The organism is Micromonospora sp. NPDC050686, from assembly GCF_040654475.1.
Classification (GTDB): Bacteria; Actinomycetota; Actinomycetes; order Mycobacteriales; family Micromonosporaceae; genus Micromonospora.
In genome coordinates this window covers 1-57671 of the sequence record NZ_JBFAID010000026.1, presented here as the reverse complement: position 1 = coordinate 57671, position 57671 = coordinate 1, and the positions used below count along the sequence as shown (strand labels likewise).

Sequence of the window (57671 nt, the reverse complement as noted above, 5' to 3'; positions counted from 1 at the left end):
TCTCCGAGTCCAGGTGCGCGGTGGCCTCGTCGAGGATCACGATCGACGGGGCCTTGAGCAGCAGCCGGGCGATGGCGATGCGCTGCTTCTCGCCGCCGGAGAAGCGGTAGCCCCGCTCGCCGACCGTGGTGTCCAGCCCGTCGGGCAGGGCGCGGACCAGGTCGGCGACCTGCGCGCCGGCCAGCGCCGCCCAGATCTCGTCGTCGGTGGCGTCGGGCTTGGCGTAGCGCAGGTTCTCCCGGATGGTCTCGTGGAACAGGTGGGAGTCCTGGGTGACCACACCGATCTCGTCGCGCAGCGAGGCGAGCGTGGCGTCCCGGACGTCGACCCCGCCGACCAGCACCTGCCCGTCGGAGACGTCGTAGACCCGGGAGATCAGCATCGACAGCGTGGACTTGCCGGCGCCGGACGGGCCGACCAGGGCCACCATCTGCCCCGGCTCGACCGCGAACGAGACGCCCTTGAGCACCGGCTCGTTCACCGTGCGGTCCAACGTGGCGACCTCCTCCAGGGAGGCCAGCGACACCTCGGCGGCGCTCGGGTAGCGGAACCGCACGTCGCGGAACTCGACCCGGCCGTTGCCCCTCGGCACGGCCGTCGCGCCCGGCTTCTCCTCGATGCCGGGGCGCAGGTCGAGCACCTCGAACACCCGGTCGAAGGAGACCAGCGCGCTCATCACGTCCACCCGGACGTTGGACAGCGCGGTGAGCGGGCCGTACAGGCGGGTGAGCAGCAGGGCCAGCTTGACCACCGTGCCGGCGCTGACCGCGCCGGTGACCGCCAGCCAGCCGCCCAGGCCGTAGGTGAGTGCCTGGGCCAGCGAGGCGACCAGCAGCATCGCCACAAAGAAGGTCCGCGAGTACATGGCGGACTGGATGCCGATGTCCCGGACCCGCTCGGCCCGGCGGCCGAACCGGTCCGCCTCCACCTCGGGCGAGCCGAAGAGCTTGACCAGCAGCGCGCCGGAGACGTTGAACCGCTCGGTCATGGTGGCGTTCATCTTGGCGTCGAGGTTGTACGACTCGCGGGTGATCTCGGCGAGCCGGCGGCCGACCCGGCGGGCCGGGATGATGAAGATCGGCAGCAGCACCAGCGCCAGCAGGGTGATCTGCCAGGAGAGGATCAGCATGGCGGCGGCGGTGAGCACCAGCTGGATGACGTTGCTGACCACTCCGGACAGGGTGGAGGTGAACGCCCGCTGGGCGCCCAGCACGTCGTTGTTGAGCCGGCTGACCAGCGCGCCGGTCTGGGTCCGGGTGAAGAACTGCAGCGGCATCCGCTGGACGTGGTCGTAGACCCGGGTGCGCAGGTCGAGGATGATCCCCTCGCCGATGCGCGCCGAATACCACCGTTGGGCCAGCGAGAAGAGCGCGTCGGCGACGGCCAGCGCGCCGATGAACAGCGCCAGCCGGACGACCGTCGAGCGGGCGTCCGGACCGCCCTGCGCGATCGCGTCGATCACGTCACCGGCGAGCAGCGGCGTGGCGACCCCGATCACGGCCGCGATCACCACCGTGACCAGGAAGATCACGATGTCCCGGCGGTACGGCTGGGCGAAGGCGACGATCCGCCTGGCGGTGCCGCGTTTGAGCTGGTGGGCGTTGACCTCGTCCTTGGCGCGCATGGACCGGAGCATGCTCCAGCCACCCATCCCGCCACCGTGCATCGGGCTGGACACTGTCACCTCCGGGGGTTCGCGGACGGCCGGCAACCGTCGGGTCAATTCTCCCGACCCCTACGACAACCTCGCGAGTAACCCGGATCTTCCCGAACGGTCCTTACGAGTTATTCTCCCCGCCCGGCGAGGTCACGGATCCGGCGGGTCTGCGCCTCGCGCTCGGCCCGCTGCTGCTCGGCGTGGGAACGGCCGGCGGCACCGGCGAGCAGGGCCTTGATCTCGACGACCGCGTCGCGGTTGCCGGCCAGCAGGCCGGCGGTCAGGTCCTGCACCGCCGCGTCCAGCTCGTCGTTCGGCACGACGAGACTGGCCAGGCCGATCCGGTCCGCCTCGGCGGCGTCCATCCGGCGGCCGGTGGCGCAGATCTCCAACGCGCGGGCGTAGCCGACCAGCTCCACCAGGCGCTTGGTGCCGGCCAGGTCGGGCACCAGCCCGAGGGTCACCTCGGCCATGGCGAGCCGCGCGTCCGCGGCCAGCACCCGAAGGTCACAGGCGAGCGCGAGCTGGAACCCGGCGCCGATGGCGTGCCCCTGCACGGCGGCGACCGAGATGACGTCCGGCCGGTGCAGCCAGGTGAAACCGCCCTGGTACGTCGCGATCCGGTCGGCGCACTCCTGCTCGGGCAGGGTGGCCAGCTCGGCGAAGGAGCCCGGCCCGGAGGCGCCGGCCACCGACAGGTCGAGGCCGGCGGAGAAGGCCCGCCCCTCGCCGCGCACGACGACCACGCGGACGTCGCCCGGCAGGTCCCGGGAGAAGTCGCTCATCGCCTGCCACGTGGCCGGCGTCTGAGCGTTGAGCACGTCGGGCCGGCACAACGTGACCGTCGCGACCGGCCCGTCGCAGTCGAGTCGCACCCCGGCCGTCTCGGCGGTCACCGGACCGCCCGAGGTGCGACGCTGATGGACGACGCTGGGCGGCGGGTCACGCCTTCTTGCGGCGCCGGGCACCGCCGCGCTGGCGCAGCTGCACCCCGGACTCGGTCAACACCCGGTGGATGAACCCGTAGGATCGGCCGGTCGAGGCCGCGAGCGCGCGGATGCTCTCTCCCCCGGTGTACCGCTTTACCAGGTCCTTGGCGAGCGTCTGGCGCTCGGCCCCGACGATCCGGCGACCCTTCTCAGTGCTGGTGGCTGTGCCGGTGGCTGCCATGCTGATTCCTCACGTCCCAGACTGTGCGGTTCGGATACGGTCCCACCTATTAGACCGCCTCGAACGATCATGCGCCAGATATCAACTCTTCGCCAACCGACACGCTATGGAGTGTCACCTTCCCGATAGAGTGACGCCGCCGACCGGTCGGGCGCTCCCCGGGCGGATCGTGTCGGGCGGACCGGGGGGCCGAGCCGTACGCTGCCCCGGTGACCGACCTGCTGACCAGCGCGGGCGGTGCCGCCCTGGTCTTCGCCGCCGCCAACCTCGACGACGTCGTGGTGCTCACCGTCCTGTTCGTGGCCGCTCGGAGCACCGGCTCGGCCGGGTGGGGCACTGGCTGGTCCGATGGCGGTGTTCATCGCCATCGGCGCCACCATGCTGCTCAACTCCGGCGTCGTGCCCCACCTCGCCGCCCGGCTCGGCCAGTCCTGGTGAAACCCGGCCTGAGCCGGGTCAGGCCAGCTCGACCAGTTCGAGGAGGTCGTCGGACCAGGCGTCCTCGTCGCCGTCGGGCAGCAGGATGGCGCGGTCGGGCTTGAGCGCGGTCACCGCGCCCGGGTCGTGGGTGACCAGCACGATCGCGCCCGGGTAGCGGGCGATCGCGTCGAGCACCTGCTCCCGGCTGACCGGGTCGAGGTTGTTCGTCGGCTCGTCGAGCAACAGCACGTTCGCCCCGGAGCAGACCAGGGTGGCCAGGGCCAGCCGGGTCTTCTCGCCGCCGGAGAGCACGCCGGCCGGCTTGTCCACGTCCTCGCCGGAGAAGAGGAACGCGCCGAGGATCTTGCGCAGGTCGGTGTCGGTCTGGTCCGCGGCAGCGCTGCGCATGTGCTCCAGGATGGTCCGCTCCACGTCCAGCGTCTCGTGCTCCTGGGCGTAGTAGCCGAGCCGCAGCCCGTGGCCGGGGCGTACCTCGCCGGTGTCGGGTTCGAGGAGGCCGCCGAGCATCCGCAGCAGGGTGGTCTTGCCGGCGCCGTTGAGGCCGAGGATGGCGACCCGGGAACCCCGGTCCACCGCCACGCTCACGTCGGTGAAGATCTCCAGCGACCCGTACGACTTGGACAGGCCGGTGGCGGTCAGCGGCGTCTTGCCGCACGGCGCCGGGTTGGGGAAGCGCACCTTTGCCACCTTGTCCGCGATGCGTACCTCGTCCAGGCCGGAGAGCAGCTTCTCGGCCCGGCGGGCCATGTTCTGCGCGGCCACGGTCTTGGTGGCCTTGGCGCGCATCTTGTCGGCCTGGGCCATCAGCGCGCCGGCCTTCTTCTCGGCGTTGGCCCGCTCCCGGCGGCGGCGCCGCTCGTCGGTCTCCCGCGCCTCCAGGTACGCCTTCCAGCCCAGGTTGTAGACGTCGACCACGGATCGGGTGGCGTCCAGGAACCAGACCTTGTTGACCACCGATTCCAGCAGCGAGGCGTCGTGGGAGATCACGATCAGCCCGCCCTTGTGGTTGGCCAGGAAGCTGCGCAGCCAGGTGATCGAGTCGGCGTCCAGGTGGTTCGTCGGCTCGTCGAGCAGCAGGATGCCGCCGCCGTTCTCGCCGGCGTCACGGAACAGGATCCGGGCCAGCTCGATGCGGCGCCGCTGGCCGCCGGAGAGGGTGCCGATGGTCTGCCCGAGAGCCCGGTCCGGCAGGCCGAGGTTCGAACAGATCCGGGCCGCCTCCGCCTCGGCGGCGTACCCGCCGAGCGCGGCGAACTGGTCCTCCAGCGCGCCGTAGCGGCGGACCAGCTTCTCGTCGGCGTCCTCGGCGAGCCGCGCCTCGAGTTCCTTCATCTGCGCCATCAGCACGTCCAGGCCGCGGGCGGAGAGCACCCGGTCCCGGCCGGTGACGTCCAGGTCACCGGTACGCGGGTCCTGCGGCAGGTAGCCGATCGCGCTGCGCCGGTCGAGCTGCCCGGCGTACGGCTGGCCCTCCCCGGCGAGCACCTTCAGCGTGGTGGTCTTGCCGGCGCCGTTGCGGCCGACCAGGCCGATCCGGTCCCCCGGCTGCACCCGCAGGGTGGTGTCGGCCAGCAGGATCCGGGAACCGGCGCGCAGTTCGAGGCCGGTGGCAGTGATCATTTCGAGGACTCGCTCTCGGGGTCTGGAAGGGCTGACTCAGGGCACGCGAAAGCGCCGGCGGGTCATCACTTCCCGTCGGCGCGGGGCCGTTCAGCCTTCGCAGCGCAGCACGGGACAAGTGTAGCGGGGCCGTCCCGGCGACCGTTCCGGATTACCTGACAAGATCATCGGGTACCGAAATGCCGTCCGGACCCGGTCCGGCACCGCAACCCCCAAAAAGTGATTTTTCGGTGATCGGGGTCAACATGGAGCTGAACGAGAACGCGCGGATCGACACCAGCCAGGTGGAGGACCGGCGAGGGTCCGGAGGCGGCGGCGGGATGGGCATCCCGATCCCCATCGGCGGCGGCCGGGGCGGGATCGTGGGCATCATCATCGCCGTGCTGGTGGCGCTCGTCGGCGGCGGCTTCGGGCTGAACGCGATGAACGACGGCGGCGAGGCGACCGGCGACAACACCGCGCTGGCGCAGAAGTGCGACGCCGCGGACAAGCTGGAGCAGCTGGACTGCCGCAACACGGCCTACGTCAACTCGATCCAGGCGTACTGGAACACCGCCCTGCCGGAGGTCTTCGGCGAGCGGTACCAGCCCTCCACCACCGTCTTCTTCAGCCAGGCCGTCAGCACCGGCTGCGGCAACGCCGACTCCGGGGTCGGCCCGTTCTACTGCCCGGCCGACGACAAGGTCTACATCGACCTGACCTTCTACCGGGTGCTCTCCGAGCAGCTCGGCGCGGAGGGCGAGTTCGCCCAGCCGTACGTGCTCGCCCACGAGTACGGCCACCACGTGCAGGACCTGCTCGGCACCGAGGCGCAGATGCGCCGCCAGCAGCAGCGCGACCCGGACAACGCCAACGCGCTCTCGGTCAAGCTGGAGCTGCAGGCCGACTGCTACGCCGGCGCGTGGGCCAAGAACGCCACCGGCACCGCCGACGAGGATGGCAAAAAGATCTTCAAGAGCATCACCGAGCAGGACATCCAGCAGGCGATCGACACGGCCGAGAAGATCGGCGACGACGCCATCTCGAAGCGGGCCGACCGGCCGGTCAACCCGGAGGAGTTCACCCACGGCTCCTCCGAGCAGCGCCGGCAGTGGTTCGCCAAGGGATACGACAGCGGCGACCCGAAGACCTGCGACACCTTCGGCGCCAACAGCTGACTTTCCCGCTCGGCCCGCTCCGTCCGGAGGGGCCCTGCCTCACACCCCCGGTTCGCGGACCAGGATCCGCACCGCGCGGGCGGCGGCGATCGCGTCGACCAGCACCGCGTGCCGGGGCTCCGGCACGTCCAGCAGCCGCTCCGCGCGCAGCGCGGCGAGCGGGGCCAGCCGCCGGTCGGCCAGCACCGTGTCCACCGCCCGCCGGTCACCGCCGCAGACCAGGGCGGCCAGCGTCGCCGCCGCCGGCAGCAGCAGGCGTACGGCCAGGTCGGCCGCGTCGCCCAGGGCCGCCTTCGCCTGGTTGTCCCGCCGCCGGGCGAAGCGCTGCTGCGACCAGCCGCCCGCGGCAGTGCGTCCCTGCACGTACCGGGTGTCCACCTTGGAGACGGTCAGCTCCTCCCCCGCCGCCACGCCGACCGCCACCGCGCCCTTGCGGGCCAGCAGCAGACCGATCCGGCGGGGCGCCGTCGCCGCCGCCACGAAGGCGGCCAGGTCCCCGCCGGCCGGCGCGCCCGGTGGGGCGTGCAGCTCGGCCGTCGCGCCGTCCGGGGCGGCGAGCAGCAGGCCGTACGGCTGGGGGGTGGTGCTGGGCGGGCCGTGCCGGTCGGTGAAGCCGGCCACCCAGCGGACCGTGCGCTCCGGGCCGATCTCGACCCACCGCCCGCCGCCGGCCGCGGGTCTGCTGCTCATGCCACGACCCTACGGCACCCGGAGCACCGGGAAGGGTGACGGGGAGAGCGCTCTCGCGCCCTCCCCGTGTCCCGCCCTACTTCCGAGATTTCAGCGTGGGGTGGGCAGCGATCCGGGAGGGCACCGTTCGGTGCCCTCCCGGATCAGCCGCGCCGTCAGTGGACGGTGAGGTTGCCGCTCGTCAGGGCGACCTCGGCGGTCCCGCCACCCGTCCAGTCGGACGAGAAGAGGAGTGCGCCGCCCTGCCACAGGGTGACCCCGACGGTGTCGGTCCGGCCGGGAGCGCCCTGGTCGGTGACCGTCACCGCCAGCGTCAGGCCGCCGGCGACCAGCCTGCCGGTGCTGTCGTACAGGCTGGCCCGGTAGCGCACCTGAGCGGCCTTACCGGCCGAGGTGATGCCGAGCCCGTCGACCGTGGTGGCCTTGACGGTGTACGCCCGGCCGCCGGAGCGGAAGGCGACGGTCCCGTCACCGGAGGCGGCCTTGCCGGCGGTGGCCGGCTTCGCGGTCAGGTCCACCGCCACCTTCGACCTCGCGTCGGCCGGGTACGCCCCGGCCGAACGGGTGGCGGTGAGCTCGCCGTCGCCGGTGAGGAAGCCGCCGTCGGAGACCCCGACCGTCACCTGCGCGCTGCTGGTGCCGACGTAGTGCCCGCCGACCGTGGCGGTGACGGTGTGCGCGCCCGCCGCCAGGGTGGCCGGGCACGCCGCGGAGCCGCTCGTGGTCGCCGCGCCGAGGAGTTCCACCGCCGCGGTGCAGAGCGTCACGCCGCCTTCGGTGAAGGTGACGGTGGCGTTGCGCAGGTCACCCGCGGTGGTGTCCGTCGTCGCGGGCAGCACCGAGCTGTCCCGGACGACGGCCCGCAGCAGGGCCGTGCCGGCGGCACCACCGGTCGCGGTGGTCACCAGCGTGTCGCCGGCCCAGGTCGCCGCCGCGTCCTCGGCGGTGACCGTGACGGTGAACGAGGTGCTGCCGGTCAGGCCGGCGTCGTCGGACACCGTCACGGTGACCGGGTAGTCACCCGGGGCCGCCGTGGTGGTGCCGGTGACCGTCCAGGTCCGGCTGCCGGGCCGGGCGTCCGCCGCGGAGCTGCCAGCCACGGCCAGGGACAGGCCGGCCGGCAGCCCCGCGGCGGACGCGGTCAGCGCCGCCCCGGCGGTGTCGCCGTCGGTCGCCGTGACGGTGACGGTCGGCGCGAGCGCGTCGCTGTACTGGACGCGGGCGCCGCCGGCCGGCGCGTTGTTGGCGACCACGGGGGCGGAGCGGATGGTGAGGTCGGCGTCGTTGACGTCGAAGAAGACGTTGCCGACCGCCTCGATCTTGATCCGGGCCCGGCTGGTCGCCACGTTGGGCACGGTCACCGTCGCGCTGCCGGTGTTCGCGGTCCGCTCGGCCAGCACGTACGGGAAGGTCAGCCCGCCGTCCGCGGAGAGCGAGATCTTCACCTGGCCGGCGTTGACCGGCGCCGCGTCGGTGCCGGCCACGTCCCAGGTCACCGTCTGGGTCGAGCCACCGTCCAGGACGGACGCGGAGCCCTGCGAGGTGACCAGGAACGGCCCGGCGCCCGGCGCCAGCACCACCGCGACGTCGGCGCTGCCGAGGCCGCCGCCACCGGGCCGCCCGTCGCGGGCGGTCAGCTTGAAGTGCAGGGTCCGGTCGTTGGCGAAGCCGACCCAGGCCGCCGTCGGCAGGAACTCCGAGTAGCAGTCGACCAGCTCCGCCGACAGGGTGGTGGGCGCCGGTGGTGCGGCCGGGCAGGCGCCCGTCTTGGCGTTCGTGTTGCCGGCCAGGATCTGCCGCAGGTCCGGGAAGACCCGGGTCGAGTCGGTGGTCACCGCGTTCAGGCCCGGCGAGTGGTACTTCAGGGTGTCGGTCGGCGACACGTACGCCGCCTCGCTGAACACCCGGAACAGCGGGCCGTTGGTCTTGGTGTTGTTCACCAGCGCGGTGCCGGCGGTGGCGCCCCGGTCGTTCTGCTCCCACAGGTAGGTCAGCGGGTCGCCGTCGGCGTCGGTGGCGCTGCCGGTCAGCGCGAACGGCGTACGCACCGGGATGGTGACGGTGTCCGGCACGGTGACCACCGGCGCGTGGTTGGCGGTCTCCTCGACCAGGTGGCCGCCGTTGTCGATGGCGCCGCCCTTGGCGGTCTCGCCGACGAACCCGGCCGCGCCGGAGAGGTTGGTCAGCCCGAGCGCGTCGACGTTGGTCGCCGCCAGGGTGCCGCCGAAGGTGACCTGGAAGCCGGCGTCGTTGAGGGTGCCGCTGCCGCCGAAGGCGGCGACGGTGACCGTCGCGCCGGCCGGCCAGCCGGCGATCCCCTCGATGGCCGCCTTCATGCCGGCGGTGGTGTAGTTGCCGCCCCGCACGATCGGCGCCGAGTCGGTGCCGTTGTAGCGGACGGTGAACGAGTCACCGTCGGTGTCGAAGTCGCGCAGCGAGACGGTCTGCACCTCGTTGATCGCCGGCCGGACCGACGTCACGTAGTTGGTGATCTCGGTGTAGCTGCGGTGCGACCAGTACGGGTCGCTGTGCGGCTGGAGGTTGTCCTGCTGGCAGATGCCGGCGTACGCCATGATCGACGAACCGCTGCCCGGCTCGTACGAGTTGGCCGCGCTGCGGTTGCCACCCGAGCAGTTCAGCTGGGTGCCGTTGAAGGTGTGGTTGCCGGCGAACTGGTGGCCCATCTCGTGCGACACGTAGTCCACCGCGTAGTAGTCGCCGATCGGGCTGGGCAGGCCGGTGCAGCCCTGCGCCTTGCTGTTGCCGCCGATCACGCCGAGGCTGGCGACGCCGCCGCCGTTGACGCCGAGACCGATGTGGCCGACGTCGTAGTTGCTGGCGCCGACGAGCTGGCCGAGCACGATCCGGTTGCGGCTGAGCGTGCCGCTGCCGCACGAGGTGAGCTGCTGCGGGGTGAAGCAGGCCGCCGAGCCGCACGGACCGTTGGGCTCGGTGGCCAGGGCCGCGGTGTTCAGGTTGGTCTTGTCGGTGTCGTTGATCAGCACGAGCCGGATGGCGGTCTCGTCCTCGTAGATCTGGGTCACCCGGTTCATCAGCGTCACCTTGGCGGCGGTGACGTTCTCCGCGCCGAAGAAGGTGGCGTACGACGGGTCGGTCACCAGGGCGACCCGGTAGGTGCGCAGCTTGACCGGCGGACCGACCGGCACGTCGGCCTGCGCCCCCGCGACCTCGTCGGCCAGCGCGTGGGCCGCGTCGGTCACGTCCTCCCGCTCGACGAACGTGCCGTGCGGGTTCTCCAGGTCACGGGCGAAGTAGCTCGCGTAGAGGCTCTGGTCGAGGTGGTAGTACGGGTCGACGTACCAGTTCCCGGCCGCCGAGCGGACCGAGGCGTGGAAGCCCAGTGGGGTGAGGTCCGCCCGGACGGTCGCGGTGGGGTCGTCCACGCCCTTGCCGGCGTACGTGGTGATCTCGGGGTGCTTTGCCGCGAGACCGGCCTCCATCACCGGGGAGTTCACCAGCTCGAAGCGCTGGAGGGTGCCGTCCGGGGCGGGCAGCGACACGATCTGCCGCTGCGCGGCGACCGCCTTCGCGCGCTCGCGCGGCGCCCGGTCGAGGCTGCTCTTCAGCCCGCCGCGGTCCAGGGTGAACGCGGCCAGCCGCTTCGCCTTGACGGTGGCCTTCTTGCCGGCCTTGGTGGGCGCCGGCTTGCCGTCCACCTTGCGCCACGGCCCGCTGTCGGCGGGCGGGGCGGCACCGGCCGCCGCGGGCGCCGCCAGCGCCGGCAGGGCCGTCGCCACCAGCGCGGTGACCAGTAGGGTGACGATCCGCCGCCGGGGCCGGCCGCCGGGGGCACGGTCGCGCGGCGGGCGCGTCGGGATGTTCCTCAAGGCGTCTCCCTGCTCGATGAGGGGTGGTGGGCGCGTCCGGGCCTCCGGTGGGGGGTTGCTGGGGGCGGGCGCGGCTGATCCACGGACTGGTCAGGAACCTAGGCGGACGAACGGTTCCCGACATCAGCCGGAAGGATGAGGCGAGTGTGGACGGAACGCCGGCCGGTCCGTCCGCCAGGTGACCGTCGACCGCCGACGGCGGCGGCGCACGCGGGAGCCCCCGCCCCGACGGCCGACCGCCGGTGGTCGGGGATGCAGAAAGGCCGATGCGTTCGATGCCCGGACCTGCCGGTTCGGCCGATGCCGTCGTAACACCCTTGAAGATCAACCGTCATGCGACTGTCACACTCGTGACGTCCACTGTGGTCACTCCGGGGCTGGTTCAGCCCACCAGCACGGCGACGGCGAGCGCGGCGATGATCGCACTGGACGCCAGCGCGGTGATCAGCCGGCCCCGCGGGCCGGTGAGGGCCCGGCCGACCAGCGTGCCGCCCCCGGCGATCAGCAACTGCCAACTGGCCGAGGCGGCGAAGGCACCCAGCACGAACAGCCCGGCGGCCACCAGGTCCGCACCGCCCGGGTGGCCCCGCCCCAGGACGAGTGCCGCGAAGTAGACGACGGTGGCCGGGTTGAGCAGGGTCAGGGCGAGGATCGCCCAGTAGGCCCGGGCCGGGGTGCCGAGGCCGCGCCGGACCGGCCGGGGACCGGTCGCGGCGGGTGGCCGCAGGGCACGCCACGCGCCGTGGCCGGCGAGCGCGAGCAGCACCGCCGCCGCGACCAGCCGCAACGGACCGGCGTACGGGGCGATCAGGCCGGCCACCGCGGCGCCGCCCAGGGCCGCCACGGCGGCGTAGAGGCCGTCGGCGGTGGCGACGCCGAGGGCCCCGGCCGCGCCGACGCGGAACGACGTACGGGCGCTGAGCCCGAGGATCAGCACGGCGATCGCGCCGACCGGCACCGCGACCCCGTAACCGGCCACCAGCCCGGCGAGGAACGCCGTCACGATGACGGGCGGCGGGCCGGGACGGGCCGGGACAGGACGCGCTGTCGACGCGCGGCGGTGGCCGCACGGACGGGGACCTGCACCGGGTACGCCTCGATCACCCGCTCATCCTGCCCCCGCCTCGCACCCCCCACCACCCATTTCCCCGCCGCCCCCGCCGCGCCGGCTCCCCGGGTGGAGCGCCGTTGGCAGGGACCCCCGGTCAACGCATCTTGTATAGGAGGGCCCCCGCCTGACACGCGCACAGCGCGGCGAGGGCGCAGCCGCGCGAGCGCGGCGCCCCCGCCGGGGTGCCGCGCTCGACGAACGACCGGAGAGACGCCCGGTCAGACGTTGAAGCCGAGGGAACGGAGCTGGTCGCGCCCCTCGTCGGTGATCTTGTCCGGCCCCCACGGGGGCAGCCAGACCCAGTTGATCCGGATGTCGTCGACCAGGCCGCCACCCGGACCGGTGGTCAGCGCCTGCCGGGCCTGGTCCTCGATCACATCGGTCAGCGGGCAGGCCGCCGACGTCAGCGTCATGTCCAGTGTGGCCACGTTGTCGTCGCCGACGTGCACGCCGTACACCAGACCCAGGTCGACCACGTTGATGCCGAGCTCCGGGTCGACGACGTCCTTCATCGCCTCCTCGATGTCGGCGACGGCGGCCTTGCCGCCGGCCGGCGTCGCCGCGCCGTCGGTCGCCACCGCGCCGGTCTCCGGCGCCTCGACGGTCTCCTCGTTGCTCATGCCGTCACCTCACTTCGCTCGGCGCCGGCATGAGGCACCTGCGCACTGTGTTGATGAGTCGCTCGCTGACGCTCGCTCATGCCTTCACCTCCGTCGGGCTCACGCCCACCCCGGCGCGTGCCGCGGCGTCCTTGAACGCCATCCACGGCAGCAGCGCGCACTTGACCCGGGCGGGGTAGCGGGCGACACCCGCGAACGCCACCCCGTCACCGAGCACGTCCTCGTCCGGCGTGACCTGGCCACGGCCGGACAGCAACTCGACGAACGCCTCGTGCACGACGAACGCCGCACCGGCGTCCCGGCCGCGCAGCAGCTCGTGCAGCACGCTCGCCGACGCCTGGCTGATCGAGCAGCCCATCCCGTCGTACGAGATGTCGTGCAGCACCTCGCCGTCGGTGGCCACCCGGACGGTGACCTCGTCGCCGCAGGTCGGGTTGACGTGGTGCGCCTCGGCGACCTGGTCGGCCGGATCCTCGGCGTCGCGCAGGCCACGGCCGTGCGGGTGCTTGTAGTGATCCAGGATGATCTCCTGGTAGAGAGACTCAAGCTGCATCAGGCTGGACTCCCATCGATTCGCCGGGCTCCTGCGTCGCCCGGCTCATCCGAACACCTTCCGCGCCTGCTCCAGAGCCGCCACCAGGGCGTCGATCTCCTCGGTGGTGGTGTACAGGTAGAACGACGCCCGGGTCATGGCCGGTACGCCGAACCGGGCGCACACCGGCTTGGCGCAGTGGTGGCCGACCCGCACCTGCACACCGAGCGAGTCGAGCACCTGCCCGACGTCGTGCGGGTGCACGTCACCGAGGGCGAACGAGATCGTCCCGCCCCGGCCGACCGGCACGGTCGGGCCGAAGATCCGCAGACCGGGCACGGTGGGCAGGGCATCCAGCGCGTACGCCGTCAGCTCCTTCTCGTGCCACTGGATCGCCCGCATCCCGACGCCGGTCAGGTAGTCCACGGCCGCGCCGAGCGCCACCGCCTCGGCGATCGGCGGGGTGCCCGCCTCGAACCGGGCCGGCGGGGCGGCGAACGTCGTCCGCTCCATGGTCACCGTCTCGATCATCGAGCCGCCGCCGAGCACCGGGGGCATCGCGGCGAGCAGCTCGCCCCGGCCCCAGAGCACGCCGATGCCGGTCGGCGCGCACATCTTGTGGCCGGTGAAGACGATGAAGTCGGCGTCGAGGTCGACCACGTCGATCGGCATGTGCGGCACCGACTGCGAACAGTCGAGCAGCAGCAGCGCGCCCACCTGGCGGACCCGCTCGGTGATCCGGGCGGTGGCGTTGGCGGTGCCCAGGATGTTGGAGACGTGCACCAGCGAGACGATCTTCGTCCGCTCGGTGACCAGGTCGTCCAGGCCGGACTCGTCCAGCCGCCCCTGCTCGGTGATCGGGAACCAGCGCAGCGTCGCGCCGGTGCGCTCCGCGAGCAGCTGCCACGGAACGATGTTCGAGTGGTGCTCCATCTCGGAGATCACGATCTCGTCACCGGGGCCGAGCCGGAAGCGTTCGTCCGTCTCGCGGGACGGAGCAGCCGGCGCAGCGGCGTCCGCGCGCAGCGAGGCGTTGGAGAACGCGTACGCCACGATGTTGATCGCCTCGGTGGAGTTCTTGGTGAACACCACCTCGTCCACGCTCGGCGCGTTCACGAACGCGGCGACCTTCGCCCGGGCGCCCTCGTACGCCTCGGTCGCCTCGGTGCCCAGGGTGTGCACCGAGCGCGACACGTTGGCGTTGTGCAGCGCGTAGTGCTCGTGCAGCACGTCGAGCACCTGCCGCGGCTTGTGCGAGGTGTTGGCGCTGTCGAGATAGACCAGCGGGTGCCCGTTGACCTCCCGGTCCAGGATCGGGAAGTCGGCCCGCACCCGCGCCACGTCGAAGCGCGGCACGTCGTCGTACTGCGGCATGCCCGCCGGAATCGCGATCGAGGCGCTCATGTCGGATCAGGCCCGCGCCGAACCGGCCCCGGCCGCGTACCGCTCGTAGCCCTCTTCCTCGAGCTTGTCGGCCAGCTCGCGACCGCCCTGCTCGACGATCCGGCCGGCGACGAAGACGTGCACGAAGTCGGGCTTGATGTAGCGCAGGATCCGGGTGTAGTGGGTGATCAGCAGCATCCCGGTGTCGCCGTTGTCCCGGACCCGGTTGACCCCCTCGCTGACCACGCGCAGCGCGTCCACGTCGAGGCCGGAGTCGGTCTCGTCGAGGATGGCGATCTTCGGCTTGAGCAGCTCCAGCTGCACGATCTCGTGCCGCTTCTTCTCACCGCCGGAGAAGCCCTCGTTGACGTTGCGCTGGGCGAACGCCGGGTCCATCTGCAGGCGCTCCATGGCGCCGCGCAGCTCGCCGCCCCAGGTGCGCAGCTTCGGCGCCTCGCCGTCGATGGCGGTCTTGGCGGTACGCAGGAAGTTGGCCACCGAGACGCCGGGGACCTCGACCGGGTACTGCATGGCCAGGAAGAGGCCGGCGCGGGCCCGCTCGTCGACGGACATGGCCAGCACGTCCTCGCCGTCCAGGGTCACCGAGCCGCCGGTGATCTCGTACTTGGGGTGGCCGGCGATCGAGTACGCCAGGGTCGACTTGCCGGAGCCGTTCGGGCCCATGATCGCGTGGGTCTCACCGGACCGCACGGTCAGGTCGACCCCGTGCAGGATCGGCTTGAGCTCACCCTCGGGCAGCTTGACCGACACCTTCAGGTCGCGGATCTCCAGGGTGCTCATTATCGGGTCACTCCATTACTCGGCGTCAGGCTGAGGTAGATGTCTCCGTCGCGGACTTCGACGGGATAGACGGGTACGGGTTCGGTGGCCGGCAGCCCGGTCGGCTCGCCGGTGCGCAGGTCGAAGCGCGAACCGTGCAGCCAGCACTCCAGCGTGCAGCCGTCGACCTCGCCCTCGGACAGGGCGACCGCGGCGTGCGAGCACTCGTCGTAGGCGGCGTAGAAGTTGCCGTCCTCGCCGTGCACCAGGGCGATCGGGGTGCCGTCGACGTCCGCGCTGATCGCGGTGCCCTTCGGCACGTCCTCGGTCGAGCAGATCCTGATCATCAGGCGCCGGCCTTGGCAGTGACGTCTTCGCTCGCGAGTGCGGGGCTCGCAAGCTCACTCATCCCGCTCGCAAGGCGCACCTCGATCGCGTCGCCGAGCCGATCGCGCAGCTCCTCGACCGGGATCTTGTTGATCAGCTCGGCGAAGAAACCGCGGACCACCAGCCGGCGCGCCTCGCCCTCCGGGATGCCCCGGGCCATCAGGTAGAACAACTGCTCGTCGTCGAAGCGGCCGGTGGCGCTGGCGTGGCCGGCGCCGGCGATCTCGCCGGTCTCGATCTCCAGGTTGGGCACGGAGTCGGCCCGGGCGCCGTCGGAGAGCAGCAGATTCCGGTTGATCTCGTACGTGTCGGTGCCGGTCGCCTCGGCCCGGATCAGCACGTCGCCCACCCAGACCGTACGGGCGTCGTCGCCCTGCAGGGCACCCCGGTAGCTGACGTAGCTGCGGCAGTCCGGCACGTTGTGGTCGACCAGCTGCCGGTGCTCCAGGTGCTGGCCGCCGTCGGCGAAGTAGACGCCGTACAGCTCGGCCTCGCCGCCCCGGCCGGTGTATTCCACGCTGGTGTACTGCCGCACCAGGTCGCCGCCGAGGCTGACCTGGATGTGCGACACCTTGGCGTCCCGGCCCAGCTTCACCTTCAGGTGCTGGGCCTGCACCGCGTCGGCCGCCCAGTCGGCCACGGTGACCAGGTTGAGCTTCGCGCCGTCGGCGACCGAGACCTCGACGTTGTCGGCGAGCGTGGCCGAGCCGACGTGCTCCAGCACCAGGGTCACCTCGGCGAAGCGCCCCACCTCGACGAAGGTGTGCCCGAGGGCCACCCCGTCGGCGCCGTCGCCGACCACCCGCAGGGTGACCGGGCCGGCCACCACCGCGTCGGGCGCCACCCGCACCAGCAGCGCCTGGTCGAAACCGCCGTACGCCAGCGCGCTGACCCGGTCGACCGGGACCAGCACGCTGCCCAGCCGCGCGTCGTCCCGGCCGATCCGCTCGACGGTCACGCCCTCGGGCAGGTCGCTGTGCTCGTGCCGGACCGCGCCGGTGGCCGGCGCGGTGTCGCCGCCGGCCAGGCCGCGCAGGCGCTTGAGCGGGGTGAACCGCCACTCCTCCTCCAGGCCGGTGAGGGCCGGGAAGTCGGCGACGTCGTACGAGCGGAGCGCCTGCGACTTGGTGCTGGGCGGCGCGGAAGCCTGGATAGTCATCTCTTCCTTGGTCTGTGTTCTGCGACGACGATTCGTTGATCGGAAGGCGGGCCGCTGGGCTGGCTCGGACCGCGAAGCGGTCGTCAGCCGACCGCGCCTTCCATCTGGAGCTCGATCAGGCGGTTGAGCTCCAGCGCGTACTCCATCGGGAGCTCCTTGGCGATCGGCTCGATGAAGCCGCGCACGATCATCGCCATCGCCTCGTCCTCGCTCAGACCGCGGCTCATCAGGTAGAAGAGCTGGTCGTCGCTGATCTTGGAGACGGTCGCCTCGTGCCCCATCGACACGTCGTCCTCGCGGATGTCGACGTACGGGTAGGTGTCCGAGCGGGAGATGGTGTCGACCAGCAGCGCGTCGCACTTGACCGTGCTACGGCTGTGGTGCGAGCCCTCCAGCACCTGCACCAGGCCCCGGTACGAGGTCCGGCCGCCGCCCCGGGCGATCGACTTCGACACGATGGTCGAGGAGGTGTGCGGCGCGGCGTGCACCATCTTGGCGCCGGCGTCCTGGTGCTGGCCCTCGCCGGCCATGGCCACCGAGAGCACCTCGCCCTTGGCGTGCTCGCCGGTCATGTAGACCGCCGGGTACTTCATGGTGACCTTGGAGCCGATGTTGCCGTCGACCCACTCCATGGTCGCGCCCTCGTGGCAGACGGCGCGCTTGGTGACCAGGTTGTAGACGTTGTTCGACCAGTTCTGGATGGTCGTGTACCGGCAGCGCGCGTTCTTCTTGACCACGATCTCCACGACCGCGCTGTGCAGCGAGTCGGAGGAGTACAGCGGCGCGGTGCAGCCCTCGACGTAGTGCACGTACGCGCCCTCGTCGACGATGATCAGCGTCCGCTCGAACTGGCCCATGTTCTCCGTGTTGATCCGGAAGTAGGCCTGCAGCGGGATCTCCACCTGCACGCCCTTCGGCACGTAGATGAACGAGCCGCCCGACCACACGGACGTGTTCAGCGCGGCGAACTTGTTGTCGCCGACCGGGATCACCGTGCCGAAGTACTCCTTGAAGATGTCCTCGTGCTCCTTGAGCGCGGTGTCGGTGTCCAGGAAGACGACGCCCTGCTCCTCGAGGTCCTCACGGATCTTGTGGTAGACGACCTCGGACTCGTACTGCGCCGCGACCCCGGCGACCAGCCGCTGCTTCTCCGCCTCGGGGATGCCCAGCCGGTCGTAGGTGTTCTTGATGTCCTCCGGCAGGTCCTCCCAGCTGGTGGCCTGCTTCTCGGTGGACCGGACGAAGTACTTGATGTTGTCGAAGTCGATCCCGGTGAGGTCGGCGCCCCAGGCCGGCATCGGCTTGCGGCCGAACAGCCGCAGGCCCTTCAGGCGCAGGTCGAGCATCCAGGCCGGCTCGTTCTTCTTCGCCGAGATGTCCCGCACCACCGCCTCGCTCAGGCCGCGCTGCGCGGCGGCCCCGGCGACGTCGGGGTCGGCCCAGCCGTACTCGTAGCGACCGAGGGCGGCGAGCTGCTCCTCCTGGGTCAGGGGCTGGACGATCTGCTCGGTCATCTATCTGTCCTCACAGTGGTGACGGTGTTACCGGACTGGGCACGCGGCTGGGCCGGGATGTGCGTGGTGCACACCCCGTCGCCGTGCGCGATGGTGGCCAGGCGCTGCACGTGGGTGCCGACCAGACGGGAGATGACCGCCGTCTCGGCCTCGCACAGCTGGGGGAACTCGGCGGCCACGTGCGCCACCGGGCAGTGGTGCTGGCAGAGCTGGCCGCCGGAGGCGATCGTGGACGCGTTGGCAGCGTATCCCTCGGCGGTCAGGGCGCCCGCAAGCGCCTCCGCCCGGGCGAGCGGGGAGTCGCCGGCGTCCTCCATGGCGGAGCGGCAGCGGTTCTCCAACGCGGCCACCTGCTCGGTGGCGAACGCCTCGACCGCCTGCGCTCCCCCGGTGCGGGCGATCCAGCGCAGCGCGGCGGTGGCCATGTTGTCGTAGTGGTGGGTGCCGCAGCGCACCCGGGCCGCGTCGGTGAGCAGGAAGACCTTGGCCGGGCGGCCCCGGCCCCGGCTGCCCCGCACGGCCTGCTCGCGGGCGACCACGTCACCGTCGGCGAGCATCGCGTCGAGGTGCCGGCGGATCGCCGCCGGGCTGAGCCCCAGGGCCGAGCCGAGCTGGGCGGCGGTGGTCGCCCCCCGCTCCAGCAGCAGTTGGGTGACCCGGTCCCGGGTGGAGAGGTCGGCGGACGCCGGGGCGCTGGCGACCGTACTGGTCACCGGCCCTCCGGATGGCGCCGCCGCGTTTTTCACAACGCCAACGTTACGTAATTCGCACCAGGCCCGCAAACCCGGGGTCCGGTGATCCCGACCACCGGAGCGGCGGAGTCACCCGATCGGGATCAACTACGGTGCGTAGGATTCGCTCCGTGAAGCGATCCGTCCGGTTCCCGGCCTCCGCCACCCTGCTGCGCCGCCTGGCGCTCACCTCGATCATCGCGAACGTGGCGATCGTGGTCACCGGCGGGGCCGTCCGGCTCACCGCCTCCGGCCTCGGCTGCCCCACCTGGCCCCGGTGCACCGACGAGTCCTACACCACCACGCCCGAGATGGGCGTGCACGGGGTGATCGAGTTCGGCAATCGGCTGCTCACCTTCGCGGTGGGGATCATCGCGCTCGCCGTGGTGCTGGCCGTGCTGGCCCACCGTCCTCGCCGCCGCGGGCTGCTGCCGCTGGCGGTGGGCGTGCTGCTCGGCGTCCCGGCCCAGGCGGTCATCGGCGGCGTCACCGTGCTGACCGACCTCAACCCGTGGGTGGTCGGGCTGCACTTCCTCGCCTCGATGGTGGTGATCGCCGCCGCGTACGCGCTCTGGCGGCGCACCGGGGAGCCGGACGGACCGGTGACCCCGACCGTGCCGGCGCCGCTGCGTACCCTCACCTGGCTCACCACGGTGGTCAGCGCGGCGGTGCTGGTGGTCGGCACCTGGGTGACCGGCAGCGGCCCGCACGCGGGCGACCACGGCGCGGCTCGCAACGGCCTGGACCCGGCGGCGATCTCCCAGGTGCACGCCGACGGGGTGTTCCTGCTGATCGGCCTGTCGGTGGCGCTGCTCTTCGCGTTCCGCGCGGTGGGCGTGCCGCGCGCCGCCCGGGCCGCCGGGGTGCTCCTCGCGGTCGAGCTGGGCCAGGGGCTGATCGGCTTCGTCCAGTACTTCACCAACCTGCCCGCGGTGCTGGTCGCCGCGCACATGCTCGGCTCCTGCCTGGTGCTGCTGGCCACGCTCGGCGTGCTCTGGGCCACCCGGGAGCGGCGCCCGGAAACCCCGCCGGTCCCGGCCGCGCCCGCCGCCGAGCCGGTGGGCGCCGCCGCCTGAGCCCGGCGTTACCGCCGGGCGGGAACGGGAAAGCGGTCCGCACCACCGACCGTACGCCCGAGGGGAGCGCCCGGTGTCGCGCAAGAGCCTTGCCACGACGACCCCGCAGCGGCTGACCCCGGTGGCCGGCGCGCCGTTGTGGTGCGACGCCCGCGAGTTCGGCCTCACCGGCGACGGGGTGGCCAACGACCAGCCGGCCCTGGCCGCGCTGGTGGAACGCCTCGGCGCCGGGTACGACGCCGACGGCCGGGCCCGGGTGATCTACTGCCCGCCCGGCCTGTACTCGATCCGCGACGCCGGCACCGTCTGGCGCAGCGGCGTCTCGCTGATCGGCGCCGGCCCGGCGGCGACCCGGTTCCTGCTCAGCAACGAGGGCAACCGCGGCGAGCCGGTCCCGCTCGCCTACTGGACCACCGTGCAGCACGGCGCGGACCGGGACCGGCACATCACCGACTGCACGTTCGCCGACTTCGAGATCGACGGCTCCGGCGTGGGCCAGACCGCGTACGACTACCTGGCCAAGGGCCTGGGGCTGCAGTACGTCGTACGCGGCGGGTTCCGCAACCTCTACATCCACCACACCGGCGCGACCGGCCTGGGCTGCGACTTCCTGCAGGACAGCCTGATCGACGGGGTGGTCGTGGTGGGCTGCGGCCGGCTGGACAACGGCCAGCAGATGGGTGGCGCGGGGATCGGCGTCGGCATCGGCGGCTGGGGTGATGTGGAGCGCCTCACCATCGCCAACTGCACCACGGTCGGCAACGGCACCAACGGGATCTTCCTGGAGTTGCAGAAGGACTACTGGGACCCGCCGCGCGGCATCCGCATCATCGGCTGTCACAGCCAGGCCAACCGGTTCGGCATCTCGGACTGGGGCGCGGACGGGCTGATCGTCTCCGGCTGCACCATGACCAACAACCTGGAGGCCGGCTTCGACGTCTCGGCCAACGGCACCGCCGGGGTCGCCGGGCGCGGCGGCCTGCTCACCGGCTGCGTGATCGACCGCAACGTCGGCGACGGGATCAGCATGGGCAACACCCCCGGCCCGTACACGGTGCAGGGCAACCGGATCAGCCGCAACGGCGGGTACGGCTACCACGAGCACGACCTGGGCCACGGCTACCGGGGCGCGGCCACCGACGTGGTGATCCAGGACAACGACATCCGGGAGAACGCGCTGGACGGGATCCGGATCGACCGGCCGATGCTCGACGCGTCGATCGTGGGCAACCGGATCCGGGACAACGGTCGCCGGTCGGCGCCGGCCCACCGGGGCTCCGGCGACGCGGTGCGCTACGGCCTGCGCGAGGTCACCGACGGCGCGGCGGACTGGCCGGCCGGCGGGCACCGGGGCAAGGTCGTCCAGGTCGACTCCCGGGCCGCGGTGGTGGCCGACAACACCGGCAACCGGCTCTCCCTGGCCGAGGTACGCCCCGACGGCGCCACCGCCTGGAACGAGGCGACCCCGGAGCCCGGCGCGGCGTACGAGCTGCCCGACGGGCCGCCGGCCTGCGCCGGGATCACGATCGCCGCCCCGTTCGACTCCGCCAGCGTGCGGGCCAACCGGATCTGGCACCGGGACACCGAGACGCAGGCCTACGGGCTCTGGGTCACCGAGACGGGCAGCTGCGTCTCGTGCGCGGTCGAGGAGAACGACCTCGCCGGCTCCCGGGCCGCCCTGCGGTTGGACACCCCGCCGATCGGCGGACGCTGGGACCGCAACCACACCGACCGCGACTGAGCGGACGACGCACCCGGCCCCGGCGGCGAAGACCGGGGGGACGAGGGTGCCGCCCGGTCAGGGCCGGCGGGCCAGGTGGGCGACGACCGCCTCGGCGAGCCGGTCCGGGGCGCCGTCGGCGTACCCGACGAACAGGCTCGGCTCGGTCAGCTCCAGCTCGACCAGCACGGGCGCGCCGTCCGGGCCGGGGATCAGGTCGACCCGGGCGTAGAGCAGCCGGTCGGTGCCGCCCGGGACGGCGGCCAGCACCCGCTCGGCGGTGGCGCGCTGCTCGGGGGTCGCCGTCCGGGCGTCGATCCGCTCCTCCTTGTAGAGCGCGGCCTCGCCCCGGTCCGGGCCGGTGAGCATCGGGCCCTTGCGGATGGCGTGGCTGAAGGCCAGCCCGTCCGGCCCGGCGAGGAAGAGCAGCGCGGTCTCTCCGGCGGTGTCCACCGCGTCCAGGTACGGCTGCACCATGGTGACCCGGCCGGCGGCGGAGAGCCGCCGCACGTGCGCCTCGGCCAGCTCCCGGTGCTCCGGGTCGGTCAGGTCGTACCGGCCGGTGTCCTGGCTGCCGGCGCTGACCGCCGGCTTGAGCACGTACTCGCCGCCGGCGGGCGGCATCCAACCGTCGCCCGGCGCGACCCACCCGGTGGGCACGGTGGGCGCCCCGGCGGCGGAGAGCTCGGCCAGGTAGCGCTTGTCGGTGTTCCAGGCGACCACGTCGGCCGGGTTGACCAGGGTCGGGACGGTGCGCGCCCAGGCGACGAACTCGTCGCGCCGCAGCGCGTAGTCCCAGGGCGAGCGGAGCACGACCAGGTCGTACCCGGACCAGTCCACGGCCGGGTCGTCCCAGACGGCCACCTCGGCGGCGATGCCGCGGGCGGCGAGCGGGGCCAGCACGAGCCGGTCGTCGGGGTCGAGATCGGGCAGCGCGGCACAGGTGACGAGAGCGACCCGGGGTTCCCCCCGGGTCGACTGCTGGTGGTGGGTCAATTCAGGTCAACGGGCCATCGTGCGTCGGGCCATGGACCGCCAGAGGTCGTTGCTCGGGCGCATCTCGTCCATCAGCTCGCGCTCCCAGGCGTTCTCCACGGTCACGCCGGCCTTGGCGCAGGCCTCGCGCGCGACGACGGTGTCGTCCGCGAACTGGTCGCCCCACACGCCGTCCTCGCCCACGAGGACGATCCGGGCGCCGCGCTTGCCGACGTACTCGATGACGGCCTTGGCGCCACCGTGCCCGGCGGCGAACGACCGGATGCCGGCGACCAGGCCGTTGGGGGCCTGCACGTTCTGCTCAGCCGTCAGCGTCGAATCGGAACCATCTGCCATGCCGCGAAGCCTATGCACCATCCCGGCGGCAGGTGGGTGAACCGTGTACGAATTGTGATGCCAATTACCTACGGGTTTAAGGAGGAGCACAGGTAAATTGCCCGGACAAGTCGGAAATTACCGGCTGGAACGGGCGGGCGGCTTCGCCCTGGTGTGTCCGTGTTGTGGCGGCGGAGGGTGACCGAGAACAATTCCTGATTCACCTTCACCTCGGGCGCGTCGCGCCCGACCCCAAGCCCCTCCGACCTGCGAAAACGCGATCCGGTCGGGGCCGGCCGGGCGGCTCAGAGAAGCGCGTCGAGGGCGACGGCGGCGAAGACGATGGTCAGGTACGTGGTCGACCAGTGGAACAGCCGCATCGGCTTCGTCGCCTCACCCCGGCTCACCCGGCGACAGAGCCGGTGCGCCTCGAGCAGGAAGAACCCGCCCACCACCGCCGTGGGCACCCCGTAGACCGCGCTCATCCCCAGCGGCCAGAGCGCCAGCGAGGTGGCCACGGTCAGCCAGGCGAAGATCAGGATCTCGGCGTTGACCCGGCGCGCGGAGGCCACCACCGGCAACATCGGGATGCCCGCCCGGGCGTAGTCGGCCTTGTACTTCATCGCCAGCGGATAGAAGTGCGGCATCTGCCAGAAGAAGACCACCCCGAACAGCACCCACGCCTGGGGCGCCAGCGAACCCGTCACGGCGGCCCAGCCGATCAGCACCGGCGCCGCCCCGCAGGCCCCGCCCCAGAACGTGTTCGCCGTGGTGGTGCGCTTGAGCCAGATGGTGTAGACGACGTCGTAGTAGACGATCGCGGCCAGGGTGAGGCCGGCGGCCAGCAGGTTGGTGAACGCCAGCATCAGCGCGATCGAGACCGCCGCCAGCACCAGCCCGAAGATCAGCGCGCTGCGCGGCGACACGGTGTGCGCGGGCAGCGGCCGCCGCTTGGTGCGCCGCATCAGCTGGTCGATGTCCCGGTCGACGTAGCAGTTCAGGACGCTGGCCGCGCCGGCCGCCAGGGACCCGCCGATCAGCACCACGGCCACCAGCCACAGCGACGGCAGACCGCCGTCCGCCAGCATCATCGCCGGCACGGTCGTGACCAGCAGCAGCTCGACGATGCGGGGCTTGGTCAGCGCGACGTACGCGGCCACCACGGCCCGCACGTCCCGCCGGCCCACCGTGGACGCCTCGGGCACCGTGCCCACCGGCGGCTGCCCCCCAGGGTTGCTGACGGGGCGCTCGGTGATCATGCTCACGGATTGCCACCTTCCGGCGTCGGCAGGGAGATCGGGTACGGCCCCGCGTCGCAGGCCCGCACACCGGAACACAGCCTACGCGTCGTCGTTTTCGCTGCCCGGGCGACCCGACCAGGGTGCGGGCCGTCACAGTCGGCGGTGAACGCTCCGCCTGCCCGAAACGTACAAGACAGCGTGCACAGATCCCCGGGCGGACGTTTAGGGACGCTCGATAGGGTCACCAGTGAGGGTTCCGCCCATCTGCCGAGGAGCACAACCAACGTGGCTGCCAACCGATCCGAGCACCCCGCTCTGCACTGGTCCGACCTCGACCGCCGCGCCGTGGACACCGTACGCGTGCTGGCCATGGACGCCGTCGAGAAATCCGGCAACGGCCACCCCGGCACGGCGATGAGCCTGGCCCCGGCGGCGTACCTGCTGTTCAACCGGGTGATGCGGCACAACCCGGCCGACCCGAACTGGGCCGGGCGCGACCGGTTCGTGCTCTCCGCCGGGCACTCCAGCCTCACCCTCTACATCCAGCTCTTCCTCTCCGGCTACCCGCTGGGCCTGGACGACCTGAAGGCGCTGCGGCAGTGGGGCTCGCTCACCCCGGGCCACCCGGAGCACGGGCACACCCCCGGGGTGGAGACCACCACCGGCCCGCTCGGGCAGGGCCTGGGCAACGCGGTCGGCATGGCGATGGCCGCCCGCCGCGAGCGCGGCCTGTTCGACCCGGACGCCGAGCCCGGCGCCTCCCCCTTCGACCACCACATCTGGTGCATCGCCTCGGACGGCGACATCGAGGAGGGCATCAGCCACGAGGCCAGCGCGCTCGCCGGCCACCAGCAGCTCGGCAACCTCTGCCTGATCTACGACGACAACGAGATCTCGATCGAGGACGACACCCGGATCGCCAAGAGCGAGGACGTGGCCGCCCGCTACGCGGCGTACGGCTGGCACGTGCAGACGGTCGACTGGCGGCGCGGCGACGCCGACCAGGGCGACTACCACGAGGACGTGGAGGCGCTGCACCAGGCGCTGCTGGCCGCCAAGGCGGAGACCGGGCGCCCCTCCTTCATCGCGCTGCGCACCATCATCGGCTGGCCCGCGCCGAACAAGCAGAACACCGGCAAGATCCACGGTTCGGCGCTCGGCGCTGACGAGGTGGCCGCCACCAAACGGATCCTCGGCTTCGACCCGGAGAAGACCTTCGACATCGACGAGGAGGTCCTGCGCCACGCCCGCCAGGTGCTGAGCCGGGGCGAGGACGCCCAGCAGGAGTGGACGAAGACGTTCGACGCGTGGGCCGGCGCCAACGCCGAGCGCAAGGCCCTCTACGACCGGATGACCAGCCGTACCCTCCCGCGCGGCTGGACCGACGCGCTGCCCACCTTCCCGGCGGACGCCAAGGGCGTGGCCACCCGGGCCGCCTCCGGCAAGGTGCTGGAGGCGCTTGCCCCGGTGCTGCCCGAGCTGTGGGGCGGCTCGGCCGACCTGGCGGAGAGCAACAACACCACCATGAAGGGCGAGCCGTCCTTCGTCCCGGCGGCCCACGCCACCAAGGACTTCCCCGGCGACGAGTACGGCCGCACGCTGCACTTCGGCATCCGCGAGCACGCCATGGGCGCGATCCTCAACGGCATCGCCCTGCACGGCGGCACCCGCCCGTACGGCGGCACCTTCCTGGTGTTCAGCGACTACATGCGCCCGTCGGTGCGGCTCGCCGCGCTGATGAAGCTGCCGGTGACCTACGTCTGGACGCACGACTCGATCGGTCTCGGCGAGGACGGCCCCACCCACCAGCCGATCGAGCACCTGAGCGCGCTGCGGGCCATCCCCGGCCTGGACGTGGTCCGCCCGGCCGACGCCAACGAGACCGCCTGGGCCTGGCGGCAGGCCCTGGAGCACACCGACCGGCCGACCGCGCTGGCGCTGAGCCGGCAGGCGCTGCCGACCGTGGACCGGACGGAGTACGCCGGCGCCGAGGGGGTGGCCAAGGGCGGCTACGTGCTGGCCGAGGCGTCCACCCGCAAGCCGCAGGTGATCCTCGTCGGCACCGGGTCCGAGGTGCAGCTCTGCCTGACCGCCCGGGAGCGGCTGGAGGCCGAGGGCACCCCCACCCGGGTGGTCTCCATGCCCTGCCAGGAGTGGTTCTTCGCGCAGGACGAGGCGTACCGGGAGTCGGTGCTGCCACGCGGGGTAAAGGCACGGGTGAGCGTGGAGGCGGGCATCGCCATGTCGTGGCGGGCGATCGTCGGCGACAGCGGCGAGTGCGTGAGCATCGAGCACTACGGCGCGAGCGCGCCCCACACCGTGCTCTTCGAGCAGTTCGGGTTCACCCCCGACCGGATCGTGGCCGCCGCGCACGCGGCGCTCACCCGGGTGGGCGACATCACCGGTTTCACGACCGGCAACTGAGGGGAGCGTGGACGGCATGACGGACAGGCTGAGCGAACTCACCGCCGCGGGAGTGGCGATCTGGCTCGACGATCTTTCCCGGGTGCGGCTGAGCTCCGGCGGGCTGGACCAGCTCCGCCGGGAGCAGCACGTGGTCGGGGTGACCAGCAACCCGACGATCTTCGCCAAGGCGTTAAGCGACGCCGACGAGTACAACTGGCAGCTGGGTGACCTCGCCACCCGCGGGGTCGACGTGGAAGAGGCGGTCCGGATGCTCACCACGTACGACGTGCGCTGGGCGTGCGACGTGATGCGCCCGTCGTACGACGGCAGCAACGGCGTGGACGGCCGGGTCTCCATCGAGGTCGACCCGCGGCTGGCCCACGAGGCGGAGAAGACCGTCGCCGAGGCCAAGGCGCTGTGGTGGCTGGTGGACCGCCCCAACCTGTTCATCAAGATCCCGGCGACCGAGGACGGCCTGCCGGCGATCACCGCGACCCTGGCCGAGGGGATCAGCGTCAACGTCACGCTGATCTTCGGACTGGACCGCTACTCGCAGGTCATGGACGCGTTCCTGGCCGGCCTGGAGCAGGCGAAGGCGAACGGGCACGACCTGTCGAAGATCGGCTCGGTGGCATCGTTCTTCGTCTCCCGGGTCGACACCGAGGTCGACAAGCGGCTGGAGAAGATCGGCTCCGCCGAGGCGAAGGCGCTGCGCGGCAAGGCCGCCGTGGCCAACGCCCAGCTCGCGTACGAGCGCTACGGCAAGGTCTTCTCCTCCGACCGGTGGCAGGCCCTCGCCGACGCGGGCGCCCACCCGCAGCGGCCGCTGTGGGCCTCCACCTCGACGAAGAACCCCGACTACCGGGACGTCATCTACGTCGAGGAGCTGATCGCCCCCGGCACGGTCAACACCATGCCCGAGTCGGTGATCCACGCCTACGCCGAGCACGGGGAGACCCGCGGCGGCGACACCATCACCGGCTCGTACGACGCGGCCCGCAAGGTCTTCACCGACCTGGAGTCGGCCGGCGTCGACATGGCCGACGTGATCGCCACCCTGGAGCGGGAGGGCGTGGAGAAGTTCGAGGCGAGCTGGCTGGAACTGATCGACGGGGTGAAGAAGTCGCTGACCGAGGCGGCCCGGGGCGCCGGCCGCCCCAACGAGGCCGCCAGCGGCAACGCGCGGGCCGCCGAGGCGGCCGGGGGCAACGCGTGACGATGCGTGGCGCGGGCGCCCCGGGGATCCCCGGGGCGCCGCCCGTCGTTACGCCACCGGCCGGGTGGCGGACGTGACCGAGCGGCTGGCCGGCGTCGAGGCGGCGGCCGGACTGGCCGTGCACGGTGCCACCGGGGTCGACCCGGGCGCCACCCGGGACGCGCTGCTCGCCGCCGGCGTACCCGGCCGGCTGGCCGCCCAGGATCCCACCCTGTGGGGGCCCGCGGCCGAGGCGACGGCGCGGCGGCGGCTCGGCTGGCTGGACACCCACCGGCGCAGCCGCGAACTGCTCCCCCAACTCGCCGAACTCACCGCCGAACTGGCCGACCTCGACCACGTGGTGATCGCCGGGATGGGCGGCTCCTCGCTGGCCGCCGAGGTGATCGCCCGGACCACCGGCCGGCCGCTGACGGTGCTCGACACCACCGACCCCGGCCAGGTCCGGGCGGCGCTGGCCGGCCGGCTGGACCGGACCGTGGTGGTGGTCGCCAGCAAGTCCGGCTCGACCGTGGAGACCGACAGCCAGCTGCGCGCGTGTTGGCAGGCGTTCCTCGACGGCGGGGCGACCGAGGCGGAGGCGGCCCGGCACCTCGTGGTGGTCACCGACCCGGGTTCCCCGCTGGAGGCCACCGCCGCCGAGCTGGGCGTGCTGGCCATCCTCGCCGACCCCGACGTGGGCGGCCGGTACTCCGCGCTGACCGCGTACGGGCTGGTGCCGGCCGCACTGATCGGGGCGGAGGTGCCCGCGCTGCTGGACGAAGCCGACGCGCTCGCCGGGTCGCTGGCCGGGGACCGGGACAACCCCGCCCTGGCGCTCGGCGCCGCCCTGGCCGCCGCGGCCGGCGCCGGCCGGGACCGGATCGCCCTGGTCTCCGACGGCTCCGGCCTGGACGGCCTCGGTGACTGGGTGGAGCAACTGCTCGCCGAGTCCACCGGGAAGGCCGGCCGCGGCCTGCTGCCGGTCGTGGTGGAGTCGCCGGCGAGCCCGGGGGCCACCGGCGACGGCGTGCTGACCGTGACCTACGGCGGGTCGCTGGGCCCGGGCGTGGTGCCGGGCGGCGGCGTCCGGCCCGACCTGGCGGTCAACGGTCCGCTCGGCGCGCAGTTCCTGGCCTGGGAGTACGCGACCGCGGTCGCCGCGGTGGCGCTCGGCGTCGACCCGTTCGACCAGCCGGACGTGGCCGCGGCCACGCGGAACACCGAGCGCATCCTGACCGAGGGCACGCCGGCGGAGACGCCGGCGTTCGTCGAGGGCGCCGTCGAGGTGTACGCCCCGGCGGGCACCCCGGCCGACCTGGCCGGCGCGCTGCGCGGGCTGCTCGACGGGGTGGCCGGCGGCGGCTACCTCGCCGTGACGGCGTACCTGGACCGGTTCGCCGACGCGGAGGTGGCCCGGCTGCGCCCGCTGCTGGCGCGGGGCACCCCGGCGCCGGTCACCTTCGGCTGGGGGCCGCGGTACCTGCACTCCACCGGCCAGTACCACAAGGGCGGTCCGCCGGTCGGCAGCTATCTTCAGCTGACCGGCGCGGTCACCGATGATCTGCCGGTGCCCGGACGCCCGTACACCTTCGGGGAACTCCAGGCGGCCCAGGCCGCGGGCGACCGGCAGGCCCTGGCCGGCCGGGGCCGCCCGCTGCTGCGCCTGCACCTGACCGACCGGGCGGCGGGCGTGGCCCAGCTGCTCGAACTGGCCGGACGGACACTGACGTGACGATGATTGACGCTAATCGAGCGGAGCGAGGAGGTGGCCCGGTGAACCCGCTGCGCGACCCGCAGGACCGGCGCCTGCCGCGGATCCCGGAGCCGTGCGCCCTGGTGATCTTCGGGGTGACCGGTGACCTGGCGCGGAAGAAGTTGCTGCCGGCGGTCTACGACCTGGCCAACCGGGGGCTGCTGCCCCCCGGTTTCGTGGTGCTCGGCTTCGCCCGGCGGGACTGGGGTGACGGGGATTTCGAGACGCTGGCCTGCGAGGCGGCCCGCAAGCACGCCCGGACCCCGTGGCGGGACGAGGTGTGGGCCCGGCTGGCCGGCAACATCAAGTTCGTCGGTGGCTCGTTCGACGACGACGCCGCCTTCGACCACCTGGCGGCGACGCTGGACGAGCTGCGTGGCAGCCACGGCATCACCGGCAACGCCGCCTTCTACTTCTCCATCCCCCCGGCGGCCTTCCCGGTGGTGCTCAAGCAGCTCGCGCGCACCGGCATGGCGGACAACGCCAAGTCCGGCGGCTGGCGCCGGGTCGTGGTGGAGAAGCCGTTCGGCAACGACCTGCCCTCGGCCAAGGCGCTCAACGACCTGGTTGACGACGTGTTCACCCGGCAGGACGTGTTCCGGATCGACCACTACCTCGGCAAGGAGACGGTCCAGAACATCCTGGCCCTGCGGTTCGCCAACAACCTGTTCGAGCCGCTGTGGAACTCCAAGTACGTCGACTCGGTGCAGATCACCATGGCCGAGGACGTCGGCATCGGCACCCGGGCCGCGTTCTACGACTCGGTCGGCACCGCCCGCGACGTGCTGCAGAACCACCTGCTCCAACTGCTGGCGCTGGTGGCGATGGAGGAACCGACCAGCTTCGACGCCGACGAGATCCGGACCGAGAAGCTCAAGGTGCTCAGGGCCATCACGGTGCCGCACGACATCGCCCGGGACACCGTCCGCGGCCAGTACCTGCCCGGCTGGGTGGGTGGCGAGCGGGCCAAGGGCTACCTGGAGGAGGAGGGCGTCCCGGAGGACTCCACCACCGAGACGTACGTGGCGGTGCGGCTCGGCATCCAGAACCGGCGCTGGGCCGGCGTGCCGTTCTACATCCGGGCCGGCAAGCGGCTCCCCCGGCGGGTCACCGAGGTGGCCATCATGTTCAAGAAGGCGCCGCACCTGCCCTTCGACGCGGCGGACATGGAGTCGCTCGGCCCCAACCAGCTCGTCATCCGGGTCCAGCCCGACGAGGGCGTGGTGCTCAAGTTCGGCTCGAAGGTGCCGGGCACCACCATGGAGGTCCGCGACATCGCGATGGACTTCCAGTACGGCGAGGCGTTCACCGAGTCCAGCCCGGAGGCGTACGAGCGGCTGGTGCTGGACGTGCTGATCGGTGACCGGACGCTGTTCCCGGACGCCGCCGAGGTGGAGCAGAGCTGGCAGGTCGTCGACCCGCTGGAGCACGCCTGGCAGGGCACCAGGCCGGAGCCGTACCGGGCCGGCGAGTGGGGCCCCCGGGCCGCGGACGAGATGCTGGCCCGCGAGGAACGCGCCTGGCGGCGGGCATGACCGAGCAGACCAGGAGGATCCGTTGATCGGCTTGTGGGACACCACCGGCAACGAGGTGGTCAAGGCGCTCGCCGCCGAGCGGCGCAGCGCGGGCGGGGTGGCCAGCGGCATGGCGCTCACCCTGATCGTGGTGGTGGACGAGAAGCGGGTCCGGGAGGCGGAGGCGGCGGCGACCATCGCCGCCGCCGCGCACCCCTGCCGGCTGCTGGTGGTGGTCCGCTCGGACGTCGAGCGCAACCGCAACCGGCTGGACGCGGAGATCGTCGTCGGCGGGCGGCTCGGCCCGTGCGAGGCGGTGGTGACCCGGATGTACGGCCGGCTTTCGCTGCACGCCGAGTCGGTGGTGATGCCGCTGCTGGTGCCGGACGTGCCGGTGGTGACCTGGTGGCACGGCGAGCCGCCGGAGGAGATCGCGACCGACTTCCTCGGCGTGGTGGCGGACCGGCGGATCACCGACGCCGCGCAGGCCGCCGACCCGATCGCCGCGCTGCGGCAGCGGGCCCGCGACTACGCGCCGGGCGACACCGATCTGGCCTGGACCCGGATCACCCCGTGGCGCACCCTGGTCGCGGGCGCCTTCGACGCCACCCAGGCGCAGGTCACCGAGGCGACCGTGGTGGGGCCGAAGAGCGACCCGACGGCCGCGCTGATGCGCGGCTGGCTGACCGCCCGGCTCGGCATCGACCCGGCCTGGGAGCCGACCGAGGAGTTCCCCCGGATGCGCCAGGTGCAGCTGCGCTGCGCCAACGGCGAAGAGCTGACGCTGACCCGCGACGACAGCATCGCGACCTTCCGGCGCACCGGCCAGGAGGACCGGACGCTGCCGCTGGTCCGCCGCCCGCTCGGCGACGAACTGGCCGAGGAGCTGCGCCGGCTCGACGCCGACCAGGTGTACGCCGAGGCGCTCGGCGCGACGGCCGGGCTGACCGGGCTGGACCTGCGGCCCCCGCAGCGGGTGCACGTCTGGAAGGACCCGGCGACCGCGCAGCGGGCCGAGGCCGGGGTCACCGCGCACGCCGGCGCGACCGCGAACGAGTGACCGCGTGGCGGTCGGAACACGAGGGCGCAGCGAATGACTGAGGCGAGTGTCGTCGTACACGCCGACGCCGACCTGCTGGCGCAGGCGGTGGCGGCCCGGTTGGTGGTGAAGCTGCTCGACGCCCAGGCCGACCGCGGCCAGGCGTCGGTCGTGCTGACCGGCGGGCGGATCGCCGCCGCGGTGTACCGGGGGGTGGCCACGCTGCCGGCCCGCGACGCGGTCGACTGGTCCCGGGTCGACGTCTGGTGGGGCGACGAGCGGTTCCTGCCGGCCGGCGACCCGGAACGCAACGAGACCCAGGCCCGGGCGGCCCTGCTGGACGCCGTGCCGCTGGACCCGGCCCGGGTGCACCCGATGCCCGCCTCCGACGGGCCGGCCGGCAACGACCCGGAGGCCGCCGCGGCCGGGTACGCCCGGGAGCTGGCCCGGGCCGCCCGGCCGGGCACCGCCACCCTCCCCCACTTCGACGTGCTGCTGCTCGGGGTGGGCGAGGACGGGCACGTCGCCTCGGTCTTCCCCGAGCACCCGGTGCACCACGACAACCGCCCGGTCAGCGCCGTACGGGGCAGCCCGAAGCCGCCCCCGGTGCGGACCACGCTCACCCTGCCGGCGATCAACACCGCCGAGGAGGTGTGGCTGGTGGCCGGCGGCGCGGACAAGGCTCGGGCGGTCGGCATGGCGCTGGCCGGGGCGGGGCCGGTGCAGCTGCCCGCCGCCGGTGTGCGGGGCGTGACGCGTACCCTCTGGCTGCTCGACCGGGCGGCCGCGGCAAACGTCCCACCCCGCCTGCGCAGCCTGCGCTGAGGGGTAAGGAAGGGGCCCTTGTCAACGCCTGCGGTATGGCAGGGGCCCCCGGTTAACAGCCGGGCAGGGCTTCAGGCCCGGCCGCGACGGCGGCGCAGCGCGGCGAGGGCCTCGGCGAGCAGCGCCTCCGCCTCCTCGGGAGTGCGCCGCTCCTTCACGTACGCCAGATGGGTCTTGTAGGGCTCGACCCGCGCCCGGCCCGGCGGGTTGCCGCGGTCCCGCCCACCGGGTTGCCCGCAGCGCGGGCAGTCCCAGAGCGGGGGCGCCTCGGCCTCGGCGGCGATCAGTATGTCGAACCCGTGGTCGTTGCGGCACCAGTAGGTGACCGCCTGGCGGGGGGCCGGTGCGTAGCGCTCAGGCGGCCGCTCGGGGCCGGACCCGACCCGGGTGCCGCGGATGACGTTGCCACTCGGCACGGCTGCTCGCTCCTGTCGTCGGAGGGGACCACCGCTCGGCGGGGCGGCGGGCGACGCGGTGCAGCGGGAAGAGAACTGCGCGCGGCCCGTCGGGTGACGGACCGCGCGCAGATTGTACGGCGTAAATGGCTCGCTCAGGCCCCGGTGCCTACCTGGAGCCGGAGCCAGAGGCCGAGCCCGACAATGCAGGCGAACCAGACGATAGCCACCAGAACGGTGTAGCGGTCGAGGTTCTTCTCGGCCACCGACGAGCCGGCCAGGCTGGAGCTGACGCCACCGCCGAACATGCTCGACAGCCCGCCACCCTTACCTCGGTGCAGCAGGATAAGCAGGATGAGCACGATGCTCGTGATGACCAGCAAAGTGATCATCGTGTAGGCGAACCAGATCGGCATGGCGGGGGTCAGTCCTCTCGTTGCGATCACTGCCCGGTCCTGTCGGGCACGGCGGCACCGACCGGTGGGCGGGCAGCGTCAAGGATAGCGACCGGTCAGCGGGCGATGTGCTCCGGGAACCGGCAGATCTGCGCGAATTCCTCGGCGTCCAGACTCGCCCCGCCGACCAGCGCCCCGTCCACGTCCGGCTGGGCCATGATCGAGGCGACGTTCGACGCCTTGACCGAGCCGCCGTAGAGGATCCTGACCTGCTCCGCGGTCGCCGCGCCGAAGGTCTCGACCAGCCGCTTGCGCACCTCGCCGCAGACCTCCTGGGCGTCCTCCGGCGTCGCCGTCTTGCCCGTGCCGATCGCCCAGACCGGCTCATACGCGACGACGACCCTGGTGACCTGCTCCGGGGTGAGCCCCTTCAGGGCGCCGTCGAGCTGGTCGCAGCAGTGCGGCACGTGCTTGAGCTGCTCCCGGATCTCCAGCCCCTCGCCGATGCAGAGGATCGGGGTGAGCCCGTTCTCCAGCGCGGCGACGACCTTCGCGTTGACCAACGCGTCGTCCTCGTGGTGGTACTGCCGGCGCTCCGAGTGCCCGACCACCACGTAGCTGCAGCCCAGCTTGGCCAGCATCGGCCCGGAGACGTCCCCGGTGTACGCACCGGACTGGAACGGCGACAGGTCCTGCCCGCCGTAGCCGATCAGCAGCTTGTCGCCGTCCACCGCGGTCTGCACGGTACGCAGGTCGGTGAAGGGCGGCAGCACCACGCACTCGACGTCGGCGAGCTGCTTCTCGGTCAGGCTCGCGGCCAGCTTCTGCACCAGCAGGTTGGCCTCGAGGTGGTTCAGGTTCATCTTCCAGTTGCCGGCCATCAGCGGCCGGCGGGTGGTGCTCGCCATTCAGTTCTCCAGGGCCGCGATGCCGGGGAGGGTCTTGCCCTCCAGGTATTCCAGGGAGGCGCCACCGCCGGTGGAGATATGCCCGAACGACGACTCGTCCAGGCCCAGGGCGCGCACCGCCGCGGCGGAGTCACCGCCACCGACCACGCTGAACGCGTCCGCCTTGGTGATCGCCTCGGCGACCCCCCGGGTGCCGGCCGCGAACGCCGGCATCTCGAACACGCCCATCGGGCCGTTCCAGAAGATCGTCTTCGCCTGGGACAGCGCCGCCGCGAAGCCGGCCACCGTCTCCGGGCCGATGTCCAGGCCCAGCCGGTGACTCGGGATGCCGTCGGCGGGCACCGTGTCGTGCGCGGCGTCCGGGGCGAAGGCGTCGGCCGCCACCACGTCGACCGGGAGCATGATCTTGCCGGGCGCCCGCTCCATCAGGTTGCGGCAGGTCTCGACCATCTCCTTCTCCAGCAGCGAGGTGCCCACCTCGTGGCCCTGAGCCTTGAGGAAGGTGAAGCACATCCCGCCGCCGATGAGCAGCCGGTCGACCGTGGGCAGCAGCGCCTCGATCACGGCCAGCTTGTCGGAGACCTTCGAGCCGCCCAGCACCACCACGTACGGCCGCTCCGGCTCACCGGTGAGCCGGCTGAGCACCTCCACCTCGCGCAGCACGAGGCGGCCGGCGACGTGCGGCAGCCGCGCCGGCACGTCGTGCACGCTGGCGTGCTTGCGGTGCACGGCGCCGAAGGCGTCGTCCACGTACGCGTCGCCCAGGGCGGCGAGCTGGTCGGCGAAGGCGCCCCGCTCGGCGTCGTCCTTGCTGGTCTCGCCCTTGTTGAACCGCAGGTTCTCCAGCAGGGCGACCTGGCCGTCGGCCAGCCCCTCCACGCATGCCCGGGCGGAGTCGCCGACGGTGTCCTCGGCGAAGCGCACCGGGGCGCCGAGCAGCTCACCGAGCCGCCCGGCGACCGGGCGGAGGCTGAACTGCGGGTCCGGCGCGCCCTTCGGGCGGCCCAGGTGCGAGCAGACCACCACCTTGGCGCCGGCCTGCACCAGCGCGCTGAGCGTCGGCAGGACGGCCCGGATCCGGCCGTCGTCGGTGATCTCACCGGTCTGCTTGTCGAGCGGGACGTTCAGGTCGGCGCGCACCAGCACACGCCGACCCGACACCCCCTCGGCGAGCAGGTCGTCGAGGTTACGAATCGTCACAGCGACGAACCCACCAGCTTGGCCAGGTCCACCAGGCGGTTCGAGTAGCCCCACTCGTTGTCGTACCAGCCGACGACCTTGACCTGGTTGCCGATCACCTTGGTCAGCGGCGCGTCGAAGATGCACGACGCCGGGTCGGTGACGATGTCGGCGGACACGATCGGGTCCTCGTTGTAGACCAGGATGCCCCGCAGCGGGCCCTCGGCGGCGGCCTTCAGCGCGGCGTTGACCTCGTCCACCGTGGTCTCCCGGCCGACCTCGACGGTCAGGTCGGTGGCCGAGCCGGTCGGGATCGGCACCCGCAGCGCGTATCCGTCCAGCTTGCCCTTCAGGTCCGGCAGCACCAGGCCGATCGCCTTCGCCGCACCGGTCGAGGTCGGCACGATGTTCAGCGCGGCGGCCCGGGCCCGGCGCAGGTCCTTGTGCGGCGCGTCCTGCAGGTTCTGGTCCTGGGTGTACGCGTGGATGGTGGTCATCAGACCCTTGGTGATGCCGAAGGTGTCGTGCAGCACCTTGGCCATCGGCGCCAGGCAGTTGGTGGTGCAGGAGGCGTTGGAGATGATGGTGTGCTTGGCCGGGTCGTACTCGTCCTGGTTCACGCCCATGACGACCGTGACGTCCTCGTTCTTCGCCGGCGCGGAGATGATGACCTTCTTGGCCCCGCCGTCGATGTGCGCCTTGGCCTTGGTCGCGTCGGTGAAGAAGCCGGTGGACTCGATCACGACGTCGGCGCCGACCTCGCCCCACGGCAGCTTGGCCGGGTCCTTCTCGGCGTACGCCTTGATGCTCTTGCCGCCCACGGTGATCTCGTCGGCGGTGGCCTTGACCTCGTGCGGGAGGCGGCCCAGGATGCTGTCGTACTTGACAAGGTGGGCGAGCGTCGCGTTGTCGGTCAGGTCGTTCACCGCCACGACCTCGATGTCGGCGCCGGACGCCAGCACTGCCCGGAAGAAGTTACGCCCGATCCGGCCGAAGCCGTTGATGCCAACCCGGATGGTCACAGGTCCCATCTCCTCGCGTTCTGGTCCGCCGGCGTCAGACCCGGGCCGGCGAAATGGTGTGCGCCGACCGTTGGAGCCGGCCGTTGACGGTTCATCTCGGCCACCCCGCCGCGGTCCGGAAGGACCTGACCGCCCGAGGCGGTGAGCACGGCGAGGAGTGCCTGTGCCGGCCCCCTTGCCGTACGTCGTGACCCTATCCGAGCGCGGGGGTCCGCGCTGCGCCGGGGCAAGATCCGGTACGCCCCGGCCCGCCCGGCCACGGCCCCGCGCCGCGCTCGGTCAGTTCCGCCGGCCACCACCGTCCTATCAGACCACGAGCATGTCCGGCGTGACTGCCGCTTCCGTATCGGGGATGCCCAGGTCGCGGGCCCGCTTGTCGGCCAGCGCGAGCAGCCGGCGGATCCGGCCGGCGATGGCGTCCTTGGTCAGCGGCGGGTCGGCCAGCGCCCCCAGCTCCTCCAGCGACGCCTGCCGGTGCTCCAGGCGCAGCCGGCCGGCGTCGGTCAGGTGGTTGGGCGCCTCGTCGGCCAGGATCTCCAACGCCCGGGTGACCCGGGCGGCGGCGGCCACCGCGGCGCGGGCCGAGCGACGCAGGTTGGCGTCGTCGAAGTTGGCCAGCCGGTTGGCGGTGGCCCGCACCTCCCGGCGCACCCGGCGCTCCTCCCAGGCCAGCACGCTGGAGTGGGCGCCGATCCGGGTGAGCAGCGCGGCGATCGCGTCGCCGTCCTTCACCACCACCCGGTCCACCCCGCGGACCTCGCGGTTCTTGGCGGTGATGCCGATCCGCCGGGCCGCGCCGACCAGGGCCAGCGCGGACTCCGGACCGGGGCAGGTGATCTCCAGCGCGCTGGAGCGGCCCGGCTCGGTCAGCGAGCCGTGCGCCATGAACGCGCCCCGCCACGCGGAGACCGCGCAGCAGACATTGGCCGCCACCACATGCGGCGGCAGGCCGCGGACCGGCCGGCCGCGGACGTCGAGCAGGCCCGTCTGCCGGGCGAGCGCCTCACCGTCCTTGACCACCCGGACGATGAAGTGGCTGCCCTTGCGCAGGCCGCCGGAGGCCAGCACGTGGATCTCGCTGGGATAGCCGTACACCTCGGCGATCTCCCGGCGCAGCCGCCGGGCCACCGCGCCGGTGTCGAGTTCCGCCTCGACGACCACCCGGCCGGATACGATGTGCAGGCCCCCCGCGAACCGCAGCAGGGCGGCCATCTCCGCGCGTCGGCAGCACGGCTTGGGCACGTCGACCCGGCTCAGCTCGTCCTTGACCGCAGCTGTCATCGCCATTCTGCGCCCCCTCACGGTCCGGTAGCGGCGTGTCGCCGGTGATTACGTACGTGCTTAACGATCGGCGCCCAGGACAGGCACCAGTGCGGCGCCCAGTGCGGCCGGATCGTGTCGGGGCGTGCCGTCGGCGACGGCGAGCGGGGCGAGGAGCAGGCGGGCACCCAGCGATTCTGCCGCACGTTCGACGGGCTCCGGGTCACCCACCGCCTTGCCGTCGGCCAGGACCAGGTCGGCCTTGAGCTCGGGCAGGTACCAGTGCAACGCCGCCAGGTGGTCGGCGACCGACAGCCCGAGCGTCTCCTTCTCGGCCGCCAGGTTCAGCGTGACCAGGCGCCGGGCCGGGCTGTCCACGATCGCGGCGGCCAGCCCGGGCACCAGCAGGTGCGGCAGCACGCTGGTGTACCAACTGCCCGGCCCGAAGATCAGCCAGTCCGCCGCACCGGTCGCCGCAACCGCCTCCGCGCAGGCGGCCGGCGCGTCCGGGGTGAGTCGCAGCGACTCGACCCGGCCGCCGGTCACCGCGACCTGGTGCTGGCCGCGCAGGGTGCGCACCTGGTGCGGGTACGCCGGGTCGGCGCCGCGCACCAACGCCTCGATGTCCACCGGGTGCGGGGACATCGGCAGCACCCGGCCCACCGCGCCGAGCATGGCGCCGGCCTGCTCCAGCGCGGCGACCGGGTCGCCCAACTGCTCCATCAGCCCGCACAGCACCAGGTTGCCCACCGCGTGCCCGGCCAGCCCGTCGGCGGAACCGCCGGCCGCGGCGAACCGGTGCTGGAACAGCCCGGCGCTGCGGCGGGTCGCCGGGGCGTCACCGGCCAGCGCGACCAGCGCCTGCCGCAGGTCACCCGGGGGCAGGCCGCCCCGCTCGGCGCGCAGCCGGCCGCTGGAACCGCCGTCGTCGCCCACGGTCACCACCGCGGTGATGTCCAGGTCGAGTTGCGGGGTGCAGTGCCGCAGCGCCCGCAGGGACGCCGACAGGCCGTGCCCGCCGCCGAAGGCCACCACCCTGACCGTCATTCCCGCCCCAGGTCCCGGTGCTGCGCGTTGGCGGCGATGTCGGCGTGCCGCAGCCGCGCGGCGAGTTCCTCGGTGATCGCCACACTGCGGTGCTTGCCGCCGGTGCACCCCACCGCCACCGTCAGGTAACGCTTACCCTCGCGCTCGAACCCGGCGGTGGTCGCGTTCACCAGCTCGGCGTACGCGGCGACGAACTCGTCGGCGCCCTCCTGGCCCAGCACGTACGCGCTGACCGCCTCCTCCCGCCCGGTGTGCTCCCGCAACTCGGGCACCCAGTACGGGTTGGGCAGGAACCGGGCGTCGAGGACGAAGTCCGCGTCCGGCGGCAGGCCGTACTTAAAACCGAACGACAGCACGGTGACCCGCAGCCGGCGGGCCTCCTCGCCGCCGAAGAGCTCCTCCACCCGGCGCCGGAGCTGGTTGACGTTCAGGTGGCTGGTGTCGATGATCACGTCAGCCTGGTCCCGCGCCTCCTCCAGCAGCGCCCGCTCCACGGCGATGCCGTCGGCCAGCCGGCCGTCGCCCTGCAACGGGTGCGACCGGCGGACGCTCTCGAAGCGCCGGATCAGCACCTCGTCGTCGGCGTCGACGAACACCACCCGCGGGTGGAAGCCCCGGTCCTTGAGCTCGCGGATCGCGCCGGCCAGGTCGGTGGAGAAGGCCCTCGACCGCACGTCCAGCACCATCGCGGTACGCCGGGCCGCACCGCCGGCCTTGAGCGCCAGCTCGGCCATGTCCAGCATCAGCGCCTGGGGCAGGTTGTCCACCACGTAGAAGCCGACGTTCTCCAGCGCCCGGGCCACGGTGCTGCGCCCGCCGCCGGAGAGGCCGGTCACCACCACCAGGGAGGTCTCCCCCTCCCCCGGCGCCAGCTCACCGGTCACCGGCGCGCCCGCGTTCGAAACCGCCCCGTGCACCCCCGGCTCGGCCGGCAGGTCGCCCGCTGTCCGGTTCTGAGCAGTTTCCGCCTCGCTCAACCCACTACCCCTTACCCGTGACGTCCCGGCCGGTTTCCGGCCGCGCGTGGTCGAACAGCGACTCTATCCTTCGCGGGCCCGTCGGTCCGGCACCCCCGCGGAGCGGTCCCCACCCCTGGGCAAGCGTGCGGCGCCGCCCGAGCATTCCCGGATCACGGACAGGAGGGCCGGTACGGGATGCCGGGGAGACGCTGGGCCCACTCCCGCTCGTCGAGACCGGTGCCGAGGATCCGGCAGGCCCGACCGATCGGGTCGGTGGAGATGCCCGGCAGGTCGCCGAGGTCCCAGAGGAGGAAAGTCCAGTCCCGGCTGCTCCAGGTGGCCATGGTCCGCCCGTCCGGGGAGAGCCGGACGTGGGCGGCGTTCGAGTGCTCGCGCAGCTCGGCGACCGCCACGGGCTCGCCCCGGTCCCGGACGTCCCACAGGACCACCCGGCCGTCGGTGTCCGCGCCGGCGAGCAGGGTGTTGCTCGGATGCCAGTCCAGCCCGGTCATCCGATCGGAGTCGACCGGCACCGACGCCACCGGGCCGGGTCCGCTCCCACCGGCGGCGTCCCACAGACCGAGGACGGAGGTGTTGTCGTCCGGCCAGCCGGTGGCGGCGAGCGTCCGTCCCGACCGGTCGAAGGCGCCCCCGAGGATGCGCGTCTGGTCCGACATCCCGGCCGGCCGCACCGGCTCCGCCGCCTCGTCGCCGTCCGCCGGTGCGGGCACCGGCCAGACCTGCCCGTCGGTGAGCAGCGCGAGATCACCCCCGGGGCTCACCGCGTTCCCGTCCCCGCCGCCGTGGACGGCGACGGTCCGGACCGGGACCGGCGCCGTCACGTCCCAGACGGTCAGCAGCCCGCTGGCGCCGACGAACAACAGCCGCCGACCGGCCCGTTCCCGCAGCGCCAGGAACGCGACGTGGTCGCCGGCCGGGACGGTCGCGGTACGCCGGGGTTGGCGCCGGTCCCGGACGTCCCAGAGCAGCACCTGCCCGTCCGCCTCGGTGGGGCCGGGCGTGGCGACGGTGGCACCGTCCGGCGAGACGGCGAGCGGGCTCAGGCCACCGACGCCGTCCGCCCCGGAGTCGGGCAGGCGCACCGGCCGGGCCGGACGCGACCGGTCCGCCACGTCCCACAGCGTCACGCCCCGGCCGTAGTTGGCCACCACGAGCGTCCCGCCGTCGGGGCTGAACTCGGCGGCCCCGACGCCGGTGCCCTCGCTGCGGTACACCACGGTCGGCTGGCGCGGCGGTTGCACCGACCACCGCGCAAGTCGGCCCTGCGCGTCCACCGTGGTGAACGTCCGGCCGTCCCGGCTGAACACGACGGCCGGCACCTCGGCCCGCCGACCGCCGACCGCCGTCACCCGGCCCGGCCGAGCCGGGTCGGCCACGTCCCACAGCACGGTCTGATCGTCGTCGAGGCCGGTGGCGAAGTGCCGGCCGTCCGGACTGAACTCGAAGCTCCCGATGTCCGCGGACTTCGCATCGACCCGGCCGGCGAGCCGCGGCCGGGCCGGCGTCGACACGTCCCAGAGCGCCACGCTGCGGTTGTCGGCGGCGGCGATCATCCGGCCGCCCGGGTGGAACCGGAAACGGCCGCCGAAGTAGCGGAACTTGTTCAGCCGGCGAGGCCTGGTCGGCTGGCCGACGTCCCAGAGGGTCACCCCGGAGTCCTGGATCAGGTTCTCCGGGGTGGGTGGATCGCGGCGCCACTTCATCAGCCCCGATCCGGTCGCCAGCAGCCGGCCGTCCGGGCTGAACCACACCTCGTCGGAGCGTTCGTCGGCCGGCCGGACGCTCAGCCGACGAGGCCGGGCCGGGCCCTGGACGTCCCAGAGAGTCAGGTCGTCCGCCGCACCCCGGTCGATCGTCGTCGCCATGGTGCGACCGTCCGGGGTGAAGGCGACACCGGAAACACCCCGCGACCCGGGCAGCTCGACCAGCGCCGGGGGGCCGTCCGGCCCCACGACCGCGCCGAACCACAGCGGGCCGTCGTCGGTGACGACCGCCAGTGCCCGGTTGTCCGGGCTGAACGTGACGTTGGTGGCCGCGCCACCCACCGGCAGGTCGGCGACCTTCCGGGGCCGCGCCAGGTCGGTCACCTCCCACAGCGCCACCGGGCCACCCACCGTGTCGGCCAGGACCGCCAGCCACCGCCGGTCCGGGCTGAACACCGCGCCATCCACCTTCCCCAGGGGGGAGGGCTCCGGCCCGGCGCCGTCGAACCGGGTCTGCCGTAGCGTCTCCAGCAGCCCGCCGCGGGTCTGCGGAGCCGGGCTGGCCACGAGGGCCGCCAGGCCCAGACGCAGCGCGTCCCGCGGATCGTTGGCCCGCTTGCCCGCCGCCTCACCGAGCGCTGCCCGCAGCACCGCCAGCCGCCGCTGCTCGTCGGCGGTGGCACTCGCCGCCTGCGCCCGCGCACGGCCGTCGGCGGCGTTGCCGTACTGCGCCCCGGCGACCACCACGCCGACGCTGGCCAGCACCGCCAGCACGGTCATCGCGGCCAGGGCACGCCGGCGGAACCGGGCCACCCGACGCTCCCGCAGCAGCGCGTCCCGCTCGCGGCGGGCCGACTCGTCCAGGAACTCGGCGGCCACCGCGCTGAGCTGCCGGTCGGTGCCGACCGTCCAGGCGCGGGCGGTCTCCAGCCGGGCACCCCGGTAGAGGGCGCCGACGTCCCGCCCGTCCCGGTCCCAGCCGGCAGCGGCCTCCTCCAGCCGCTGCCGGGTCAGGTCGTCGGCGCGTTCCTCGCTGATCCACCGGCACAGCCGGGGCCAGTGCCGGATCAGCGCCTCGTGGGTGATCTCCACCGTCTCCCGGCTCTGGGTGAGCAGGCGGCGCTCGGTGAAGGCGGCCATCACCACCTCGGCCGCCGCCGGGTCGGCGCCGCGTTCGATCAGGTCCGCGCGGGGCAGCCGCCGCCGGGTGTCCTCGGTGTCCTCGCTGATCCGCACCAGGCGCAGGAACATCGTCCGGGCCATCCGTCGGGCGTCCGGCGCCAGCCGGTCGTACACGCCTTCGGCGGTGCGGGCGACGGCGTCCCGGATGCCGCCGGTGGCCAGGTAGCCAGCCACGGTGAGGATGCTGCCGTGCCGTTCCTGCCAGCAGGCCCGCAAGGCGTGCGCCAGCAGCGGAAGCCGGCCCGCGTCGTACCCGGTATCCGGCTCGTCGGCGCCGGCGTCGCCGAGCGCGCCCAGGTCGCGCAGCAGCAGCTCGGTGAGGCCCGGCTCGACGTCCAGCCCGGCGCGCAACGCCGGGTTGACGATCGCCTCGCGCAGCTCCGCCGTGGTCATCGGACCGATGATCACCTGCCCCTCTTGCAACGCGGCGCTCAGCCGGGGCTCGGCCATGGCGGCGGCGTAGAAGTCGGCGCGGATCCCGTGCACGACCAGCGCCAGCGGCGGCTCGCCGCCGGTACCCGGCTCCGCCAGGGCGGCGAGCACCTCGAGGAAGCACCGCCGCGCGGTGATGTCGGCGCCGAGGGTGAACAGCTCTTCCACCTGATCGACCACGACGAGCAGGCGTAACCCCGGGTGGGGAGCGGCATCGGCCGGCAACGCCGCGCGGACCAGGTCGACCACGGCGGCCGGGCCGGCCGCCATCGCCCGGGAGACCTCCGCCCGCGCGGCGCCGGTCAGCTCGGCGAGCTGGGTGGTCAGCTCACCCACCGGGTCGGCCGTGGGGGTGAGCACCAGGTAACGCCAGTGCCGGGAACCGGGCAGCGCGCCCCGGGCCAGCGCGGGCAGCAGCCCGGCCCGCAGCAACGAGGACTTCCCGGCGCCGGAGGCCGCCACCACCGCCAGCGCTCCCCCGGCCCGCCGCCGCTCGTCCAGCCGGTCGACCAGCCGGTGGGTCACCCGGTCGCGGCCGAAGAACCAGGCCGCCTGGTCGACGTCGAAGGCCTCCATGCCCGGGTACGGGCACTCGTCGGCGACCGGGCCACCCTCGGCCCGCCGGACGCCACCCGAACTGAAGTGCAGGTGCTGGTCCCGACCGGCCTGGTAGATCACACCGGAGCCGGAGGCGTGGGCCTCCAGGCGTACCTGGCCGTCCCCCGCGCCCGGGTCCACCTGCCGCCTCCCGTTCCCGTGCCCGTCGACCGGTCCGCGCCGCGGCGCGGCGCACGAACCGTACGTGATGATGCCATCCACTCATGGCGATCGGGTGCCCGTGCGGGCGCCGGGGCGGGCGGCTGCTGCGCCGCGCTCGCCGCGGCCGGGTGTCGTCGGGGGAAGCTCGTACACTGCCCGAATGGTCTCCCCCACCACCGAGCAACGGACCGAGGACGCGGCCGGGGTGCTGCGCCGGATCTTCGGCTACGACGCGTTCCGCGGCTTCCAGCGGGAGGTCATCGACCACGTGGTCGACGGCGGGGACGCCCTCGTGCTGATGCCCACCGGCGGCGGCAAGTCGCTGTGCTACCAGATCCCGGCGCTGGTCCGCGACGGCGTGGCGGTGGTGATCTCGCCGCTGATCGCGCTGATGCAGGACCAGGTCGACGCGCTCACCGCGGTCGGCGTACGCGCCGGCTTCCTCAACTCGACGCAGGACCTCGACGCCCGGCGGCAGGTCGAGCGGGCGTACCTCGACAACGAGCTGGACCTGCTCTACCTGGCACCGGAGGCGCTGGGCACCCGGTCCACGCTGCACCTGCTCGACCGCGGCGCGATCGCGCTGTTCGCCATCGACGAGGCGCACTGTGTGGCCCAGTGGGGTCACGACTTCCGCCCCGACTACCTGGCGCTGTCGATGCTGCACGAGCGGTGGCCGAAGGTGCCCCGGATCGCGCTGACCGCCACCGCGACCACCGCCACCCGCACCGAGATCGCCACCCGGCTCGACCTCACCGGCGCGCGGCACTTCGTGGCCAGCTTCGACCGGCCCAACATCCAGTACCGCATCGTGCCCAAGCGCGAGCCGCGCAAGCAGTTGCTGAGCCTGCTGCGCGACGAGCACCCGGGCGACGCCGGCATCGTCTACTGCCTGTCCCGCGCCTCGGTGGAGAAGACCGCCGAGTTCCTGGTGGCCAACGGCGTCCCCGCGTTGCCCTACCACGCCGGCCTCGACGCGGCGACCCGGTCGGCCAACCAGCAGCGGTTCCTGCGCGAGGACGGGCTGGTCATGGTGGCGACCATCGCCTTCGGGATGGGCATCGACAAGCCCGACGTACGCTTCGTCGCCCACCTCGACCTGCCCAAGTCGGTGGAGGGCTACTACCAGGAGACCGGTCGGGCCGGGCGGGACGGGCTGCCGTCCACCGCCTGGCTCGCGTACGGGCTGCAGGACGTGGTGCAGCAGCGAAAGATGATCGAGACGTCGGACGGGGACCTGGCCCGGCGCCGCTCGCTCGCCGCCCACCTCGACGCGATGCTGGCGCTCTGCGAGACGATCCGCTGCCGCCGGGCGCAACTCCTGGAATACTTCGGCGAGCCGGCGGCCGGCCCGTGCGGCAACTGCGACACCTGCCTGGAGCCGCCGGAGTCCTGGGACGGCACGGTGCCCGCGCAGAAGTTGCTCTCCACGGTCTACCGGCTGGACCGGGAACGCAACCAGCGGTTCGGCGCCGGGCACTGCGTCGACATCCTGCTCGGCAAGCAGACCGACAAGATCACCCAGCACGGCCACGACGCGCTCTCCACCTTCGGCATCGGCGGCGAGCTGAGCGAGGCCGAGTGGCGGGGGGTGGTCCGGCAGCTGCTGGCCGAGGGCCTGCTGGCGGTCGAGGGCGACTACGGCACCCTCGCCCTGACCGAGGCCAGCGCGGAGGTGCTGGGCCGGCGCCGGACGGTGATGATGCGCCGGGAACCGGAGCGCGCCGGCCGCGCCGCGCGGTCCCGGGCGTCGGCGGCCCCGGCCGCCGAGCTGCCCCCGGCGGCGGCCCCGCTCTTCGAGCGGCTCCGCGCCTGGCGGGCGGCCACGGCCAAGGAGCAGGGGGTGCCGGCGTACGTCATCTTCCACGACGCCACCCTGCGCCAGATCGCCACCGAGGCGCCCACCTCGCTGGCCGAGCTGTCCCGGATCAGCGGCGTCGGCGAGAACAAGCTGGCCAAGTACGGCGAGCCGATCCTCGCCGTACTGGCCGAGGATTAGCCACCCGGCAACGAAAAGGGCCCGACCCCTGGTGGGGTCGGGCCCTTTCGCGTTGTCGACCTCGGTCAGTTGGTGGCGTAGCCGCGGGTGGCGATCCAGTCGGCGAGGTTGTCGACGCTCATCCGGTAGGAAGCCATGTTCGGGTCGGCGGAGTCGGCGATGGTGACCGTCTTGCCGCCGTCGCGGTAGCCGATGACGCTGATGTAGTGGCCGCCCTCGAAGCTGTGGGTGTTGCCGTCGGTGTCGGTGGCGGTGCCGGCGATGTTGGCGACCACCGCACGCCCGTTGTCGACGGTGCGCACGATGTCGGCGCGCAGCTTGTCGGTCTGCTTGTCGTCGGCCTTGCGGTCGCGGATCTCAACCGACTTGTAGACGTCCTTGCCGGTCTCCTTGTTCAGGACCGGGGTGATGTCGTTGATGGAGTCGGTGCCGGCCTCGGTGGTACGCATCTCCTTGGCCATGGCGTCCATGTCGATGTTCTTGCCCTGCACGGACAGGGCGTTACGGGCGGCGGCGGGGCCGCAGTAGTAGAAGTTCGGCTGCGCCTCGTAGCGCACGCCCAGCTCCCGCTCGCCACTGCTCTTGCGGTCGGCCTGGACCTGGGCCGCGGGCTTGGCCTCCGCGGCGTGTGCGGCGATGGCGGGACCGGCGATACCGCCGGCGGTGGCGGCGATGCCGGCGATGGTCAGGGCGCTCTTGCGGATCAGATCGGTACGCATGTGCGACTCCTCTGCTTCGGGGGGCACGCGACGGCGCCGCAGGGAAAGGTCTTCGGGGTGGGCGGCCCGGCGATCTGGTGGCCTGCTCGGGTGGCCCGGGGGTGTAACGACGACCGGCGGCGGACCATTCCACACCCCCGCCTGAGGGGGCCGGGGTCGGGTTGCCGCGCGGTGAGCCATGTCCAACGCCCCCGATCCCGCACCGATTCCACCCCCACGGTGACCCCGACCACCCCCACCGACCCGGAGAACCGGACATCCGACCCCAACCGCCCCGAACGGGACCACGCCGGGCCGGGCGGTGGCGGTCGACGTCGAACCGACCGCGCCCCTCGCCGCCGGCCGCGCCCCTCGCCGCCGCCCGCGCGCCTCGCCGCCGACCTGCCGCCGCCCGCGCTGCCGGAAGAGCCCGCCGCCCCGACCCCGGAGGCTGCCCACGGCCCTTCGCGGCTCCGCGCGCCCCTCGCGGCCCACGCGCGCCCCTCGCGGCCCACGCGCGCCCCTCGCCGCTCCGCGCACCCCTCGCGGCCCCCGCCCCCTCGCCCCCTCGCGGCCCCCCGCGCCCCTCGCGGCTCCCGGCACCCTTCGCGGCTCCCCGCGTTGACCATGGGGTTTTGGTAGAAAGCCGACATTCCCCCCGCGAGCTCCACCATTGAGAGGGGAAGCTGGGGAGGGCCGGGCCGGTCGATCAAGGGGGAATGGTGACGCTGGGTGACAGGACGCCCGGCGGTGACGCCGGTGACCCTGATACCTCTGAGGCATTTTGATACCTGAGAGGTATCACGCTCATTTCCCAACACGACCGCCAGCCGACACGACTCGCGAGCCGACACGCAGGACGCCATGGGCCACGCCGACCGCGCGGACCACCCGCCGCTGACTCGCCAGCCGAAACGCGATTCGGCCGCCGACAGTGACCCGACCCGGCGTCACACCGGGCTGGTACCCAGGGACCGGCCATCAGGCGGCGGTCCCACCGAACGGCCAGGAAGACGAGTGGAGGGTCGCCAGCACGTCGGGGAGCCGCGCGGCCAGGAAGGCGAAGGGCCAGGAAGGCGAACGGCCAGGAAGGCGAACGGCCAGGAAGGCGAACGGCCAGGAAAGCGAACGGTCAGGACGAGGCCGACGGGGTCGGGCTGGCGTCGGCCTCCAGCGCGGCGAGGATGGCCTCCGCGGTCCGCTTCCCCACCCCGGGCACCTCGGTGATCTCCTCGACGGTGGCGGCGGAGAGCCGCTTGAGCGAGCCGAAGTGCCGCAGCAGCGCCTTACGGCGTACCTCGCCGAGGCCGGGGATGTTGTCGAGCGCGGAGGAGGTCATCCGCTTGGAGCGCCGCTGGCGGTGGAAGGTGATGGCGAAGCGGTGCGCCTCGTCGCGTACCCGTTGCAGCAGGTAGAGCGCCTCCGAGGTGCGCGGCAGGATGACCGGAAACTCGTCGTCGGGCAGCCAGACCTCCTCCAGCCGCTTGGCCAGCCCGCAGAGCGCCACGTCGTCGATGCCCAGCTCGGCCAGGGCCTGCGCGGCCGCCGCCACCTGCGGCGCGCCGCCGTCCACCACCACCAGCTGCGGCGGGTACGCGAACTTGCGCGGCCGCCCGGTGGTGGGGTCGACGAGGGCGCCGAACCGCGGCTCGTCAGACACGAACGGGGCGGCGTCCTCGACGCCCGGCCGGTCCGGGTCGCCGGCGGTCTCCTCGCCGACCTCCCCGGTCTCGGCCCGGGCGTCGAGGTAGCGGGCGAACCGCCGGCGCAGCACCTCGGACATCGCGGAGAGGTCGTCGGTGGCGCCCCGGACGATGAACCGCCGGTACTCGCTCTTGCGGGGCAGCCCGTCCTCGAAGACGACCATGCTGGCCACCACGTCGGTGCCCTGGATCTGGGACACGTCGAAGCATTCGATGCGCAGCGGGGTGGTCCGCATGGCGAGCGCGTCGGCGATCTCGTCGAGTGCCCTGCTGCGCGTGGTCAGGTCGCCGGCGCGCTTAAGCTTGTGCCGGGTGAGCGCGTCCTTGGCGTTGCGCTCCACGGTCTCCATCAGGGAGCGCTTGTCGCCGCGCTGCGGCACCCGCAGCGAAACCCGGCTGCCGCGGCGGGTGGAGAGCCAGTCGGCGAGCGCGTCGACGTCGCCCGGCAGCTCGGGGACCAGCAACTCGCGGGGCACGTCGGCCTCGCCCTGCTCGCCGCCGTACACCTGGGTGCAGAAGTGGTGGACCAGGTCGCCGGTGGTCACGTCCTCGGTCTTCTCCACCACCCAGCCGCGCTGGCCGCGGACCCGGCCGCCCCGGACGTGGAAGACCTGGACGGCGGCCTCCAGGGGATCGTCGGCGAAGGCCACCACGTCGGCGTCGGTGCCGTCGCCCAGCACCACGGTCTGCTTCTCCATCGCCCGGCGCAGCGCGGCCACGTCGTCGCGCAGCCGGGCCGCCCGCTCGAACTCCAACCCCTCGCTGGCCCGCAGCATCTCGCGTTCGAGTTGCCGGACCATGGCGTCGGTGCGGCCGGCCATGAAGTCGCAGAAGCCGTCGACGATCTCCCGGTGCCGCTCGGCGGAGACGCTGCCGACGCAGGGCGCCGAACACTTGCCGATGTACCCGAGCAGGCAGGGGCGGCCGACCTGGCCGGCCCGCTTGAACACGCCGGAGGAGCAGGTCCGGGCCGGGAAGACCCGCAGCAGCAGGTCGAGGGTCTCGCGGATCGCCCAGGCGTGCGAGTACGGCCCGAAGTAGCGCACGCCCTTGCGTTTGGCGCCGCGCATCACCTGCAACCGCGGGTATTCCTCGTCGAGGGTCACCGCCAGGTACGGGTACGACTTGTCGTCGCGGTAGCGGACGTTGAACTTCGGGTCGTACTGCTTGATCCAGGTGTATTCCTGCTGGAGCGCCTCGACCTCGGTGGCGACGGTGATCCAGTCCACCGACTCGGCGGTGAAGACCATCTGCCGGGTGCGCTGGTGCAGGTTGACCGGGTCGGCGAAGTAGGAGTTGAGCCGGCTGCGCAGGTTGCGCGCCTTGCCGACGTAGATCACCCGACCGGTGCCGTCGCGGAAGCGGTAGACCCCGGGCGACTCCGGGATCGTGCCGGGCGCGGGACGGTAGGTCGAGGGGTCAGCCACGCGCCAAGCGTAGTCCGCTCCCCCGACACTCCCGCCCGTCACCGCACCGCGCCGCCGGGCGCTCAGGCGAGGGTGATCTGCTCGCCGGTGACCTTGATGTTCTTCGGGGGCAGCGGCTTGGTGGCGGGGCCCTGCTTGACCGAGCCGTCGCTGATCGAGAAGCGGCTGTTGTGGCAGGTGCAGTTGATCGTGCCGCCGTCGACGTTCGACACCGGGCAGCGCTGGTGGGTGCAGATGGGGCTGAAGGCCTTGAACTGACCCGCCGCCGGCTGGGTGATCACCACACCCTTGTCGGCGAAGATCGCGCCGCCGCCGACCGGGATGTCGGTGGTCCGGGCCAGCGGACCGGTGCTGTCCCGGTCACCGCCCTCGGCGTCCCCGGCGCCGGTCGCCCCCGGACCGCCGCTGGTGGGCACGGGGGTCCCCGTGCCCGCGCCGTCGCTGCCGCCGCAGCCGGCCAGCACGACCGCCGCCCCGACCGCGCCGGCCCCCGCCAGCAGGGTCCGGCGCGTCTGCCCAGCCGGCCCGGTCAGCTCCTGATCGTCACCCATGTCGGCCCCTCCTCTGCGCGGCCGCGGCCATGATCCGCGACCCTACCCGTTCATACGCCCCACTCTGCGGTCCGGTTCATACCGGCGCGTCACAGAAGAGGTATTCGCAGGAAACGTGCAGCTTCATGCCGTGTCGGGGCCACGGGACCGGGGCAGGGAGCGCCGCCGCGGTCAGCGCGCGGCGGCCGCCACCTTGCGGGTGGCCCGCGACCGTCCGGTGCCGTTGGCCTTCGCCGCCCGGCCGGTGGCCGCCGCGGCGCCCTTGGCCGCGCCGTCGAGCTTGAGCAGCGGGCGCAGGAACTCGCCGGTGTGGCTCTCGGGCACCTCGGCGACCTCCTCCGGGGTGCCGGTGGCGAGCACGGTGCCGCCCCGGTGGCCGCCCTCCGGACCCATGTCGATGAGCCAGTCGGCGGTCTTGATCACATCGAGGTTGTGCTCGATGGTAATCACCGTGTTGCCCTTGTCGACCAGCCCTTCCAGCACCATCAGCAGCTTGCGGATGTCCTCGAAGTGCAGGCCGGTGGTGGGCTCGTCGAGCACGTAGACCGTCCGGCCGGTGGAACGCTTCTGCAACTCGGAGGCGAGCTTGACGCGCTGCGCCTCACCGCCGGAGAGCGTCGGGGCGGGCTGGCCGAGGCGGACGTACCCGAGGCCGACGTCGACCAGCGTCCGCAGGTGCCGGTGGATGGCCGGGATCGCGGAGAAGAACTCGGCCGCCTCCTCGATCGGCATGTCCAGCACCTCGGCGACGGTCCGGCCCTTGTAGTGCACCTCCAGGGTCTCCCGGTTGTACCGGGCGCCCTTGCACACCTCGCAGGGGACGTACACGTCCGGCAGGAAGTTCATCTCGATCTTGATGGTGCCGTCGCCGGAGCAGGCCTCGCAGCGGCCGCCCTTGACGTTGAACGAGAAGCGGCCCGGACCGTACCCCCGGACCTTGGCCTCGGTGGTCTCGGCGAAGAGCTTGCGGATGTGGTCCCAGACGCCGGTGTAGGTGGCCGGGTTCGACCTGGGCGTGCGCCCGATGGGCGACTGGTCGACGCCGACGACCTTGTCCACGTGCTCCAGCCCGCTGACCCGGGTGTGCCGGCCCGGCACCAGCCGGGCGCCGTTGATCTGGTTGGCGAGCACGGCGTGCAGGATGTCGTTGACCAGGGTCGACTTGCCGGAGCCGCTGACCCCGGTGACCGCGATGAGCTGGCCCAGCGGGAAGCTCACCGTGAGGTTGCGCAGGTTGTGCTCGCGCGCCCCGTGCACCACCAGCTCCCGGCCCGGGGTCTGCGGCCGCCGCACCGGCGGCGTCGGGATCTCCTTGCGGCCGGCCAGGTACGCCCCGGTGACCGACTCCGGGTTCTCCAGCAGCGCCGGCACCGAGCCGCTGTGCACGATCCGGCCGCCGTGCTCGCCCGCGCCCGGACCGATGTCGACGATCCAGTCGGCGGTGCGGATGGTGTCCTCGTCGTGCTCGACCACGATCAGCGTGTTTCCCAGCCCGCGCAGCCGGACCAGCGTCTCGATCAGCCGGTGGTTGTCCCGCTGGTGCAGGCCGATGGAGGGCTCGTCCAGCACGTACAGCACACCGACCAGGCCCGAGCCGATCTGGGTGGCCAGCCGGATGCGCTGCGCCTCACCGCCGGAGAGGGTGCCGGCGGGCCGGTCGAGGGAGAGGTAGTCCAGCCCGACGTCGAGCAGGAACCGCAGCCGGGCGTTGATCTCCTTGAGCACCCGCTCGGCGATCATCTTCTGCCGGTCGGTGAGCTCGATGCCCGCGAGCAGGTCGGCCGCCTCGCCGACGGAGAGGTTGCAAACCTCGGCGATGCTCCGGCCGGCCAGGGTCACCGCCAGCACCTCGGGCTTGAGCCGCGCGCCACCGCAGGCGGCGCAGGGCACGTCCCGCATGTAGCCCTCGTACTTGTCCCTGGACCACTCGCTCTCGGTGTCCGCGTGTCGGCGCTCGATCCACTGCACCACGCCCTCGAAGCCGGTGTAGTAGGACCGCTCGCGGCCGTACTTGTTGCGGTACCGCACGTGCACCTGGTCGTCGGAGCCGTGCAGGATCGTCTTCTGCGCCCGGGACGGCAGCTTGCGCCACGGGGTGTCGATGTCGAAGTGCTCGGCCGCGCCGAGCGCCTCCAGCAGGCGCAGGAAGTATTCCAGGTTGTGCCCGGTCGACCAGGGCTGGATCGCGCCGTCGCGCAGGGTGCGCTCCGGGTCCGGGATGACCAGCTCCGGGTCGACCTCCTTCTTGGTGCCCAGGCCGGTGCACTCGGGGCAGGCGCCGTACGGGGCGTTGAAGGAGAAGACCCGGGGCTCCAGGTCCTCGATGGCGAGCGGGTGGTCGTTCGGGCAGGCCAGGTGCTCGGAGTAGCGGCGCTCGCGGCCCGGGTCGTCCTCGGCGAGGTCGACGAAGTCGAGCAGCACGATCCCGCCGGAGAGCCCCAGCGCCGCCTCGACCGAGTCGGTCAGCCGCTGCTTGGCGCTCGGCTTGACGGTGAGCCGGTCGATCACCACCTCGATGGTGTGCTTCTCCTGCTTCTTGAGCTTGGGCGGCTCGGTCAGCGGGTGCACCACGCCGTCGACCCGGGCCCGGGCGTAACCCTTGCCCTGGAGCTCGGCGAAGAGGTCGACGTACTCGCCCTTGCGGCCGCGCACCACCGGGGCCAGCACCATGAACCGGGTGCCCTCGGCCATGGCGAGCACCCGGTCGACGATCTGCTGCGGGCTCTGCTTGGAGATCCGCTCGCCGCAGACCGGGCAGTGCGGCTCGCCGACGCGGGCGAAGAGCAGCCGGAGGTAGTCGTAGACCTCGGTGATGGTGCCGACCGTGGAGCGCGGGTTGCGCGAGGTGGACTTCTGGTCGATGGAGACCGCCGGGCTCAGGCCCTCGATGAAGTCGACGTCGGGCTTGTCCATCTGGCCGAGGAACTGCCGGGCGTACGACGACAGCGACTCCACGTAGCGGCGCTGCCCCTCGGCGAAGATGGTGTCGAAGGCCAGGCTCGACTTGCCCGACCCGGAGAGCCCGGTGAAGACGATCAGGGCGTCCCGGGGCAGGTCGAGACTGACGTCACGCAGGTTGTGCTCGCGCGCGCCACGGATGATAAGTCGGTCGGCCACGGTGCGTGTGCTCCCGGAAGAAGAATGTGCGGCGGATCTGTCCGCTCGGAGCGGGGTCTGAGCGGGGTCTGAGCTGTTCCTGGGCTGTTCTTGGGCTGTTCTTGAACGTGGTCGAGGCGCAGCAGAGACGCCTGGGCAACTCTAGCCCCGAGGTACGACAACTTTCCCGTCGCGCGCATTCCCCCAGCTCAGCACGGTCGGGCGGAGCGCTCGCGCACCCCGCCCGACCGCCGTTTCAGAACCCGCCCGGCTCCGGCGGCGGCGTCGAGCGGGCCCGGCGCCGCTCGCCGCGCCAGCCGCCCCGGCGCTGGGCGGCCACCCGCGTCTGCCGGCGGCGGCTCTCGTGGGCCAGCTCACGCTGCAACCGGCGCCAGCTCTCGTACCGGCGGACCGGCAGCTCACCGGCGTCCAGCGCGGCCCGGACCGCGCAGGCCGGCTCGGCGTCGTGCGCGCAGTCCGCGTACCGACAGCCGGTGCCGAGCTCGGTGATGTCGGTGAACGCCCGGTCCAGGCCGGTCGAGCCGTCGAGCAGCCCGACCGCGCGGACCCCCGGGGTGTCCAGCACGGCGCCGCCGCCGGGAATCGGCACCAGGGCCCGCCAGGTGGTGGTGTGCCGGCCCTTGCCGTCGACCCGCCGGATTGCCTGGGTCGGCATGACGACGGCCCCGGCCAGCGCGTTGACCAGGCTCGACTTGCCGGCGCCGGAGGGGCCCAGCAGACCCAGGGTGCGGCCGGCGGCGACCAGCGGCCGTACCGGGTCCAGCCCCTCCCCCCGTTCGGCGCTGACCGGCAGCACCGGCACCCCGGGCGCCACCGCGGCCAACTGCCGGGCGATCGCGGCCGGGTCGGCCGCCAGGTCGGCCTTGGTGAGCAGCACCAGCGGTCGCGCCCCCGACTCGTGTACGACCGACAGCAGCCGCTCGATGCGGCCGACGTCCGGCTCGGGGTGCACCGGTTCGACCACCGCGCCGACGTCCAGGTTGGCGGCCAGCACCTGGCCGCTGGCGTCCTTGCCGGCGGTGCGCCGGATCAGCGCGGTGCGCCGGGGCAGCACCGCCTCGACGGTGACCGGCCCGTCCGGCCAGCGTTCGAGCAGCACCCAGTCGCCGGCGCAGGGCAGGGTGGCCGGGTCCCGGGCCGCGGCGGCGAGGACCGCCCCGGACAGGCTGGCCCGGGTGGGCCCGTCGGCGGTCAGCACGGTGCACACCCCGCGGTCCACCCGGGCCACCCGGCCGGGGCGACGCCCGGACCGGTCGGGTACGTACGCCGCTCGCTCGGCGTCCCAGCCGAGGGCGGTCAGATCGATCGTCATCGCGGTTCCCCATCGGTGTCGAAGCTGGCTGTGGCGGAACTGGCGTGCTACGTCCGGCATGGTCACCACCTCGCCTTCCGACTGTCGGTGCCGCGCTGCGACGGCTTCGGCTGGGCGCGTCCGACGCGGCGCTGCGACCGGAAGCCGTCGACGCCGACGGTAGGTGGCCCGCCGACGCGCCGAAAGCGATTTCCACGACGACGCGGCGCGGGCGGACCGCTAGGGTCGACGGGTGACCACCGACCCGTTGTTGCTGACCGGCGAGGTGGACGACGCCACGGCCCGGCTGCTGGCCACCGCGGAGACCCTCGACACCGCGGCGATCACCGCCGCCTCGCCGCTGCCCGGCTGGACCCGCGGGCACGTGCTGACCCATCTGGCGCGCAACGCGGACGGGCTGGTCAACCTGTTGACCGCCGCCCGCACCGGCGAGCGGATCCCGATGTACGCCAGCCCCGCCGCCCGCACCGCCGACATCGAGGCCGGCGCCGCCCGCCCGCCCGCCGCGCACCTGGACGACCTGCGCCGCTCGCACGAACGCTTCGCCGCGGCGGTGGCCGCCATGCCGGCGCCGGCCTGGGCGGCGACCGTGCAGACCCACCGCGGCCCGTTGGTGGCCGCCCGGCTGGTCTGGGCGCGGCTGCGCGAGCTGGAGGTGCACCACGTCGATCTCGGCGCCGGCTACGCGCCGGCCGACTGGCCCGAGGCGTTCGCCCACCGGCTGCTGCACGAGGTCGCCGCCGACCTCGCCACCCGCCCGGACGCGCCGGCGATGGTGCTGCGCTTCGACGGCAGCCGGCACGAGCTGCCGATCGGCACGGCGTCGGCGCCCACGATCACCGGCCCGGCGCCCGCGCTGGCCGCCTGGCTGATCGGCCGCGCCGACGGCACCGGGCTCACCGTCGAGCCCGACGGCCCGCTCCCGACCCCACCGGAATGGATCTAGCAGATGACCTACAGCGGAGACGTGGCCCCGAACGGCGCCGCGGCGGTACGCGAACTCGGCCGGCTCACCGTCACCAAGGTGTCGGTCGGCCCGATGGACAACAACGCCTACCTGCTGCGCTGCCGCGACACCGGCGAGCAGCTGCTGATCGACGCCGCCAACGAGGCGCCCCGGCTGCTGGAGCTGGTCGGCGAGGGCGGGCTGGCCACGGTGGTCACCACCCACCGGCACATGGACCACTGGGTGGCGCTGGAGGAGGTGGTGGCCAAGACCGGCGCCCGCGCCGTGGTGCACGCCGACGACGCCGAGGGCCTGCCCATCGCGGCGGAGCCGCTGCGCGACGGCGACACCGTCGCGGTCGGCGACTGCACGCTGGAGGTGATCCACCTGGTGGGGCACACGCCCGGCTCGATCGCGCTGCTCTACCGCGACCCGTCCGGCGGGCCGCACCTGTTCACCGGCGACTCGCTTTTTCCGGGCGGCGTGGGCAACACCGACCAGGACCCGGAGCGGTTCGCGTCGCTGCTCGACGACGTCGAGCACAAGGTCTTCGACCGGCTGCCGGACGAGACCTGGTTCTATCCCGGTCACGGCAGGGACAGCACGCTCGGCGCGGAGCGCCCGGCCCTGCCGCAGTGGCGGGCCCGGGGCTGGTGAGCGCGGCCCGGCCGGCGGTCAGGGCAGCGGGCGCAGCACGCGTACCCGGCGCGGTGCCAGGTCGACGCTCGGTTCGGTGGTGGGCACCGGATAGCTCGTGACCGTCTCCCAGCCCGGCGTGGACAGGTGGCCGCGTCCCGGGTCGCCGACCAGCACCTGCGTGCCGCCGGCCGCGGCCCGGCTCAGGAACGGCAGCACCCGGGCGGCCATCGCCCCGCTGTACAGCGCGTCCCCGGCCAGCAGCAGGTCGACGTCCACCTCGGCGTCGAGCAGGTCACCGACGTCCGGCGCGACGGTGACCCGGTTCGCGCGGGCGTTGACGACGACCGCGGCGCCCGCGTACGGGTCGATGTCGTTGGCCACCACCCGGCCGGCCCCGGACAGTGCGGCGGCGATGGCCACCAGCCCCGATCCGGTGCCCAGGTCGAGCACGGTGCGGTCGCGGGCGAGTTCGGGGTGGTCGAGCAGGTGGCGGGCCAGCGCCTGCCCGCCCGCCCAGGCGGAGGCCCAGTACGGCGCGGGCAGCGGTCGCCGCGCCGCGGCCTCCATCCGCGCCCACCACACGATGGCGTCCTCGGCGAGGTGCAGCCGGACCTCGGGCACGAAGGGCGTCTCGACCAGCCGGAGTCGGTCCAGCCCTTCGCCCGGAGCCGCGATCTCGTGCTCCAGTTCGGTCAGCGCTGAGGCTGTGGGAAGGACCATCCGGGCCAGCATGCCGCAGTCGCCGTCCCGATGGGCCGGTTTTCCGCCGTCGGCGGATTCACTGGGGCTCGCCGGCACTTCCGCCGCCGGATCGGGCTCCGGGCGGTTACTGTCGACAGGGTAAGGGCGATCATCGACGGCGCGTCGGTGGTCCGCCGCATGAACAGGGAGAGATGCATGGCAACCGGCACGGTCAAGTGGTTCAACTCGGAAAAGGGCTTCGGCTTCATCGAGCAGGACGGCGGAGGTCCGGACGTCTTCGTCCACTACTCGGCCATCGCCTCCAGCGGTTACCGAGAGCTGCACGAGGCGCAGAAGGTCGAGTTCGAGGTGACCCAGGGGCAGAAGGGTCCGCAGGCGGACAACGTCCGTCCGCTGTAGTTCCGTGCCGGTGGCGGCGGCCGTACCGGCCGCCGC

46 protein-coding genes (1 of these 46 running past the window's edge) are annotated in these 57671 nt (G+C 73.0%); 13 read left to right on the top strand and 33 right to left on the bottom strand.

Annotated elements, in window-relative coordinates; all coding sequences use genetic code 11:
• From AB0H57_RS18400 to AB0H57_RS18385, 4 genes are all read right to left on the bottom strand, one after another.
• Positions 1-1666: the 5' portion of an ABC transporter ATP-binding protein gene (locus tag AB0H57_RS18400; RefSeq protein WP_357507919.1), read on the bottom strand. Its footprint begins 317 nt before the window's first position; 1666 of the gene's 1983 nt are visible here — the first part of the coding sequence; its start codon is at positions 1664-1666; the stop codon falls past the left edge of the window.
• A gap of 119 nt (positions 1667-1785) precedes the next feature.
• Entirely contained in the window at positions 1786-2553 is a 768-nt protein-coding gene (locus AB0H57_RS18395; RefSeq protein WP_357507874.1) for an enoyl-CoA hydratase/isomerase family protein, read from the bottom strand.
• A 46-nt stretch (positions 2554-2599) separates the two neighbouring features.
• On the bottom strand, positions 2600-2827 hold the full coding sequence (locus tag AB0H57_RS18390) for a helix-turn-helix domain-containing protein (RefSeq protein WP_007072022.1): 228 nt from the start codon (positions 2825-2827) through the stop codon (positions 2600-2602).
• Positions 2828-3283: 456 nt separating this feature from the next.
• Complete coding sequence (locus AB0H57_RS18385; RefSeq protein WP_357507872.1) at positions 3284-4888, bottom strand: ABC-F family ATP-binding cassette domain-containing protein; 1605 nt, start codon at positions 4886-4888, stop codon at positions 3284-3286.
• Between the two features lie 245 nt (positions 4889-5133).
• Between AB0H57_RS18385 and AB0H57_RS18380 the strand changes: the two genes are divergently transcribed.
• Entirely contained in the window at positions 5134-6045 is a 912-nt protein-coding gene (locus tag AB0H57_RS18380; protein WP_357507917.1) for a neutral zinc metallopeptidase, read from the top strand.
• 39 nt (positions 6046-6084) lie between these two features.
• Here AB0H57_RS18380 and AB0H57_RS18375 read toward each other — a convergent pair whose 3' ends face one another.
• The 11 genes from AB0H57_RS18375 to AB0H57_RS18325 form a co-directional block, all read right to left on the bottom strand.
• Positions 6085-6735 (bottom strand): acVLRF1 family peptidyl-tRNA hydrolase, encoded by a 651-nt coding sequence (locus AB0H57_RS18375; RefSeq protein ID WP_357507870.1) that lies wholly within the window; start codon positions 6733-6735, stop codon positions 6085-6087.
• A gap of 155 nt (positions 6736-6890) precedes the next feature.
• A complete protein-coding gene (locus AB0H57_RS18370) occupies positions 6891-10583 on the bottom strand; it encodes a M12 family metallo-peptidase (protein ID WP_357507868.1) in 3693 nt (1230 codons plus the stop codon).
• A gap of 382 nt (positions 10584-10965) precedes the next feature.
• On the bottom strand, positions 10966-11589 hold the full coding sequence (locus tag AB0H57_RS18365) for a LysE family transporter (RefSeq protein WP_357507915.1): 624 nt from the start codon (positions 11587-11589) through the stop codon (positions 10966-10968).
• A 323-nt stretch (positions 11590-11912) separates the two neighbouring features.
• Positions 11913-12314, bottom strand: coding sequence for a metal-sulfur cluster assembly factor (locus tag AB0H57_RS18360; protein ID WP_357507866.1), 402 nt, complete (start codon positions 12312-12314; stop codon positions 11913-11915).
• A 76-nt stretch (positions 12315-12390) separates the two neighbouring features.
• Positions 12391-12867: a Fe-S cluster assembly sulfur transfer protein SufU gene (gene sufU, locus AB0H57_RS18355; RefSeq protein WP_357507864.1), complete on the bottom strand. Its 477-nt coding sequence runs from the start codon at positions 12865-12867 to the stop codon at positions 12391-12393.
• Positions 12868-12912: 45 nt separating this feature from the next.
• Entirely contained in the window at positions 12913-14250 is a 1338-nt protein-coding gene (locus AB0H57_RS18350) for a cysteine desulfurase (RefSeq protein ID WP_357507862.1), read from the bottom strand.
• Between the two features lie 6 nt (positions 14251-14256).
• Positions 14257-15030: a Fe-S cluster assembly ATPase SufC gene (sufC, locus tag AB0H57_RS18345; RefSeq protein WP_357507860.1), complete on the bottom strand. Its 774-nt coding sequence runs from the start codon at positions 15028-15030 to the stop codon at positions 14257-14259.
• On the bottom strand, positions 15030-15356 hold the full coding sequence (locus AB0H57_RS18340) for a non-heme iron oxygenase ferredoxin subunit (protein WP_130402703.1): 327 nt from the start codon (positions 15354-15356) through the stop codon (positions 15030-15032). The genes sufC and AB0H57_RS18340 overlap by 1 nt, the downstream gene beginning before the upstream one ends.
• On the bottom strand, positions 15356-16555 hold the full coding sequence (gene sufD / locus AB0H57_RS18335; protein WP_357507857.1) for a Fe-S cluster assembly protein SufD: 1200 nt from the start codon (positions 16553-16555) through the stop codon (positions 15356-15358). Before sufD ends, AB0H57_RS18340 begins: the two co-directional genes overlap by 1 nt.
• An 83-nt stretch (positions 16556-16638) precedes the next feature.
• Positions 16639-18069: a Fe-S cluster assembly protein SufB gene (gene sufB / locus AB0H57_RS18330; protein ID WP_357507855.1), complete on the bottom strand. Its 1431-nt coding sequence runs from the start codon at positions 18067-18069 to the stop codon at positions 16639-16641.
• Positions 18066-18782, bottom strand: coding sequence for an HTH domain-containing protein (locus tag AB0H57_RS18325; RefSeq protein WP_357507853.1), 717 nt, complete (start codon positions 18780-18782; stop codon positions 18066-18068). The genes sufB and AB0H57_RS18325 overlap by 4 nt, the downstream gene beginning before the upstream one ends.
• A 131-nt stretch (positions 18783-18913) precedes the next feature.
• On the opposite strand from AB0H57_RS18325, the gene AB0H57_RS18320 reads away from it, so the two are divergent.
• A complete protein-coding gene (locus AB0H57_RS18320) occupies positions 18914-19876 on the top strand; it encodes a COX15/CtaA family protein (RefSeq protein ID WP_357507851.1) in 963 nt (320 codons plus the stop codon).
• Between the two features lie 73 nt (positions 19877-19949).
• Positions 19950-21617 carry a right-handed parallel beta-helix repeat-containing protein gene (locus tag AB0H57_RS18315; RefSeq protein WP_357507849.1) on the top strand — a complete coding sequence of 556 codons (1668 nt, stop codon included), beginning with the start codon at positions 19950-19952 and terminating at the stop codon, positions 21615-21617.
• A 57-nt stretch (positions 21618-21674) separates the two neighbouring features.
• On the opposite strand, the gene AB0H57_RS18310 is transcribed toward AB0H57_RS18315, so the two are convergent.
• The 3 genes from AB0H57_RS18310 to AB0H57_RS18300 form a co-directional block, all read right to left on the bottom strand.
• Positions 21675-22592 (bottom strand): hypothetical protein, encoded by a 918-nt coding sequence (locus tag AB0H57_RS18310; RefSeq protein WP_357507847.1) that lies wholly within the window; start codon positions 22590-22592, stop codon positions 21675-21677.
• Positions 22593-22598: 6 nt separating this feature from the next.
• Positions 22599-22928, bottom strand: a complete 330-nt coding sequence (locus tag AB0H57_RS18305) for a hypothetical protein (protein ID WP_357507845.1) — start codon at positions 22926-22928, stop codon at positions 22599-22601.
• Positions 22929-23212: 284 nt separating this feature from the next.
• Positions 23213-24172 carry a heme o synthase gene (locus AB0H57_RS18300; protein ID WP_357507843.1) on the bottom strand — a complete coding sequence of 320 codons (960 nt, stop codon included), beginning with the start codon at positions 24170-24172 and terminating at the stop codon, positions 23213-23215.
• 261 nt (positions 24173-24433) lie between these two features.
• On the opposite strand from AB0H57_RS18300, the gene tkt reads away from it, so the two are divergent.
• The 6 genes from tkt to pgl all read left to right on the top strand — a co-directional run bounded on the left by tkt (position 24434) and on the right by pgl (position 32880).
• Positions 24434-26572, top strand: a complete 2139-nt coding sequence (gene tkt, locus AB0H57_RS18295) for a transketolase (RefSeq protein ID WP_357507841.1) — start codon at positions 24434-24436, stop codon at positions 26570-26572.
• 16 nt (positions 26573-26588) lie between these two features.
• Positions 26589-27770: a transaldolase gene (gene tal, locus AB0H57_RS18290; RefSeq protein ID WP_357507839.1), complete on the top strand. Its 1182-nt coding sequence runs from the start codon at positions 26589-26591 to the stop codon at positions 27768-27770.
• Between the two features lie 73 nt (positions 27771-27843).
• Complete coding sequence (locus tag AB0H57_RS18285) at positions 27844-29481, top strand: glucose-6-phosphate isomerase (RefSeq protein ID WP_357507837.1); 1638 nt, start codon at positions 27844-27846, stop codon at positions 29479-29481.
• Between the two features lie 2 nt (positions 29482-29483).
• On the top strand, positions 29484-31037 hold the full coding sequence (gene zwf / locus AB0H57_RS18280; protein ID WP_357507835.1) for a glucose-6-phosphate dehydrogenase: 1554 nt from the start codon (positions 29484-29486) through the stop codon (positions 31035-31037).
• Between the two features lie 22 nt (positions 31038-31059).
• Positions 31060-32076 (top strand): glucose-6-phosphate dehydrogenase assembly protein OpcA, encoded by a 1017-nt coding sequence (locus AB0H57_RS18275; RefSeq protein ID WP_357507833.1) that lies wholly within the window; start codon positions 31060-31062, stop codon positions 32074-32076.
• A 33-nt stretch (positions 32077-32109) separates the two neighbouring features.
• Positions 32110-32880, top strand: a complete 771-nt coding sequence (gene pgl, locus AB0H57_RS18270) for a 6-phosphogluconolactonase (protein WP_357507831.1) — start codon at positions 32110-32112, stop codon at positions 32878-32880.
• A gap of 71 nt (positions 32881-32951) precedes the next feature.
• Here pgl and AB0H57_RS18265 read toward each other — a convergent pair whose 3' ends face one another.
• The 9 genes from AB0H57_RS18265 to AB0H57_RS18225 form a co-directional block, all read right to left on the bottom strand.
• A complete protein-coding gene (locus tag AB0H57_RS18265; RefSeq protein WP_357507829.1) occupies positions 32952-33296 on the bottom strand; it encodes an RNA polymerase-binding protein RbpA in 345 nt (114 codons plus the stop codon).
• A 134-nt stretch (positions 33297-33430) separates the two neighbouring features.
• The gene (secG, locus tag AB0H57_RS18260) at positions 33431-33691 is read right to left on the bottom strand and encodes a preprotein translocase subunit SecG (protein WP_357507827.1); all 261 of its coding nucleotides are present in this window, start codon (positions 33689-33691) and stop codon (positions 33431-33433) included.
• Between the two features lie 95 nt (positions 33692-33786).
• Positions 33787-34578, bottom strand: a complete 792-nt coding sequence (gene tpiA / locus AB0H57_RS18255; RefSeq protein ID WP_357507825.1) for a triose-phosphate isomerase — start codon at positions 34576-34578, stop codon at positions 33787-33789.
• A complete protein-coding gene (locus AB0H57_RS18250; RefSeq protein WP_357507823.1) occupies positions 34579-35778 on the bottom strand; it encodes a phosphoglycerate kinase in 1200 nt (399 codons plus the stop codon).
• Entirely contained in the window at positions 35775-36779 is a 1005-nt protein-coding gene (gene gap, locus AB0H57_RS18245) for a type I glyceraldehyde-3-phosphate dehydrogenase (RefSeq protein ID WP_357507821.1), read from the bottom strand. The genes AB0H57_RS18250 and gap overlap by 4 nt, the downstream gene beginning before the upstream one ends.
• 306 nt (positions 36780-37085) lie before the next feature.
• Positions 37086-38066: a DNA-binding protein WhiA gene (gene whiA, locus AB0H57_RS18240; RefSeq protein WP_030337350.1), complete on the bottom strand. Its 981-nt coding sequence runs from the start codon at positions 38064-38066 to the stop codon at positions 37086-37088.
• Positions 38067-38120: 54 nt separating this feature from the next.
• Positions 38121-39086 (bottom strand): uridine diphosphate-N-acetylglucosamine-binding protein YvcK, encoded by a 966-nt coding sequence (gene yvcK, locus AB0H57_RS18235; RefSeq protein WP_357507819.1) that lies wholly within the window; start codon positions 39084-39086, stop codon positions 38121-38123.
• Complete coding sequence (gene rapZ / locus AB0H57_RS18230; RefSeq protein WP_357507913.1) at positions 39083-39970, bottom strand: RNase adapter RapZ; 888 nt, start codon at positions 39968-39970, stop codon at positions 39083-39085. The genes yvcK and rapZ overlap by 4 nt, the downstream gene beginning before the upstream one ends.
• Positions 39971-40215: 245 nt before the next feature.
• Entirely contained in the window at positions 40216-44121 is a 3906-nt protein-coding gene (locus AB0H57_RS18225; protein ID WP_357507817.1) for a hypothetical protein, read from the bottom strand.
• A 181-nt stretch (positions 44122-44302) separates the two neighbouring features.
• Between AB0H57_RS18225 and recQ the strand changes: the two genes are divergently transcribed.
• Positions 44303-46141 carry a DNA helicase RecQ gene (gene recQ / locus AB0H57_RS18220; RefSeq protein WP_357507815.1) on the top strand — a complete coding sequence of 613 codons (1839 nt, stop codon included), beginning with the start codon at positions 44303-44305 and terminating at the stop codon, positions 46139-46141.
• A 65-nt stretch (positions 46142-46206) separates the two neighbouring features.
• Here the strand turns inward: recQ and AB0H57_RS18215 are convergent, their stop codons facing one another.
• The 5 genes from AB0H57_RS18215 to rsgA all read right to left on the bottom strand — a co-directional run bounded on the left by AB0H57_RS18215 (position 46207) and on the right by rsgA (position 54949).
• Positions 46207-46860 carry a C39 family peptidase gene (locus AB0H57_RS18215; protein ID WP_357507813.1) on the bottom strand — a complete coding sequence of 218 codons (654 nt, stop codon included), beginning with the start codon at positions 46858-46860 and terminating at the stop codon, positions 46207-46209.
• A gap of 1111 nt (positions 46861-47971) precedes the next feature.
• The gene (gene uvrC / locus AB0H57_RS18210) at positions 47972-49969 is read right to left on the bottom strand and encodes an excinuclease ABC subunit UvrC (protein WP_357507811.1); all 1998 of its coding nucleotides are present in this window, start codon (positions 49967-49969) and stop codon (positions 47972-47974) included.
• A gap of 62 nt (positions 49970-50031) precedes the next feature.
• Positions 50032-50520 (bottom strand): Rieske (2Fe-2S) protein, encoded by a 489-nt coding sequence (locus AB0H57_RS18205; protein WP_357507809.1) that lies wholly within the window; start codon positions 50518-50520, stop codon positions 50032-50034.
• 171 nt (positions 50521-50691) lie between these two features.
• Positions 50692-53637, bottom strand: a complete 2946-nt coding sequence (gene uvrA, locus AB0H57_RS18200; RefSeq protein WP_357507807.1) for an excinuclease ABC subunit UvrA — start codon at positions 53635-53637, stop codon at positions 50692-50694.
• A gap of 235 nt (positions 53638-53872) precedes the next feature.
• Positions 53873-54949: a ribosome small subunit-dependent GTPase A gene (gene rsgA, locus AB0H57_RS18195; RefSeq protein ID WP_357507806.1), complete on the bottom strand. Its 1077-nt coding sequence runs from the start codon at positions 54947-54949 to the stop codon at positions 53873-53875.
• A 232-nt stretch (positions 54950-55181) separates the two neighbouring features.
• On the opposite strand from rsgA, the gene AB0H57_RS18190 reads away from it, so the two are divergent.
• Both AB0H57_RS18190 and AB0H57_RS18185 read left to right on the top strand, forming a co-directional pair.
• Entirely contained in the window at positions 55182-55895 is a 714-nt protein-coding gene (locus AB0H57_RS18190; RefSeq protein ID WP_357507804.1) for a maleylpyruvate isomerase family mycothiol-dependent enzyme, read from the top strand.
• A gap of 3 nt (positions 55896-55898) precedes the next feature.
• Positions 55899-56552, top strand: coding sequence for an MBL fold metallo-hydrolase (locus AB0H57_RS18185; RefSeq protein ID WP_357507802.1), 654 nt, complete (start codon positions 55899-55901; stop codon positions 56550-56552).
• 18 nt (positions 56553-56570) lie between these two features.
• Here the strand turns inward: AB0H57_RS18185 and AB0H57_RS18180 are convergent, their stop codons facing one another.
• Positions 56571-57254, bottom strand: coding sequence for a 50S ribosomal protein L11 methyltransferase (locus tag AB0H57_RS18180; protein ID WP_357507800.1), 684 nt, complete (start codon positions 57252-57254; stop codon positions 56571-56573).
• A 177-nt stretch (positions 57255-57431) separates the two neighbouring features.
• On the opposite strand from AB0H57_RS18180, the gene AB0H57_RS18175 reads away from it, so the two are divergent.
• Complete coding sequence (locus AB0H57_RS18175) at positions 57432-57635, top strand: cold-shock protein (protein ID WP_091440819.1); 204 nt, start codon at positions 57432-57434, stop codon at positions 57633-57635.
• Positions 57636-57671 lie beyond the last annotated feature (36 nt).

Coding starts and splice junctions, on each gene's coding strand:
- AB0H57_RS18390 (WP_007072022.1), bottom strand. CDS start 2,827: ATGGCAGCCACCGGCACAGCCACCAGCACTGAGAAGGGTCGCCGGATC.
- AB0H57_RS18385 (WP_357507872.1), bottom strand. CDS start 4,888: ATGATCACTGCCACCGGCCTCGAACTGCGCGCCGGTTCCCGGATCCTG.
- AB0H57_RS18380 (WP_357507917.1), top strand. CDS start 5,134: ATGGAGCTGAACGAGAACGCGCGGATCGACACCAGCCAGGTGGAGGAC.
- AB0H57_RS18375 (WP_357507870.1), bottom strand. CDS start 6,735: ATGAGCAGCAGACCCGCGGCCGGCGGCGGGCGGTGGGTCGAGATCGGC.
- AB0H57_RS18360 (WP_357507866.1), bottom strand. CDS start 12,314: ATGAGCAACGAGGAGACCGTCGAGGCGCCGGAGACCGGCGCGGTGGCG.
- sufU (WP_357507864.1), bottom strand. CDS start 12,867: ATGCAGCTTGAGTCTCTCTACCAGGAGATCATCCTGGATCACTACAAG.
- AB0H57_RS18350 (WP_357507862.1), bottom strand. CDS start 14,250: ATGAGCGCCTCGATCGCGATTCCGGCGGGCATGCCGCAGTACGACGAC.
- sufC (WP_357507860.1), bottom strand. CDS start 15,030: ATGAGCACCCTGGAGATCCGCGACCTGAAGGTGTCGGTCAAGCTGCCC.
- AB0H57_RS18340 (WP_130402703.1), bottom strand. CDS start 15,356: ATGATCAGGATCTGCTCGACCGAGGACGTGCCGAAGGGCACCGCGATC.
- sufD (WP_357507857.1), bottom strand. CDS start 16,555: ATGACTATCCAGGCTTCCGCGCCGCCCAGCACCAAGTCGCAGGCGCTC.
- sufB (WP_357507855.1), bottom strand. CDS start 18,069: ATGACCGAGCAGATCGTCCAGCCCCTGACCCAGGAGGAGCAGCTCGCC.
- AB0H57_RS18305 (WP_357507845.1), bottom strand. CDS start 22,928: ATGGCAGATGGTTCCGATTCGACGCTGACGGCTGAGCAGAACGTGCAG.
- tal (WP_357507839.1), top strand. CDS start 26,589: ATGACGGACAGGCTGAGCGAACTCACCGCCGCGGGAGTGGCGATCTGG.
- zwf (WP_357507835.1), top strand. CDS start 29,484: ATGATTGACGCTAATCGAGCGGAGCGAGGAGGTGGCCCGGTGAACCCG.
- pgl (WP_357507831.1), top strand. CDS start 32,110: ATGACTGAGGCGAGTGTCGTCGTACACGCCGACGCCGACCTGCTGGCG.
- secG (WP_357507827.1), bottom strand. CDS start 33,691: ATGCCGATCTGGTTCGCCTACACGATGATCACTTTGCTGGTCATCACG.
- tpiA (WP_357507825.1), bottom strand. CDS start 34,578: ATGGCGAGCACCACCCGCCGGCCGCTGATGGCCGGCAACTGGAAGATG.
- whiA (WP_030337350.1), bottom strand. CDS start 38,066: ATGGCGATGACAGCTGCGGTCAAGGACGAGCTGAGCCGGGTCGACGTG.
- yvcK (WP_357507819.1), bottom strand. CDS start 39,086: ATGACGGTCAGGGTGGTGGCCTTCGGCGGCGGGCACGGCCTGTCGGCG.
- recQ (WP_357507815.1), top strand. CDS start 44,303: ATGGTCTCCCCCACCACCGAGCAACGGACCGAGGACGCGGCCGGGGTG.
- AB0H57_RS18215 (WP_357507813.1), bottom strand. CDS start 46,860: ATGCGTACCGATCTGATCCGCAAGAGCGCCCTGACCATCGCCGGCATC.
- AB0H57_RS18205 (WP_357507809.1), bottom strand. CDS start 50,520: ATGGGTGACGATCAGGAGCTGACCGGGCCGGCTGGGCAGACGCGCCGG.
- rsgA (WP_357507806.1), bottom strand. CDS start 54,949: ATGACGATCGATCTGACCGCCCTCGGCTGGGACGCCGAGCGAGCGGCG.
- AB0H57_RS18185 (WP_357507802.1), top strand. CDS start 55,899: ATGACCTACAGCGGAGACGTGGCCCCGAACGGCGCCGCGGCGGTACGC.
- AB0H57_RS18180 (WP_357507800.1), bottom strand. CDS start 57,254: ATGGTCCTTCCCACAGCCTCAGCGCTGACCGAACTGGAGCACGAGATC.
- AB0H57_RS18175 (WP_091440819.1), top strand. CDS start 57,432: ATGGCAACCGGCACGGTCAAGTGGTTCAACTCGGAAAAGGGCTTCGGC.